The 53,566-nt window shown below is 45.7% G+C and carries 50 protein-coding genes; 38 read left to right on the top strand and 12 right to left on the bottom strand.

Translation table 11 applies throughout. The features are described 5' to 3' along the window. Positions 1-369: 369 nt before the first annotated feature. The 6 genes from ACGTNI_RS16080 to ACGTNI_RS16105 all read left to right on the top strand — a co-directional run bounded on the left by ACGTNI_RS16080 (position 370) and on the right by ACGTNI_RS16105 (position 5,022). Complete coding sequence (locus ACGTNI_RS16080; RefSeq protein ID WP_394463770.1) at positions 370-1,746, top strand: aspartate aminotransferase family protein; 1,377 nt, start codon at positions 370-372, stop codon at positions 1,744-1,746. A gap of 354 nt (positions 1,747-2,100) precedes the next feature. Further along, positions 2,101-2,961: a MurR/RpiR family transcriptional regulator gene (locus tag ACGTNI_RS16085; protein WP_394463771.1), complete on the top strand. Its 861-nt coding sequence runs from the start codon at positions 2,101-2,103 to the stop codon at positions 2,959-2,961. A 16-nt stretch (positions 2,962-2,977) separates the two neighbouring features. Further along, positions 2,978-3,499, top strand: coding sequence for a GrpB family protein (locus tag ACGTNI_RS16090; protein ID WP_394463731.1), 522 nt, complete (start codon positions 2,978-2,980; stop codon positions 3,497-3,499). Between the two features lie 182 nt (positions 3,500-3,681). Then, positions 3,682-3,972 (top strand): hypothetical protein, encoded by a 291-nt coding sequence (locus tag ACGTNI_RS16095; protein ID WP_394463732.1) that lies wholly within the window; start codon positions 3,682-3,684, stop codon positions 3,970-3,972. Between the two features lie 26 nt (positions 3,973-3,998). Further along, positions 3,999-4,739, top strand: a complete 741-nt coding sequence (gene yidC / locus ACGTNI_RS16100; protein ID WP_394463733.1) for a membrane protein insertase YidC — start codon at positions 3,999-4,001, stop codon at positions 4,737-4,739. A 58-nt stretch (positions 4,740-4,797) separates the two neighbouring features. Next, positions 4,798-5,022, top strand: coding sequence for a hypothetical protein (locus ACGTNI_RS16105; RefSeq protein WP_394463734.1), 225 nt, complete (start codon positions 4,798-4,800; stop codon positions 5,020-5,022). A 21-nt stretch (positions 5,023-5,043) separates the two neighbouring features. On the opposite strand, the gene ACGTNI_RS16110 is transcribed toward ACGTNI_RS16105, so the two are convergent. After that, positions 5,044-6,090, bottom strand: a complete 1,047-nt coding sequence (locus ACGTNI_RS16110) for a DmpA family aminopeptidase (protein ID WP_394463772.1) — start codon at positions 6,088-6,090, stop codon at positions 5,044-5,046. Positions 6,091-6,168: 78 nt separating this feature from the next. Between ACGTNI_RS16110 and ACGTNI_RS16115 the strand changes: the two genes are divergently transcribed. Together ACGTNI_RS16115 and ACGTNI_RS16120 are read left to right on the top strand one after the other, a co-directional pair. Further along, entirely contained in the window at positions 6,169-6,456 is a 288-nt protein-coding gene (locus tag ACGTNI_RS16115; protein ID WP_394463735.1) for a hypothetical protein, read from the top strand. Between the two features lie 197 nt (positions 6,457-6,653). Beyond that, positions 6,654-7,724: a branched-chain amino acid aminotransferase gene (locus tag ACGTNI_RS16120; protein WP_394463736.1), complete on the top strand. Its 1,071-nt coding sequence runs from the start codon at positions 6,654-6,656 to the stop codon at positions 7,722-7,724. A gap of 42 nt (positions 7,725-7,766) precedes the next feature. Here the strand turns inward: ACGTNI_RS16120 and ACGTNI_RS16125 are convergent, their stop codons facing one another. Continuing rightward, on the bottom strand, positions 7,767-7,946 hold the full coding sequence (locus ACGTNI_RS16125; RefSeq protein WP_394463737.1) for a hypothetical protein: 180 nt from the start codon (positions 7,944-7,946) through the stop codon (positions 7,767-7,769). A gap of 330 nt (positions 7,947-8,276) precedes the next feature. On the opposite strand from ACGTNI_RS16125, the gene ACGTNI_RS16130 reads away from it, so the two are divergent. Further along, positions 8,277-10,229, top strand: coding sequence for a phospholipase D-like domain-containing protein (locus ACGTNI_RS16130; protein WP_394463773.1), 1,953 nt, complete (start codon positions 8,277-8,279; stop codon positions 10,227-10,229). A gap of 279 nt (positions 10,230-10,508) precedes the next feature. On the opposite strand, the gene scpC is transcribed toward ACGTNI_RS16130, so the two are convergent. Together scpC and ACGTNI_RS16140 are read right to left on the bottom strand one after the other, a co-directional pair. After that, complete coding sequence (scpC, locus tag ACGTNI_RS16135) at positions 10,509-12,026, bottom strand: succinyl-CoA:acetate CoA-transferase ScpC (protein ID WP_394463738.1); 1,518 nt, start codon at positions 12,024-12,026, stop codon at positions 10,509-10,511. Positions 12,027-12,152: 126 nt separating this feature from the next. Next, on the bottom strand, positions 12,153-12,803 hold the full coding sequence (locus ACGTNI_RS16140; protein WP_394463739.1) for a LytTR family DNA-binding domain-containing protein: 651 nt from the start codon (positions 12,801-12,803) through the stop codon (positions 12,153-12,155). 232 nt (positions 12,804-13,035) lie between these two features. Here ACGTNI_RS16140 and ACGTNI_RS16145 point away from each other — a divergent pair, with 232 nt between their 5' ends. Together ACGTNI_RS16145 and ACGTNI_RS16150 are read left to right on the top strand one after the other, a co-directional pair. Next, positions 13,036-14,526, top strand: a complete 1,491-nt coding sequence (locus ACGTNI_RS16145) for a potassium/proton antiporter (RefSeq protein ID WP_394463740.1) — start codon at positions 13,036-13,038, stop codon at positions 14,524-14,526. A gap of 67 nt (positions 14,527-14,593) precedes the next feature. Further along, positions 14,594-15,433, top strand: coding sequence for a deoxyribonuclease IV (locus ACGTNI_RS16150; protein ID WP_394463741.1), 840 nt, complete (start codon positions 14,594-14,596; stop codon positions 15,431-15,433). Positions 15,434-15,711: 278 nt separating this feature from the next. Here the strand turns inward: ACGTNI_RS16150 and ACGTNI_RS16155 are convergent, their stop codons facing one another. Both ACGTNI_RS16155 and ACGTNI_RS16160 read right to left on the bottom strand, forming a co-directional pair. Next, on the bottom strand, positions 15,712-16,662 hold the full coding sequence (locus ACGTNI_RS16155; protein ID WP_394463774.1) for an IS3 family transposase: 951 nt from the start codon (positions 16,660-16,662) through the stop codon (positions 15,712-15,714). Then, positions 16,620-16,928, bottom strand: coding sequence for a transposase (locus ACGTNI_RS16160; RefSeq protein ID WP_394463742.1), 309 nt, complete (start codon positions 16,926-16,928; stop codon positions 16,620-16,622). The genes ACGTNI_RS16155 and ACGTNI_RS16160 overlap by 43 nt, the downstream gene beginning before the upstream one ends. 312 nt (positions 16,929-17,240) lie before the next feature. Here ACGTNI_RS16160 and ACGTNI_RS16165 point away from each other — a divergent pair, with 312 nt between their 5' ends. Then, a complete protein-coding gene (locus ACGTNI_RS16165; protein WP_394463743.1) occupies positions 17,241-17,774 on the top strand; it encodes a hemerythrin domain-containing protein in 534 nt (177 codons plus the stop codon). Between the two features lie 22 nt (positions 17,775-17,796). Here ACGTNI_RS16165 and ACGTNI_RS16170 read toward each other — a convergent pair whose 3' ends face one another. Continuing rightward, positions 17,797-18,741, bottom strand: a complete 945-nt coding sequence (locus tag ACGTNI_RS16170; RefSeq protein WP_394463744.1) for an alpha/beta hydrolase — start codon at positions 18,739-18,741, stop codon at positions 17,797-17,799. Positions 18,742-18,975: 234 nt separating this feature from the next. On the opposite strand from ACGTNI_RS16170, the gene ACGTNI_RS16175 reads away from it, so the two are divergent. After that, on the top strand, positions 18,976-19,812 hold the full coding sequence (locus ACGTNI_RS16175) for an STAS domain-containing protein (protein WP_394463745.1): 837 nt from the start codon (positions 18,976-18,978) through the stop codon (positions 19,810-19,812). Between the two features lie 198 nt (positions 19,813-20,010). Here ACGTNI_RS16175 and mnmH read toward each other — a convergent pair whose 3' ends face one another. Then, on the bottom strand, positions 20,011-21,075 hold the full coding sequence (gene mnmH / locus ACGTNI_RS16180; protein ID WP_394463746.1) for a tRNA 2-selenouridine(34) synthase MnmH: 1,065 nt from the start codon (positions 21,073-21,075) through the stop codon (positions 20,011-20,013). Between the two features lie 128 nt (positions 21,076-21,203). Between mnmH and ACGTNI_RS16185 the strand changes: the two genes are divergently transcribed. Together ACGTNI_RS16185 and dsdA are read left to right on the top strand one after the other, a co-directional pair. Next, positions 21,204-22,364, top strand: a complete 1,161-nt coding sequence (locus ACGTNI_RS16185) for a DEAD/DEAH box helicase (RefSeq protein ID WP_085507748.1) — start codon at positions 21,204-21,206, stop codon at positions 22,362-22,364. A gap of 15 nt (positions 22,365-22,379) precedes the next feature. Continuing rightward, complete coding sequence (gene dsdA, locus ACGTNI_RS16190) at positions 22,380-23,696, top strand: D-serine ammonia-lyase (RefSeq protein ID WP_394463747.1); 1,317 nt, start codon at positions 22,380-22,382, stop codon at positions 23,694-23,696. A gap of 123 nt (positions 23,697-23,819) precedes the next feature. On the opposite strand, the gene desB is transcribed toward dsdA, so the two are convergent. Then, on the bottom strand, positions 23,820-24,878 hold the full coding sequence (desB, locus tag ACGTNI_RS16195) for a Delta(10) desaturase DesB (RefSeq protein WP_394463748.1): 1,059 nt from the start codon (positions 24,876-24,878) through the stop codon (positions 23,820-23,822). A 292-nt stretch (positions 24,879-25,170) separates the two neighbouring features. Between desB and ACGTNI_RS16200 the strand changes: the two genes are divergently transcribed. The 4 genes from ACGTNI_RS16200 to ACGTNI_RS16215 all read left to right on the top strand — a co-directional run bounded on the left by ACGTNI_RS16200 (position 25,171) and on the right by ACGTNI_RS16215 (position 28,930). Continuing rightward, positions 25,171-25,353 (top strand): hypothetical protein, encoded by a 183-nt coding sequence (locus ACGTNI_RS16200; RefSeq protein ID WP_085507753.1) that lies wholly within the window; start codon positions 25,171-25,173, stop codon positions 25,351-25,353. Positions 25,354-25,408: 55 nt separating this feature from the next. Then, complete coding sequence (locus tag ACGTNI_RS16205) at positions 25,409-25,810, top strand: secondary thiamine-phosphate synthase enzyme YjbQ (protein WP_085509205.1); 402 nt, start codon at positions 25,409-25,411, stop codon at positions 25,808-25,810. Positions 25,811-25,988: 178 nt separating this feature from the next. Next, positions 25,989-27,158 carry an MFS transporter gene (locus tag ACGTNI_RS16210; RefSeq protein ID WP_394463749.1) on the top strand — a complete coding sequence of 390 codons (1,170 nt, stop codon included), beginning with the start codon at positions 25,989-25,991 and terminating at the stop codon, positions 27,156-27,158. 317 nt (positions 27,159-27,475) lie between these two features. Continuing rightward, the gene (locus ACGTNI_RS16215; RefSeq protein WP_394463750.1) at positions 27,476-28,930 is read left to right on the top strand and encodes an IS1182 family transposase; all 1,455 of its coding nucleotides are present in this window, start codon (positions 27,476-27,478) and stop codon (positions 28,928-28,930) included. A 783-nt stretch (positions 28,931-29,713) separates the two neighbouring features. Here the strand turns inward: ACGTNI_RS16215 and ACGTNI_RS16220 are convergent. Then, positions 29,714-30,985, bottom strand: coding sequence for a YeeE/YedE family protein (locus ACGTNI_RS16220; RefSeq protein ID WP_394463751.1), 1,272 nt, complete (start codon positions 30,983-30,985; stop codon positions 29,714-29,716). Between the two features lie 191 nt (positions 30,986-31,176). On the opposite strand from ACGTNI_RS16220, the gene ACGTNI_RS16225 reads away from it, so the two are divergent. Then, complete coding sequence (locus ACGTNI_RS16225; protein ID WP_394463752.1) at positions 31,177-32,571, top strand: YjiH family protein; 1,395 nt, start codon at positions 31,177-31,179, stop codon at positions 32,569-32,571. A 147-nt stretch (positions 32,572-32,718) separates the two neighbouring features. Beyond that, complete coding sequence (locus tag ACGTNI_RS16230; protein ID WP_062445401.1) at positions 32,719-32,973, top strand: hypothetical protein; 255 nt, start codon at positions 32,719-32,721, stop codon at positions 32,971-32,973. A 67-nt stretch (positions 32,974-33,040) separates the two neighbouring features. Here the strand turns inward: ACGTNI_RS16230 and ACGTNI_RS16235 are convergent, their stop codons facing one another. Continuing rightward, on the bottom strand, positions 33,041-33,532 hold the full coding sequence (locus ACGTNI_RS16235) for a 3D domain-containing protein (protein ID WP_394463753.1): 492 nt from the start codon (positions 33,530-33,532) through the stop codon (positions 33,041-33,043). 253 nt (positions 33,533-33,785) lie between these two features. Here ACGTNI_RS16235 and ACGTNI_RS16240 point away from each other — a divergent pair, with 253 nt between their 5' ends. The 17 genes from ACGTNI_RS16240 (at position 33,786) to ACGTNI_RS16320 (ending at position 52,564) form a co-directional block, all read left to right on the top strand. Next, positions 33,786-34,937, top strand: coding sequence for a dicarboxylate/amino acid:cation symporter (locus ACGTNI_RS16240; protein ID WP_394463754.1), 1,152 nt, complete (start codon positions 33,786-33,788; stop codon positions 34,935-34,937). 168 nt (positions 34,938-35,105) lie between these two features. Next, positions 35,106-35,972, top strand: a complete 867-nt coding sequence (locus tag ACGTNI_RS16245; protein WP_394463755.1) for a 5'-3' exonuclease — start codon at positions 35,106-35,108, stop codon at positions 35,970-35,972. Positions 35,973-36,593: 621 nt separating this feature from the next. Further along, positions 36,594-37,805, top strand: coding sequence for a zinc-ribbon domain-containing protein (locus ACGTNI_RS16250; protein ID WP_394463756.1), 1,212 nt, complete (start codon positions 36,594-36,596; stop codon positions 37,803-37,805). Positions 37,806-37,817: 12 nt separating this feature from the next. Beyond that, entirely contained in the window at positions 37,818-38,957 is a 1,140-nt protein-coding gene (locus tag ACGTNI_RS16255; protein ID WP_394463757.1) for a S1C family serine protease, read from the top strand. Positions 38,958-39,166: 209 nt separating this feature from the next. Further along, positions 39,167-41,899, top strand: coding sequence for a UPF0182 family membrane protein (locus ACGTNI_RS16260; RefSeq protein WP_394463758.1), 2,733 nt, complete (start codon positions 39,167-39,169; stop codon positions 41,897-41,899). Positions 41,900-41,982: 83 nt separating this feature from the next. Next, positions 41,983-42,171 (top strand): DUF4083 family protein, encoded by a 189-nt coding sequence (locus tag ACGTNI_RS16265; RefSeq protein ID WP_394463759.1) that lies wholly within the window; start codon positions 41,983-41,985, stop codon positions 42,169-42,171. A 574-nt stretch (positions 42,172-42,745) separates the two neighbouring features. Then, positions 42,746-43,960 carry an EAL domain-containing protein gene (locus tag ACGTNI_RS16270; RefSeq protein ID WP_394463760.1) on the top strand — a complete coding sequence of 405 codons (1,215 nt, stop codon included), beginning with the start codon at positions 42,746-42,748 and terminating at the stop codon, positions 43,958-43,960. A gap of 166 nt (positions 43,961-44,126) precedes the next feature. Continuing rightward, positions 44,127-44,687 carry a GNAT family N-acetyltransferase gene (locus ACGTNI_RS16275; protein ID WP_394463761.1) on the top strand — a complete coding sequence of 187 codons (561 nt, stop codon included), beginning with the start codon at positions 44,127-44,129 and terminating at the stop codon, positions 44,685-44,687. Positions 44,688-44,878: 191 nt separating this feature from the next. Beyond that, positions 44,879-45,688 (top strand): zinc transporter ZupT, encoded by an 810-nt coding sequence (zupT, locus tag ACGTNI_RS16280; RefSeq protein WP_394463762.1) that lies wholly within the window; start codon positions 44,879-44,881, stop codon positions 45,686-45,688. A gap of 178 nt (positions 45,689-45,866) precedes the next feature. After that, the gene (locus tag ACGTNI_RS16285) at positions 45,867-46,796 is read left to right on the top strand and encodes an LCP family glycopolymer transferase (protein ID WP_394463763.1); all 930 of its coding nucleotides are present in this window, start codon (positions 45,867-45,869) and stop codon (positions 46,794-46,796) included. Between the two features lie 106 nt (positions 46,797-46,902). Then, positions 46,903-47,778 (top strand): SDR family oxidoreductase, encoded by an 876-nt coding sequence (locus ACGTNI_RS16290; protein WP_085507778.1) that lies wholly within the window; start codon positions 46,903-46,905, stop codon positions 47,776-47,778. After that, entirely contained in the window at positions 47,762-48,517 is a 756-nt protein-coding gene (locus ACGTNI_RS16295) for an alpha/beta hydrolase (protein ID WP_085507779.1), read from the top strand. The genes ACGTNI_RS16290 and ACGTNI_RS16295 overlap by 17 nt, the downstream gene beginning before the upstream one ends. Positions 48,518-48,637: 120 nt before the next feature. Beyond that, complete coding sequence (gene nagA, locus ACGTNI_RS16300) at positions 48,638-49,822, top strand: N-acetylglucosamine-6-phosphate deacetylase (RefSeq protein WP_394463764.1); 1,185 nt, start codon at positions 48,638-48,640, stop codon at positions 49,820-49,822. Beyond that, positions 49,819-50,556, top strand: coding sequence for a glucosamine-6-phosphate deaminase (gene nagB, locus ACGTNI_RS16305; RefSeq protein ID WP_394463765.1), 738 nt, complete (start codon positions 49,819-49,821; stop codon positions 50,554-50,556). The genes nagA and nagB overlap by 4 nt, the downstream gene beginning before the upstream one ends. 13 nt (positions 50,557-50,569) lie before the next feature. Further along, complete coding sequence (locus ACGTNI_RS16310) at positions 50,570-51,292, top strand: GntR family transcriptional regulator (protein WP_394463766.1); 723 nt, start codon at positions 50,570-50,572, stop codon at positions 51,290-51,292. Positions 51,293-51,350: 58 nt separating this feature from the next. Then, positions 51,351-52,073, top strand: a complete 723-nt coding sequence (locus tag ACGTNI_RS16315) for a peptidoglycan recognition protein family protein (protein WP_394463767.1) — start codon at positions 51,351-51,353, stop codon at positions 52,071-52,073. 35 nt (positions 52,074-52,108) lie between these two features. Further along, entirely contained in the window at positions 52,109-52,564 is a 456-nt protein-coding gene (locus tag ACGTNI_RS16320; RefSeq protein ID WP_394463768.1) for a universal stress protein, read from the top strand. Positions 52,565-52,829: 265 nt separating this feature from the next. On the opposite strand, the gene ACGTNI_RS16325 is transcribed toward ACGTNI_RS16320, so the two are convergent. After that, positions 52,830-53,566: IS3 family transposase (locus ACGTNI_RS16325; RefSeq protein WP_394463769.1), on the bottom strand; the 737-nt coding region annotated here is incomplete at its 5' end.

Raw genomic sequence — 53,566 nt, forward strand, 5'->3', positions numbered from 1 at the left:
TAGGACAATCATTTTAGCTACATACTCTTTAAATTCCGAACTGTAACTCTTCATTTTTTTAGTCAAGTGAACACGTCCTTAATTTAAGCTTTAGGTCGATTAAAACATGGCTCACTACCTGTGTCCAATTTCTATACTAGTTCCAAAATTCGAAATTATGAGAGACAACTTTTCCGATAAGAGAGACAAATTTTGAAAAAAGAGAGACACAACAAGCGTATAAGAGACAACATCACCGCCTCTGGCTGACCCGCAGCCAGAGGTTTTTTCTGTAATAAAAATGTAATCGCATTTCCGTTGACTTTGAATGATTCATTTCATAATATGTGTATTAATGAAATATATATTCCATAAAAGGAGATGTTGAAAATTACTACGGACAGTAAAGGGCTAATTTCTGATCACACGAAGAAGTCGGCGGAGCTTTTCGAAAAAGCGGGGAAAGTGATTCCCGGCGGCGTCACTGCCCATATCAAGCATATTGCGCCCCATCCATTAGTGATGGAAAAAGCGAAAGGGAGCAAAATCTACGACGTGGATGGCAATGAATATATTGATTACCTGCTGTCTTATGGCGCTTTGATTCACGGTCATGGCCACGAGCATGTCCAGCAGGCAGTCATGAATCAGATGGAGACAGATGGCACGACAATTTTTGGAACGCCCCATAAGTTGGAAATCACCATGGCAGAAAAACTGATCGACTTGTACCCGAGCATCGATATGGTGCGCTACACGAACTCCGGGCTGGAGGCGACACTGCTCGCGATCCGCACGGCAATGGCTTATACTGGAAAAACGAAGCTGGCCAAATTCGAAGGTCATTATCATGGCGGCTATGATCAGGTGCTTCTTAGCGTGAACCCTGACCTCAAGCAGGCGGGTGGAGAAGAAGCTCCGCAAGCTGTACCGGAATCCAGTGGAATTCCTGAGTATTATGTGGAGAATACCATCATGCTTCCGTTCAATGATTTAGAAAACGCGGAACGGATTTTACGGAAACATGCCAGTGACATTGCCGGGCTGATCATGGAGCCGGTTCAGGGAGGATTCATTCCGGCGGAGCAGGAGTTTATGGCAGGCATTCGTAAAATCACCGAAGAACTTGGAATCGTCCTGATTTTTGATGAAGTGAAGACAGGTTTCCGGGTCGGACTTGGAGGCGCCCAGGAAATGTATGGTATTGAACCGGATTTGACGGCGCTTGGAAAAGTATTAGGCGGTGGTTTTCCTGTGGGTGCCATCGGCGGGAAGCGGGAGTTTATGATGACGACCGCTGTTGATGACAGCCGTGACATCCTCACAGCCGGGGCTGATAATACGAATAAGAAGCAGTCCGTGTTTCATAGTGGCACGTACAACGGACATCCGACCGTGCTTGCTGCCGGACTTGCGACGATAGACGTACTGGAGCAACCAGGAATTATGGATGATTTGTTTGCGAAAACAAGCCTGCTGCGCGAGAAGCTGGAGGCCGTATACCATCAACACGGGCTGACGATGCAGACGGTCGGTGCGGGTAGTATTTTCAATATCATTTTGACGGATAGAAAAATCCTTAACTACCGTGATATGGAGCATCATGATGCCAAACTCCGAAAAGAAATCGATTATGAACTATTGAAGCTCGGCATTTATACGAAGCCGATGAACCGATATTCGATGTCGACGGTGCACAGCGGTGAAGATATTGAACAAACCGTCTCCGCTCACGACGAAGCGATCCGTCGCGTATTAAATAAATAAGGGAACCAGGGCGGACCATTCATGCTATTGGTCCGCCTTTTTGATAAGCTAGGAATTTTTGTGGATAACTTTACATGGTGGGTTACATCCAGCTCCAGCGCCTACCCCCTCGAGGTCTTAAGTCAATCCTCTCTGTGATTAGAAAAACTTGGCTTATCGCCATGGGTTTATGGCGAAAGCCTAGTTTTACTTATACTTTAAACCTTTATAAACTTAATTGGTCTAAAAGTACAAAGAACGTCACGCCGAGGCTTGTCTTAAGCTTGTCGGGGGTGAGCAAGACGCTTGCGCTTTTGATAACTTGCGGAAGCCGGATGAAGCGTTTAATCTTAAGGAGGAAAGGTGGGTGTGACGATGGAGAATGTTTACCAGCGCATTGCAGCTAACATTGGGGAGATGAGCAAATCCCACGTCAGGATAGCGACCTACATAGTAGAGAACCAGACGACTGCTCCATTTTTAACCGTCGGCAAATTGGCGAAAATGGCAGGCGTCGGTGATGCCACTGTTGTCCGGTTTGCAACAGCACTCGGGTACAGCGGGTATGCGGAGATGCAGCAATATATGCAAAGCTCCGTCCAGCAGCAGTTAACGACGACCGAGCGGTTGAAAATTACAGAAGAAGTGTATGACCGGGAATCATCTGGTGTCTATGAGGTGTTTCAGGATGATATCTCGAACATCCAGGCGACGATGGAAAAACTGGATGAACAGGCGTTCCATCAGGCGGTCGAATCTTTGTTAAAGGCAAGAAAAATTTTTATCATCGCCAACCGCAGTGCTGCCTCGCTCGGAGTATTTCTGAATTATTATCTTGGCATCATTTTGCAAAACACAGAATTGATTCGATCGGTCGAGGATTCGTCGGAAAAATTGTATGACCTGGGAGAGGAGGATGTCGTTCTCGGTATCAGTTTTTCTCGTTATACTAAGAGTACGATTCAGATGTTTACCTACGCCAAAGAAGAGAACGCGCAGACGATTGCGATTACTGATAATCTGTTGTCGCCACTCGTGCCCCATGCGGATATTCCATTGGCAGCATCGAGCCAGATGCCGAGTTTCATCGATTCATTCGTTGCTCCGCTCAGCCTGATCAATGCCCTGATTACGTTTGTCGGAAAAGAGAAGCAGACCGATATCCATGAGCGGCTCGATGTATTGGAAGGAATCTGGGATCATTTTGATGTGTTTGAAAAAAGGAAGAACCAGTGAGGGAGGTGGCTGATCGTTGAGAAAAGTAGAGGTAGTGGCATATGATGCCCATTGGATGGACCGGTTTAGGGAAGAAGCAGAGCAGATAGAAGCGGTATTAGGCGATAACCTTGTGGCTATCCATCACATCGGCAGCACATCGGTACCCGGTCTTGTAGCAAAACCGATCATTGACATCATGCCGGTAGTGAAAGATATAGCAGCAGTCGATCCATATAAGGAAGCAATGGAAACGCTTGGATATGAAGCGAAAGGGGAGTTTGGCATTCCAGGCCGCCGTTTTTTCAAAAAAGGTGGGGACGCTCGCACCCATCACGTCCATGTTTTCGAGGAAGGGAGTCCGGACTCCATCCGTCACTTGGCGTTTCGTGACTATTTACGGGAGCATCCCGATGCGGCAAAAGCATATGGTAAGCTGAAACAGAACCTGGCCCGTCAATTTCCGCACGATATGGAAGCTTATATCGAAGGAAAGCATCATTTCGTCACGGAGCTGGAACAGAAAGCGGTCACCTGGTATACCAATTTGCGTCCATAGTCGTTGGGAATCGCTTTAGGTCAGAAGGTGGCGGCGTTAAGTCAGAAGTTTACAGAGTTAGGGCAGAACGTTAAGTCAGAAGTCTTCCGAGTTAGGGAAGAACCCCCAGACAAAAAAGTTGAAACTTTTTTTTAACTGTCTCGTACATAGTAGTATCGACCAAATGGGAAGGAGGGAGCGGCATGTTCGAGTTATTATTTGATTTGCCATTAAACTTGCATATCTATCTGTTATTTTTAGCGGTGCTGGTCCCGTCTTCCATGTTGTTAGCTGTTCAGTATTTAGAAAGCCCGGCCTTTACGAGCGAGCTTTTCCATTCAGAAGCTGCAGTAGAACGGACCTTTAGCAAAGGGCAGTTAGCCCTAGCTGTACTGCCCAAGCAGACGCAAGTCTTTTTCATTACAAGGTTTATGAAGCGAAAAGACGCTCCAGATGACGATAACGAAGACCATTGCCCTCCTCACATTCAATAGATTTTAAATTTGTGAGGAGGAAGAGAGTGAAACGTTTATTTTTATTAGGAAGTCTCGTACTATTGTTGCTGAGTGGTTGTGCCGGGAACGGAGAGGCTGGGGACGGGTTCTTGAGCCATGTTTTTGTCGACCCATTCACTTTTTTGATTGAAACTACCGCCTCGATTTTTGCCGGAAGTTATGGGGTGGCGATCATCTTAATCACGCTGTTAATCAGGCTGGTACTTTTACCGTTTATGATGAAGCAGTATAAAAATCAGCGGGAGATGAAGGAGAAAATGACTGGCATGCAGCCGGAATTGGAAAAAATTCAGGCAAAGATGAAGAAAACGGATGAACGGGAAAAGCAGATGGAATTACAGCAGGAAATGATGGCTCTATACAGGAAGCACGGTGTAAACCCTCTGTCAGCCGGGTGCTTGCCACTGTTGGTACAAATGCCAATTCTGATGGGCTTTTATTTTGCGATCCAAAGCTCCCAGGAGATTGCGGTTCATTCGTTCCTATGGTTCAGTTTGGGAAGCGTCGATATTCCCCTTGCGATGATTGCCGGTGCCATTTACTTTTTACAGTTCCGAGTGCAGCAAAAGTTAATGCCGGTTGATCCGGCAAATAATAATCCGATGGTTCGCTGGATGGGGCTAATATCCCCGCTTATGATTCTGGTCATTTCCTTCACCATGCCAGCAGCAATCCCATTGTATTGGACGGCAGGCGGGTTATTTCTTACCGGACAGTCCTGGCTGATGCATAAACTAGCCAAATAAAAAGAAAGCACGTTACACCCGTAACGTGCTTTCCATATATAATAGGAGGCAGGATCACATGTGGATTCTATTGGGTTTACTGATAGTATTGTTAGCGCCGCTCGCTCTGATTTTCGTGAAAGATAAATTTGGACTCAACAGCAATAAATTTTATGGCGATGAGTTGAATAAACATAAGCGAACCCCTAAGGATAAAGCCTATGAAAAAAGCGCCCATTACACCAACACGATCAACCATCATAATCAGGGCAGCAGTCACCACCAGGATGGTGGCTTTCATTAGGGAGAAGTTTCCGTAAAATAATTATGTCAACCCAATCCCGAATTCGGCAAGCAAATCCTTGAATGCTGGCCGCTCATTCCCATTTCGTCCGATGACATGTTCAGCGGTCACCAGCGAGTTCAAAACGGCTTCTTCTGTCGCTTCCCCAATCGCGCGGAAGGCTGTATCGATGTCCTCTTCGTGAATCGTCGGGATGGTTAGCGGCTGAGCGGGCTTGTCGTGCGGAATTTTTACAGCAGTTGAAAATCCGAGGACGATATCACCACTGCCATGACCAATCGTCGCCCCTGTCCGGGAGAGTCCGGTGACCGAACGTTTGAGAATCCGGTTTAGCTGCCGCTCGGATACCGGCAAGTCGGTTGCGACGATTACCATCACCGAACCTTTGTCCTTTTCCTCCCAGGAATCAAGAAGCGCTTGCTTCAACTCCTGGCCGACAGGCTTTCCATTCACCCTCAGATCACTCAACATGCCAAAGTTCGATAACACGAGTACCCCCACCGTATATACTCCATGACTTAACTCCATTTGTCGCGACGCTGAACCGATTCCGCCTTTGAGCGAATAACAAAGCATGCCCCGGCCGGCACCGGCGGCTCCTTCTTGAAATTCCGAAGCGGTATTTGTTAGAGCCTCTAACACATGTTCTTTCTGAACGGCCTGGGCTCGGACGTCATTCAACAACATATCATTGCATTCACCGATAACGGGATTTACCGTACCGGTCGTCCGTCCGATTTCCGGGTTCTGTTCCATCGTAGCGGCAATTAATGCATCGGCCGCCGTCCCGACACTTGCGGTATTGGTCAGTACAATCGGTGTCTCGAGCGTTCCGAGCTCATTCACCTGGATGGTTCCAATCGTTTTTCCGAACCCGTTAATTACGTGGCTGGATGCAATCAATTTTTCTTTAAAAATATTTCCCTGATGGGGAAGGATGGCGGTTACGCCGGTTTGGATGTCTCCATCACTTAACGTGACGTGCCCGACTGTCACCCCTTCGATATCAGTAATACTATTACGTTTCCCTGGTTTCATTTTTCCGATTTTCACACCATAATCTGTCATCCGTTTCAAATCTATCACCAAGCTTTCGAAGTTGAAATGTGAGTTTCATTGTACCATGAAAGGAGAGGACTGACGGTTATGAAAAAAACAGCCACTATTATCAATGCCGTGATCAGCGGGATATTCGTGTTTATGATTTCTACCTTTTTTGCTGGGGGAGCGATCGGGGAAAATTATACCGACAAGACCTTCGTGGCTCCGGAGTTTTTCCTAATTGCGGTGATATGGGGAGTCGGTGTTCTGTTAGGAGCCATGCATTTGTGGAAAAAATCGATTTATCTTTTTGTAGTGTCGATTATCCTTATGTGGTTATCCATTCCACTGGGAATAAGGTTTGCTCGGTATGTTGCATCTGTTTTCGCTTGATTCTGAATTTTTTCATCTTTTATCCCAGTAAAGCTTTAAATTGTCAGCAATTAGGCGTACAATGGATAATAATCTAAAACCTCCACTTCAGCTGGAGGTACTTTTTTATCCAGGGCTTTCGTCATAAGTAATGGGCGAAAAGCCAAACTTATTTATCCAACTAATTGAAGAATCTTATCTAATAAGGAGTCATGAAGATGAAAACAGAAGAACTTGTAATCGTAGAAAGCAAGCATAAGCAGCCGAAACCGAACACCGATCAGATCCCATTCGGCCGAACCTTCACTGACCACATGTTTGTGATGGATTACCATGAAGAGAAAGGATGGTACGAACCGCGTATCGTACCGTATGAGCCGTTGACACTGGACCCGGCGGCAATGATTTTCCATTATGGCCAGACGGTTTTCGAAGGATTGAAAGCCTACCGTTCCGGTGACCGCGTTCTTTTATTCCGTCCGGAAAAGAACCTGGAGCGTCTGAACCGATCCAGTGATCGTTTGAGCATTCCCGCAATCGATGAAGAAAAAGTGATGAAGTATTTGGAAGAGCTGATCAGCCTGGAAAAAGACTGGGTCCCGGACACACCGGGTACTTCTTTATATATCCGTCCCTTCATCATTGGAACCGAGCCGAATCTATCGGTTGCACCTTCGAAAACGTATAAGCTGATGATTATCCTGTCTCCTGTCGGATCTTACTTTTCCGGCGGCCTGACCCCGGTCAAAATCCGCGTTGAAGACAAGTTCACCCGCGCGGTCAAAGGCGGTACGGGAATGGCGAAAACAGCCGGGAACTATTCCGCTGCCTACCAGGCCCAGAAGCAGGCGTATAAAGAAGGAAAAGCGGACGTGTTATGGCTTGATGGCGTCGAGAAGCGTTATATTGAGGAAGTCGGCAGTATGAATATCTTTTTCAAGATTGATGGCGAGGTTGTAACCCCGGCATTGAGCGGCAGTATTTTGCAGGGGATTACCCGAATGTCCGTCATCGAACTGCTGGAAAAATGGGGCGTAACGGTTACCGAACGCCGCATCTCGATTGAAGAACTTTACCAGTATCACGAAGAAGGAAAACTGGAAGAAGCGTTTGGGACAGGGACAGCTGCCGTCATTTCACCGGTCGGCGAGTTGAACTGGCTCGGAAAAGAAATGGTGATTAACAACCATGAAATCGGGGAACTATCCCAGAAATTGTATGATACGATCACCGGCATCCAGACAGGGAAGCTCGAAGATACCCAAGGATGGACCGTCAAAGTCAAGTAACTGAAAAGATCCTCCTTGCCCAAGTCGGGCAGGAGGATTTTTTTATCTAAGTGAACCGAGCATGCGGAACATATTTTCCAGTTCACTCAAAGGAAGGGAAGCCGGATCCGCATCCTGCTCATAAAATATCCCCGCCTCCTGGAGGCTTTCGATATAATATTTCTTCACTTTCTCCACACCATCACGAAGCTCATTCTTTCCCATGATATCAGATCTCTTCATGTCTGTTTATTCCTCCTTGTTTGTTGACAGCAGGTCTTTGCTTAATTCTAAGATTAAAGCAGTTACAACAAGGCTTCATCATTTCTGTAAGATAATCTCCCCCACTATTTAGGAAAGTCTCTTGAAATATGACAGTACAATCCTTTCTTCGACCAACTATCCTTGTAGGCAGAAAGGATTTGTTTTTTGTAAAAAAGCACTAGTATTGCTATACCATCGTTGGATTTTTACATTTTCCTAACATTCAAACAGGAACGTATTTTACACTGAATAGGTAGAATTGTAACTTGCAAGAAATAAATTTGAAAAGGAGTGCTGCAAGTGAACAGAATGTTGCCTTTTACAGTAGTAATTGCCATGGTTTTATCCTTTTTCAGCCCGATGATGGAAGAAGAGAAATCTGCGTATGCTGCAGGGACAGGCGAGGTTGTTATCAATGAAATTGCCTGGATGGGAACGACGTCAAGCTATAATGATGAGTGGATAGAGTTACACAACCAAACGGGCGAAGCTATCGACGTTACGGGCTGGACACTGGAAGCCCAGGATGGTACACCCGCAATCGAATTATCAGGAACAATCGCTGCAAACAGCTTTTACATAATGGAGCGAACGGATGATTCGACTGTTCCTGATACGGAAGCTGATCTGATTTATGCCGGAAGCATGTCCAATTCCGGGGAAGCAATGGAACTTCGTGATGCTGCCGGTAATTTAGTCGATGAAGTTGATGCGTGGCACGCAGGAGATAACGATGCCAAGGCATCGATGGAACGACTTCATGCGGAAGGAGAGGGTACCGATCCAGCGAATTGGGCAGATGCCACCACTGAGTATTCCGTTGGTTTTGGAACCCCAAATGGTGCCAATGGCAGCGAAAACGTCGGCGGCTGTGAGGATAGTCAGGAGAATCTATCCAATGTTTCTGAATCAGAAGGTGCTATAAATGTTTATTTCAACAAATGTGCCGATCATACAAATGCCCTTGCTGGAAACGAAGCCAATGACAATGTCAATTTAGAAGACCGTTTGATTGAACGGTTGAACAGTGCTACGGAGAGTATCGATTTTGCTACTTATGAAATCAACCTTCCGGGAATCGTCGATACATTAGTTGCTAAGGCTGCTGAAGGAGTCGATGTGCGTGTAATCGCCGATGCTAAGGATGCCTCTGACCCGCATTATACGGAGCGTTATAAGACGATGAGGTTATACGTAGAAAAAATGGTCCGGGGTGCTGATGGCGAAATTGGCACGGCTGATGATATCCACGTTTTCTCGGACTCACCGATGATGGCAGTGGAAGACAGTACCGCCCGCTCGAAATATGGATTACAGGCTGAGGCCAATGATATTGCAGAAGTGACGGTTGAAATCGGAAACAGTACAGAAACCGGGCGTTTGTTTGTTGAAGCGGAAGAAAAAAGCGCAAATGCCTATTATTCACCAGGGAATCAGATGCATAATAAATTTGCCGTAGTCGATGACCGATGGGTATTTACCGGCAGTTGGAACTTCACAGTGACCGGTTTATATGGCTCAGAAGAAAATATGGAGGCCGGAATTTTGGATGGCAACCAGCAGCACGTGGTTGAAATCAACTGGCCGGACCTTGCCGGAATCTATGAAACTGAGTTCAATGAAATGTGGGGAAGTAATGGAATGGAGCCGGATAAAGCCACCTCGAATTTCAGTACAAGAAAAGTAGATAATACCAAACATCAGGTAAATATCAACGGGGTGCCTGTGGAAATCTATTTTTCCGCCGGAGATGATGCTGTTGGCCGGATGACGGAATTTGTAAAAAATGACGCGGACCTGAATACGTACTTTTCCATTTTTGCCTGGAGCGATCAGGAGCTTGTGGATGAATTAAAGCATAAATGGGAAGGCTCCTATAATGATATGGAAGGTTCTTTGACCGGTTTTGATATAAAAGGGGTGTTTGACACCAGTTTCTGGAATCAGTGGTGGTCTGCTAGTGTAGACATGACAGGAAGAACTGCTTCCCAGGAAAGCGACAACAACCCGAACACCCGCTGGGCCAACCCGGCACCGGTGTATGAGGATGCTGAGTCCCGCAAGCTTCATAGCAAAACGATGCTGATTGATGCAGATACGGAGAGTGATCCGACGGTTATTGTCGGGTCGACCAACTGGAGCAACAATGGTAATAATATCAATGACGAAAACATGCTGTTCATTCATGATGAAGCAATAACCAATCAATTCCTACAAGAATTCCACGCCCGCTACGAACAGGCAGGCGGAACCATGCAGTAAAACCAAAAGCAGCACCCCGGGACATCCAGAAACTGGAGGACCTGGGGTGCTGCTTTGCTGGACAAACTTTTCTTATACTAGACAACGCTGGGGGGATACTAGACAATTCACGAAGTTTATTAGACATCCTGGAAAGGATACTAGCTACTTTTGGAAATTTACTAGACAGAATGAAAAATTTACTAGACAAACAATGCGTATACTAGACACCATACAAGCATCAAACAAAGTCACCCCGGGAAATCCAATATTTGGAGGACCCGGGGTGTTGCTTGTGGTTTAAGAGTGCTGGAGGGCGGCTGCTTTCATGGAGCCGGTTTCTTTGAAGCGGGTATGCCATGCGAAGGCTTTTTCCAGCACGTGCGGAGTCTGGCCGCCTTTTTCCCATGCCTCTTCATAATAAGCATAGAGCTGTTCGCGATACGTCGGATGCGCGCAATTTTCGATAATCACTGGCACGCGTTCTTTCGGTGCCAGGCCGCGCAGGTCCGCGTACCCCTGTTCCGTCACAAGGACGTCGACGTCGTGTTCGGTATGATCGACGTGAGAAACGAATGGTACGACACTGGAGATGTCGCCATTTTTGGCAATCGACTTGGTGACAAAAATAGCAAGACGGGAATTTCGCGTAAAGTCACCGGAGCCGCCGATGCCATTCATCATCTTCGTGCCAAGCACATGCGTGGAGTTGACATTGCCATAAATATCGACTTCAAGCGGCGTGTTGATCGAAATCAGTCCTAACCGGCGGATAATCTCCGGATGGTTGGAAATTTCCTGCGGACGTAACAGAAGCCGGTCACGGTAGCGGTCGATATTCCCATAGACTTCTTCCAGCTTATCTTCTGAAAGTGTAATCGAGCAGCCGGACGCGAACTTGATTTTCCCGGCATCCAAGAGGTCGAATACCGCATCCTGCAATACCTCGGAATAGACTTCCAGCTCTGTGAACTCAGAATCGAGCAAGCCATGGAAAACGGCATTGGCAACCGAGCCGATGCCGGATTGCAACGGTGCCAGATTTTCAGGGAGCCGTCCGACTTCTACTTCTTTTCGTAAGAAACCAATCAAATGATTCGCCATCGTTGCTGTGTCTTCATCTGGCGGTACGATGGTCGACGGGGAGTCCGGCTGATTGGTGATGACGATCCCTTTAATTTTTTCGATGTCAACCTGGATCCCGATCGTGCCGATGCGGTCATCGACTTCCGTCAACGGGATGGGCTGACGCTTGCCCTGAGCCCCTAATTCATAGATATCATGCAGGCCTTCAAAGGCATCGGACTGTGCCAGATTCAATTCAACAATCACATTTTTCGCTTTCTCCGCAAAAATAGAAGAGTTGCCGACAGAAGTGGACGGCACGATCATCCCATCCTTTGTAATTGATACCGCTTCCACAATGGCGTAATCAATCGGGTTCAATATATCCTGACGAATCGCCTCTGCGGTATGGGACAGGTGCTGGTCGACAAACAGCATGTCGCCCTGGTTGATTTCGCTGCGCATCGTTTTATCAGCCTGGAACGGCAGGCGTTTGTGTACAATTCCAGCTTCAGCCATCAGGCGGTCGATATCGGATCCGAGGGAAGCCCCGGTATAGACGTTTACTTTCAGGTGTTCTTCTTTTGCTTTTTCAACTAAAGCAGACGGAACCGCCTTAGCATCACCGGCACGGGTGAACCCGCTCAAGCCAAGTGTCATCCCGTCCTCAATCCAGGAAGCGGCTGTTTCCTCAGAAACGATGCGATCTTCCAGTTGTTTATCTCGTAATCGTTGGTTATAAGTTTGTTTCATACCAAAACCTCCATGATGTAATTTTCTTATAATTCTAACGTCTTACAGCGTTCATCTCTTGGGTTTTGGTATGAAAAGGCTTAAATTCGTACTGAAATAGAAAATTCACGACATAACTAAGAAAAATCAGAACGACAGAATCCTGCGGAACTGGCTCGCGTATGTCTGGCTAACCGGGATCTTAGTGCCATCTTTCATGATCAATAGAAAAGTAGAATGGGAGTCCGGCTGGATCTCAGCAATAAAATTGACGTTGATGATATAGGAACGATGACATCGTAAAAACATTTCCTCGGGTAAATGGAATTCCACTTCACTCAATGTGAATTTATGCGTCCCTGTACCGCGTTCTGATTGGACCCATGTTTTTCGATTGTGAGCTTCTAAAAACATGACTTCCTCGTAAGGGACCGGTATCCAGCGGTCTTCGATATGCAGGGTCAGGAACCTGGACAAAAACTTCAATTGTTTTGAAGGTAAAATTGCAGTGACACAGCCCTTTGGATTTCCGGAATCGATAATGGGCACCGAGGTACCGAAATAAGGAATCCCAAATACCTTGCCATTAATGTGATCGGACGTCTTTTTCCGGACGCTGAGGGCTTTGAATGTTACGGTGTTTTCATTGATTTTATCTCCAGGCTTGATCTTCAAATCGATGTGTTTGCTTGGTTTATAATAAATAAATTGCTTAGAGTCGGATACAGCAATAGAAGCTTCTTTTGGAAATAATTCTTTGAATGATTCTACCATGGAAGAAATGGAGAAATAATCCATCTTCTAACACTCCTTCATTTGTTTCTTCTATATTAATTATAAAGAGGTGTATGAAAAATAGAAAACGTTAACAATCTGAAAATGAGAAAAAAGGGGAGATGAGGAGTCACTGAATTCAGGCAAATATTTTGATTTGAAGCTTATTTTCAGGTATTCTTTTATTGTGAAACACTTTACATAACCCTCTTTCCACCTCTCATCCTATACTCTTTAAAGGAGAATTTTACCTTATATGTTTTTTGACGCTTTCGGCACTGATACCTTTTTACTTCTAACTGCATTACTTTTATTTAGTGGTGTACTCGTAGCTAAATTTTCAAGCCGCTGGGGAATTCCATCCTTGATTTTATTTATCCTGGTCGGAATGCTTTTTGGTAGTGATGGCTTAGGAATTATTTATTTTGATGATGCCAGCACCGCGCAGATTATTGGGGTATTCGCTCTGGTCATCATTTTGTTTGAAGGTGGTCTGCACACAAAGTGGAGGACTGTTCGCTCTGTGGCGCTTCCATCTCTTTCGCTTGCAACCTTTGGTGTGCTGTTTACTTCACTCATCATCGGATTTTCAGCGTACCTGATTTTTGAGCTGACGATTCTGGAAGGCATGCTGCTCGGTGCGATTGTCGGTTCTACAGACGCGGCTGCTGTTTTTGCTGCCCTGAAAGAACGAAATATCAAAGCAAAAATGGGAGCGACTCTGGAAGCAGAATCGGGAACCAACGATCCGATGGCCGTTTTCCTTACGTTGTCCTTGATCGAATTGCTCACGGTACAGGATCAGTCGATTTGGATGATGATTCCGATGTTTTTTGTCCAAATGGGTATGGGGCTATTGTTCGGTATTGCTCTCGGGAAACTGGCCTCGTACTCCATCAACCGGATTAAACTCGATTCAAGTGCCCTTTATCCGATTTTTTCTGTTGCCTTCGCCCTGGTTACCTATAGTGTGACAGCCTTCCTGGGAGGAAGCGGCTTTTTGGCGGTCTATGTCGCTGCACTTGTCGTTGGCAATAGCGAGCTCACTTACCGTTATTCCATTTTTCAATTTAATGAGGGATTTGCTTGGATGGCGCAGATCCTAATGTTTATCATCCTTGGCCTGCTTGTTTTCCCTGGTCAGGTATTCACTTCAGCAATCATGCTTAATGGCTTATTGTTATCTGCCTTATTGATTCTGGTGGCCCGTCCTATAGCAGTGTTTTTATCTCTTATAAAAATGGGTTATTCCGTAAAAGAAAAATTATTTATTTCCTGGGCAGGTCTTCGTGGGGCAGTCCCAATTGTGCTCGCAACATTTCCGATTGTCAATGGTGTTGAAAACAGCCAGGTCATGTTTAATGTTGTGTTTTTCATTGTACTGACTTCTGCTCTAGTCCAGGGATCGACCATTTCTCTCGTAGCAAAGAAGCTGAATCTTGTTGGACCAAAAAAAGATGTGCCGCACCATTCGATCGAGCTGATTTCCATGGGGAAAGCCTCAGCCGAAATGATTCAGTACCAGGTAAGTCCCCAATCAGCGGTTGTAGGGCAAAAGCTTCGTGACGTTGAGTTCCCAAACCGGGCGAATATTAGTGCTATCATCCGGGATAATCAGGTGATCACCCCATATGGTGAGACAGAAATCAAAGCCGGCGATTTTCTTTATATCCTTGTAGAAGCTAAATATAAAGAACAACTAAAAAAAGTACTGGAACAACGAGTAGAACGAAGTGCCTTCGAATAAAATGTAAACATTCCGCTCGCCTGGGAACACTAAAAGAAAATTGTGTTTCTGCGAAAGGGGATTTCTCATGAAATTCGGCAGCCATGTTTCCATCCGGGAAGGTTATTTAGGAGCAGCCAAACAGGCAGCCGCCATGAATGCGGCTGCTTTTCAATATTTCCCCAAGAACCCGCGCAGCCTGTCAGTCAAAGAATTTAACCGAGACGACGCCAGCCTTTGCAAGGAGTTTAGTGAGCAGCATGGTCTTGTGTCTATCGCTCACACGCCTTACCCTACCAGCCTGACTCCTGCAGATGACCGTAAGCGGGAAGCGGTGGTGGCGTCCTTGCTGAATGATCTTGAAATTACCAACGCCTGCGGTTCGATCGGCGTGGTCGTCCATTTTGGGAAGCAGGTTGAGGATGGTGATCCCCTTGTCAGCTACCAGCTGATGATCGGTGTTCTCAATGAAGTGCTTTCCGAATGGGAGGGAAGCTGTAAAATTCTCCTGGAAAACAACGCGGGAAAGCCAGGATCAATGGGGACGACGTTAGAAGAGTTGAGCCGGGTGCGCGAGTTATGCGAGGCGCCTGAGAAAATCGGTTTTTGCCTGGATACTTGTCATGCCTTCGCGAGCGGATTATGGGATGGGAACAACTGGGAAGCTGTTTTGGCAAAAGGGAACGAGCTCGGTTATTTTAATCATCTGGAAGCCATCCACTTCAATAACTCCAAATATGAGACCGGATCCGGGAAAGACCGCCATGCCAATATATTCGGGAGCGGCTACATAACGGAAGAGCAGTTCGGACAATTGATCGCCACCCCACAGCTTGCTGACATCCCGTTTATTTTGGAGACCCCTAAAGATACCCCGACACATGAAAAAGAAATCCGTCAGCTGCAGGAAAAATGGGGATCAAGTTAATAGAAGAAAAAAAGCGTGAGGCTGAAGCCTGACGCTTCTTTTTTTACACTTTAAGAAAGTTATAAGAAACACTAAGGCTTTCGCCGTAAAGACTTGGCAATAAGCCAAGTTTTTTAAAATGAGAAAAAGCAGCCATATTAGAGCTAATATGGAATTCTGTCAATAAAGTGGACAAAAATAGATCACTCATCGGGCCATTTTTTTCTTCCGCGTGTCTTCTTCCGAAACACTTGGATGCCTCCGCATAAAGGGAAGGATACCAAAACCGATCCTACCCTTTATGCAGAGGGAATGTGTGCTGAAGCGAGCTTCTGACTTTGGCTCGAATAATAGGCCTTTTCTTTTTCGATAGGGCTCTTATCATCCAAGAAGGAATGCATACGCTTCTGGTTATAAAATTTAATATAAAATTGAACAGCTAAAATAGCTTCAGCTTTTGTAGGGAATACGTATTTATACAGGTACTCCTTTTTAAAAGAGGCAAAGAAGCTCTCGACACAGGCGTTATCATAGGGTGTGCCTTTCCGGCTCATGCTGATAGTGGCTTGGGCTTCTTCAAGGGTTTTAACATATGCCCTGGAACAGTATTGGGATCCTTGATCCGAATGGTGGATCCATCCTGCTTCTGGCTCCCGAAGGGAGATAGCTTCTTCTAAGGCATGTAGAGATAGCGATTGTTCCATATGGTCATCAATCCGAAAACTGATGATACGGCGAGAATATAGGTCCATGACAGGATTTAGATACAAGAATCCTTCACCAGTATGAATATAGGTAATATCTGTAGCCCAGACCTTGTTTGGAGCTTCTGGTTGAAACTCTCGTTTCAAATGGTTAGGAAAAGTTTGATTGGCATGTTTCGAATCGGTAGTCGCTACAAATTTCTTTGGTGGCACTGCATACAGTTCTAACTCTCTCATACGGTTAGTCACTTTCTTCACGGAAACCGATAGTCCATCCTCATCCCGGATTTTTTTATGAATACGAGGGCTGCCGTAACACCCATGATTATCGTGATAGTGAAATAGAATTCGCTCATCTAAATAACGATTGAATGCTTCCCGCTCTGTTTCTGGCTGCTCTAACCTGTGGAGGTAAGCATAATAGCCTGATGTAGACACACCAAGAACTTCGCACATCTTCGATACGGTGTGTTCTGTACGATGTTCATAAATGAACTCGAACTTTACTCTTTTTCTTGCGTGAAGATGTGCATTGCCTTTTTTAATATTTCGGCTTCCTCCTGAGCTTCAAGCTTCTCTTGCCGTTCTTTTTCATACATCTCTTTGTACTCAGAAGCCGTTAATAGCTGGTTTTGTTCCTCTTTTTCTGCGTTCTTCTGCTTGTCACGATAGCTCCCTACCCACCGCTTAACGGTACCGTAAGGTAAATTGAGCTTGTGGCAAATATCAGTCATTTTATGCCCGTCTAGGACAATCATTTTAGCTACATACTCTTTAAATTCCGAACTGTAACTCTTCATTTTTTTAGTCAAGTGAACACGTCCTTAATTTAAGCTTTGGGTCGATTAAAACATGGCTCACTACCTGTGTCCACTTTCTATACTAGTTCCAAATACCCATCTGATGAGAGACAGGAACAGGCTTAAGAGAGCAAATTTCGGGAATAACAGAGACAATTTCGCGAATAAGAGAGATACATTTGAAAATAGAGAGACACACCCACCAGGAAGAGATATAACATACTTGAGTAATAGGTGGAATGGGAGTGTGATGTGCCTCACATACATTTGAGGCACATTCCGCTAGGATAGAGGTACATTTGATAGAAAAAGGAGTGGCCGATGATGAGTCATGAATGTGCCGGAATGAAAGTAGACAGCGGAGCAACACAACTTTGTGCAGCCTTACAGCACTTGAAGGATGAACACCCAAAGCTTGAGGAATTGATGAAACAATTGCAGCTCGCAGCAGCACAAACAAAAGAAACCACAGAAGAGCAGATCACCCAATTGCTTGCGCTCCGGGAAGAGGTCGTATCCTTTATGGAACAGCTCATTCCCCATTCGGAAAAAGAGGAAGGCGTCTTATTTCCGATGATGGGCAAGTATATTGGTACCAGTACCGGTCCGCTTGTCGTCATGGAATATGAGCATGATCTGGCAAAAGAGAGCTTTGAGTCTTTTCTGAATGGGACAGAAAATGTATCCGAAATCGAGGATCCTGCGCGTTTGAACCTCCACGTCCTCGAAGGGTGCACAACACTATTTTCTCATTTCAATAAAGAAGAAAATGTACTATTCCCGATGGCGGAAAATGTGCTAACAGACGAAGATAAGGAAAAATTGGCGGAGGCCTACCAGATTTCCATAATAAAATGACACGGCTAAATCACCAGCCGTGTCATTTTTCCTGCTGCAAAAACTTACGAATAAAGGAGAAAACCAGCGACCTGACTTGTTCTGATTCATTGAAAAGCGCATGCTGGGCGTGATCGATCTGGACCATGGTCAGCCGACGAAACTTCTTTTGCAAAAACTTCATATTATAACGCCAGGCTACGGTCCTGTCCTGATTGCCCTGAAGAACGAACGTCGGCGTGTTCGTCACAGGGTAACTTTTCAGCTTCCTGTTCCAATCGAGCATGGCACCGACCCAGTCCAGCGGAATCGCCCGGCTTTGCAGGGGATCGATTTTCCGTAATTTCAAATAATGCTCGTCAGAAGAATTGACACGGAAATTACGTTTTACTTCCTGTAGGAATGGGATGATTTTTGCTAAATAATAGCCAATTACCGTCCCGTACCAATGCTCAGAATGAACGAGCGGAGCGGCCAGTATAACTTTGTCAAAGATGTGGTCATGATTGTTCAGCACATAATCGATTGCGATTGCACCCCCGGTGCTATGACCGATCACATAGAAGGGACCGCTCCTTTCTTTTTTTGCCAGGGAAAGCAGCTGTTCGAGGGATTGGACATAATCCGAAAATCGTTCCACGGAGGGTGATTCCCCCTCAGAAAGCCCGTGTCCTTCCAGGTCATAGCTGATTACAGTATAGCCCAATTCATTCAAAAATCGGATGATATGCTTGAGATGGCCGACGTGATCCAAATAGCCATGCAGCAAGAATACCGTTCCTTTTGATTGTTTTGGCGCGAACATCTGGACGAGCTTCTTCGTCCCGTTCGTTTCCACCTTACCAAAATGAAAATCTACACCGGAAGTATTCAAACCATAATAATTTAAGTAAGCAGCTACATCCTGGTTTATTTCTACTGGTTTGCTGAAATCGAACGTGTCATTCCAACCTGATAACCGTTCCAGTACAGCTTTGATATTTTTCATTACTATTTTCCCCTTGTTCCTTTGTTTTTTCATTAGTATCACCACGTATGTTTTTCTAGAAACATGAATTACCATCAGTCCGGACACCCCTGGATAATTAACAATATCTGGTCTTAATTACCATCTGACTTCCATGGTTGTTCCTGACAAATCATATACCGCTAGTTAATCGAACTTTGCTATGTTATAGTAACACTAATTGTGCCATTTACCACATAAGAAAGGGACGAGATAGTGATAGATAGACAAAATGAAGTGAGAGAATTAATCAGTGAAAAAGTTAAAAGCCAGAAGAGCCAATTGCGGGAGAATCTCCGCTTACACAAAGAAGATTACCAGGGCAACATAGCGAACAACGCAGATAACCTGGTGCGATGGCGGGGAGACCTGATTGAATTATATGCCGAAACCATTGTACGGGATCTGGAAGAGAGCGATAAGAAGGTGAAGGAATGGGGAGATAAAGTATCTGATTTTCTCGTCAACATTCAAATGCCGCTGGATTTAGCGATAGAAGAAATACGCTATTACCGGAATATGATCGGGGAAATCATTCGGGACACTGGGGAACAAGAATCGTTATCTCTCCGTGACTTCTATGATTTGGTGTCTTCCTTCGATTTGGTTGTCGATCAAGTCGTAGAAATCATCTGTGTTTCCTATATGAAAAAATACAACCAGAAAATGTACGCTACACAGACGGAAATCAACGAACTCTCGGTACCAATCATCGAGATTACGGAGAGCGTCGCTGTTCTGCCCTTAGTTGGTGCGGTAGACACCCAACGGGCCCAGTTATTGATGGACCATGCATTATCAGAAAGCTCAATAAACGATTACGATTATTTCATCATTGACGTATCCGGTGTACCCGTCATCGATACGATGGTGGCTCACCAGATTTTCAAGGTAATCCGTGGGTTAAAACTGATCGGCGTTGAAGTGAAAATGAGCGGTGTTCGTCCTGAAATTGCCCAAACGATGGTGCAGCTTGGAGTAGACTTTGAAGACACCTTATCATTTTCCAGCCTTCATCGTGCATTGGACTATATCGGATTCGGACTCAAATAAAAATAGACACGCCCAATGCTGGCATGTCTATTTTTCTCTTATATGGAGGATTTGTCTCATAACCCATGAAAAATTCTCTTTTATTTTCGTTTTTATCTATTATAATTCCGACATTGGCTCTCTTATTTGCAAAATTGTCTCTTATACCAATTCAATGTCTCGTATCGATGACACTTGTCTCCCATACACACCGAAAACTCACTTATTATGCATAGCCGACTTCTTTTCCGCGATGGTTTGCGTCAGCTCGTCGACATGCGCCGTCACAAGTTGTTCGGCCTCTTCCAGGGTTTCAAAAAATACGTGGCGGATGGAGCCGTCATTATTTTTCTCTGCATGTTTATATTTCGGATCATAATAATGAAGGAGCAGCTGCTCGACGACAGTCCGGTAATCACGCTCCTCCAGTGCCTCAGTTATGATACGTTGAGTCTCTGGCGGGGTTCTTTTTTCAATCACTTCCCAGGCAGCCTCAATCGCTTCATGGTGCTTGTCCGGCTGGTACGTGGATAGAATCGTATCGACACGGATAGGGACGGACGTATGAACCTGGATACGCGGGCCGGTTTGTTTACCTTCTATAATAAAAGCGGGAACCTCAATGTTACCGAGGCGTTTGCTTTCTGATTCAATGATATAGTAGTCGGTTTCGCCAATTTCCTGGATTCGCTGCCACAACCGGACATCAAAATCCTTTTGACTGCGGTCTGGCAAATCGACACGACCAAACACAGAACCGCGATGGGCAGCAAGCCCTTCCAGGTCAATGACCGGGTACCGCTTATCAGACAGGCGTTCCAGAATTTCTGTTTTCTTCGTACCCGTCAATCCTTCCAATACAATGAAAGTCCGATTCAGACGCGCTGTCGCTTCCAGGTCTGCCACGACCTTTTTGCGGAACGAACGGATGCCGCCTTCCAGCTGATAGCATTTCAACCCCATCAATTCGAATATTGTCGCCAGTGTCCGGCTCCGCATGCCGCCACGCCAGCAATAAATGATCAGTGGCTTTCTGCCAGAAATCTTTTTTGCCTGCTGGTAAAAATCCGGGAGCTTCGGTGACACGAGTGAAATACCGAGGTCTTTGGCTGCTTCTTTCCCAACCTGCTTGTATGTAGTTCCAACCGTGACACGCTCTTCATTAGAGAAAATCGGCATGTTGATGGCACCGGGGATATGGAATTCTGCATACTCTTTCGGTGTCCGGACATCAAGGACGGGACAGTCCATCTCTAAAGCTTCCGCTATCGTCACTTTCTTCATCGATTTCACCTGCTTTATACCTGAGTGTGTATTGTCAGTATAACATGCCCGGCTTACATTTTTCCTTTCGCGGTAACTTAGGTTAGAATATAGGAAGAAAGTATCTGTTCAAGAAAGGATATCAACCTATGGCAAATCATGAGAATTCGGCCAGCACCTGGCCTCTACTAGACACACTAGCCCCATTCCTGCAGCAGGCATGGGAGAACTCCAAATTCCAGAAACCGACCGAAATTCAAAAACAGGCGATTCCGCCGATTTTAGAGGGGAAAGACGTGCTCGCTGAGGCACCGACAGGAAGCGGGAAGACGCTTGCGTATCTTTTCCCCGTCCTGCAGAAAATCGATCCCGAGAAGAAAGATACCCAGGCTGTCATTCTGGCCTCTTCACGAGAGCTCGTCATGCAAATCCATGAAGAAATGCAAGTATGGAGTGCCGGAAGCGGTATTTCGAGTGCCACGCTTATTGGGGGCGCCAACATTAAGCGACAGTTGGACAAGCTGAAAAAGCATCCGCGTATCATTATCGGAACACCAGGCCGCGTCCACGAGCTGATTAAAAAGAAGAAACTGAAAATGCATGAAGTAAAGACGCTCGTGCTTGATGAAGGCGATCAGCTGCTGGCTCCCGAGCATAAAGGGACGCTCGAAGATATTATTAAAAGTACGCTGGCAGACCGTCAGCTGCTGCTATTTTCGGCAACATTGCCAAAGGTGAGTGAGCTGGAAGCGCAGCGCCTGATGAAGGATCCGGAGATTGTCCGGGTCGGGACAGAATCCGAAAAGCCGGACGTCGACCATGGGTACCTTATTACCGATGCCCGGAAAAAGGTAGACACGCTGAAGCGTCTGACCGTAATTGAAGCGTTTAGGGGGCTCGTTTTTGTGAGAGATATCGGTAACCTGAATGTGCTGGCTGAAAAATTACGTTTTAAAGGGCTGTCGATTGGTGTCATCCACGGCGATTCGAAAAAAGAAGACCGGGTAAAGACACTGAAAGCTTTCCGGGAAGAGAAGTTAGCGCTACTATTGGCGACCGATGTGGCGGCTCGCGGCCTTGACATTCCGTCGCTGAAGTACGTCATCAATTACGATCTTCCTGATGAAACGAGCCAGTATGTCCATCGTGCCGGCCGAACAGGACGAGTTGGATCCCCAGTAGATGGCAACGTTATTTCACTCGTAACCGGAGACGATATCAAAAAGATCGTCAAAATCAGTAAAGAACTCAACATCGATATTACAGAAAAGCAGATGTATCACGGTGAATTAATAGATGCCCGAAAGTAATAAGGAGAGTCGTATATGACAGAGGAAATCGCTGGAAAAACGATGGCTGAATGGCAGGCGGAGTATCCGCTGCTGAAAGAGATCGTGGCAACAGAAGAAGTTTTCTGGGAAAATCCGGATTATCGGCCACACGCTCTTGGGGATGTGGTGTCGAGGGAAGAGCTGGATGAAGCGGCTGCCTTGTTCGAGCGCTTTTTACCTTTTTTGAAAAAAGCATTTCCGGAGGTAGACCTGCCTTCGGAAGGAATTGTTTCCCCCCTCCGGGAGATAGCGGGAATGAAAAAGAAACTCGAGGCTGCTGAGGGTGTTACTATTACAGGTGATTTGTGGCTGAAATGCGACCATGAACTGCCGATAGCAGGTTCGATCAAAGCCCGCGGAGGATTTTACGAAATCCTCCAGTATGCCGAACAGCTGGCGATCGACCATGGTATGCTCGCAAAGTCCGATGACTATAGCAAGCTGTATGGAGAGCCGTTCAAAAGCTTTTACTCCAACTATTCCATCGCGGTAGGATCGACCGGGAATCTTGGTCTCAGCATCGGGATCATCAGCGCAAAAATCGGGTTCCAGGTCACGGTTCATATGTCACAGGACGCGAAACAATGGAAAAAAGATTTACTTCGAAGTTATGGTGTGATGGTCGTCGAGCACCCTGCCGATTTTAGTGTGGCGGTGGAAAAGGGCAGGGAGATGTGCCGTAACGATGAGAACTGTTATTTCGTTGATGATGAAGATTCCAAGAACCTTTTCCTCGGCTATACAGTCGCTGCCAAAGAAGTCGCGCGTCAACTGAAAGAGGAAGGCGTGACGATCGATGCCGCCCATCCGCTGATCGTCTATCTTCCATGCGGGGTCGGCGGAGGACCGGGCGGTGTCGCGTACGGCTTGAAGGAGGTTTACGGGGAGCATGTTCACTGTCTGTTCGCCGAGCCTACCCATGCGCCATCAATGTTACTGGGTCTGCTGACCGGTCTTCACCACAAGATTTCCGTTCAGGATTTTGGCATTGATAATATTACAGAAGCAGATGGTCTTGCTGTCGGTCGTCCATCCGGGTTCGTCGCTCCCATTTTACAACAGCTGATTGCCGGTATTTATACGGTGGAGGACCGGGAGCTGTTTAAAATGCTGTACCACCTTTACTCCAGCGAAAAACTGTTCCTGGAACCATCCGCCCTCGCCGGTATGTATGGACCAGCCCAGGTGACCGGCAAACGGCTGTTCGAAAATCTTGATCAGGCGACCCATCTTGTCTGGTCGACAGGCGGAAATCTGGTACCCGAAAAAGATCGAGAAGCGATGATCAACAAAGGAAAAGCCATCCTATAGCAAGAATGGCTTTTACCAGTTTTTGGAGGGCAACACCCCGGGTCCTCCAAATACTGGAAGTGCCCGCCGATTAAAAAGGCTGGCCCATAAGTCTATTAACGACTTAATTGGGTCAGCCTTTTGTTATTTTCTTAATTTCAGACGCCGGAATTTAATATTTTTCGGGTCAAGTCCGCTGCCAAGTGACCGGTACAGCTTGCCGTATTTGGGATCGGCGAGCTTATTGTCTTTATAGTAGACGCGCGGTGTCTTCCATAATGCGAGCAATGCTTCTCCAAGTGGCATCTCATGGTAACGTTCCGGCCAGAATTTTTTAATCTGCTCTTTAACGAGCGGATAATACTTCGGGTTCATCCCCGGGAACAAGTGGTGCTCTGTATGATAAGAAAAGTTAAAGTGAAGTACATCCACCCACTTGGGAACCGTTACCGTCAAACTGTTTGCCAGTGGATCATTGATCGGGGTAATCGGGTTAAGCCTGTGATTCGTGGAAATATACCCCATTACAATCAGGTTGGCAATCAATAATGGGATGAAAAAGGCAAACAGCCAGTTGGTAAAGCCCATGACAAATAACAGACTGATCCAGAAACCCCACGGCAAGACGACCTGAAGCCATACCACCGGCTGCTTCTTCGGTTTGAATTCTTTGACATAGGTAAAGAACATTTTCAATGAATGGGCCGAAAATTGTACGGCCAGGGATGCGAACGCGAATGTCGCACGGACAAATAGCGGCAGCCGATAGACCCAGTGGAAGATTTTCATTTTTGAAATCTTTTCTAATGTCGGCCAGGCGTCGGGATCTTTTTCCTCATGCTGGGTATGGACATGGTGAATCATGTTGTGCCATTTTCTCCATAGCTTCGGTCCGGTGCTTAACGGGAAGAAAGCGATCGCGCCCAGTAAATCACGGAGCCACGGTTTCCGGACAACCGTGCCATGGAGAATTTCATGTCCGAGAAATCCTAGTCCGGCAAAGCTGAACCCGATAATCACGGAAAGGGTAAGGTTGAGAAGCGGATGCAATTCGAATAGACCAATGGTCAGGAATGCCGCTATCGTCACAATCACATATGCCAATCCTCCAAATAAACGGGTGGGAACTGGCTTGAACACTCCTTTAGGCAAGTGCGGTTTGATTTGTTTGGCATACCAGCTGAACGAATGAAGGTCGTGCATATTCAGACTCCTTTCATAGAAGGAAAGATAATATTTTATTGCTTCTCATCGTATCAAGGCATATTCCTCTAGTCAATGAGTAATTATTACCTGGTATTAATATGTAGTATAAATTGAAAAATTATTCCATAAAAAGGGTATCCACCTTGTCATAGCGAATAGATAATGGTAGATGAGTGACGTTTGAAAAATTTACTCTTAGATTCCTGTCAGGATATTGAACATATCCAGTTCGTCCTTTCATAAAATCATTAATAACAACCATTTTACGTGGAGCAGAGGAGTGATAAGTGTGGGAGAACTCGTTCACTTCCCCCATAAAAGCATCCGGCTGACCAATGAGGAACTGGCGATTTATTGGAGCATCAGAGCCCGGCTGGAAAAAGCAGCGACCCTGGAGGAGATCCGCAAGCTTCGACATGATGTCAAAGCGTTTCGCCACCGTCTTGCCGCAAAATACGGTATCCCTTTATAGGGGAGGTTTGAAGCCACCACTCTCCTTGGTATAGGATGAGGGAGAGGTGATGAAAATGTTGAAACAGTTCGATGTGAAAACCGATCGACGTGACCAAATGCTGGATATTACCAGTGAAATCGAATCGTTCCTGAAAGAAAAAAGGGTGGAGGAAGGCATCGTCGTCGTTTCTTCCCTGCACACGACGGCCGGGATTACTGTCAATGAAAATGCCGACCCCGATGTAAAGACGGATATGCTGATGCGACTGGATGAGGTGTATCCATGGGATCACCCTAAAGACCGCCATGCGGAAGGAAACACGGCATCCCATTTAAAAACCAGTACAGTTGGTCATGCCCAGACATTAATTATCAAAGACGGGAAGCTGCAGTTAGGAACGTGGCAAGGGGTTTATTTCTGTGAGTTCGACGGCCCTCGTAACCGGAAGTTTCTCGTGAAAATTATTCCAGATTAAAACCAGGACCAGTAAATGGTGCTGGTTCTTTTTTGCTCCAAATCAGGAATGGAAAGGCATACATAAAAATGGAGAAATGAAACGGCTGAAAGGCGGAATTATCTGAAACGTTTTAAAGAAAATAAGGCGTGGTAAGCATGGACTAACAGAAAAAGACATACATCCTGGAGGTTAAAACATGAGTAAAGGAAAAAGCATACACGCCTTAATGATATTGTTATTCACGCAATTTATTTCTGGTGGTGTCACCAACACGAAAGGTATCGTTCTAGATCAGGTCGAACAGGACATCGGCCTCGATATGGGCGAATTCGGTTTCGTCGTATTCATATTTCAGCTGGGCTTCACCCTGGCCAGTTTGATTTTTGGTTACCTGACCGATAAAAACGGCTTGCGGATCATGATGACGATTGCAGCCGTATTGATGGGGTCTGGTTTTCTCGGTACCGGACTGGCACCAAATATTACATTCTTCTTAGGTTTCTATATGCTGGTCGGTTTCGGCCTGGGTGCGCTTGGGGTTGCAGGTAATGCCATCGTCCCAGCCGCTTATCCGAAAAAACAGAACCAGATGTTCAACCTGGCGATGGGGATTTACGGACTTGGAATGGTATTATTCCCGCAAATTTTAAATTTCCTGTTCCAGTTCGCTGACTGGAGAGTATTCTACATTGCTATCGCAGCTCTTCATATCGGGGTCATTATCTATATCACATCTGTGAATTTCCCGGAAGGAAAAGTGGAGAAAATCAATTTGAAAGCATTTATCCCTATGTTAAAAGATGCTCAAATGGTGTTTTTAATGGTATTCCTTATGCTCGAAGTATCAGCAGAAGTATCATTCATGAACTTCTTCCCATCTTATTTGAAGAGTCTCGATCTTGGCGGCATGTCCGAGGCTGAAAAAGAAGGAATGACAGCAACCATACTTTCGGTATTCTCGATCTTTTTCATGGCAGGCCGTCTGGCAGTTGCCTATCTATCCAACCATATCAATGAGCGAAAAATATTGATTATGTTCTCCCTTGGTTCTGTCGTAATGGTCGGCATCAGTTTCCTATTTGCCGAGCAATTGCCATACTTGTTTGCCGGTGCCGGTTTATTCTTCTCGACGTTGTTCCCGACGGCGACCGCGTTCGGTACTTCCATTTCGAAAAACCCTGGTACCGCACTTGGTCTGATCTATGTAGCATCAGGAATCGGCGGCGGACTTGCCGGCTTGTTGGTCGGTGCTGTCTCAGAAGCATTCGGTAATGCCGGCGGCTTCAGCCTGATCATTGGATTCTTGCTCGTCATGTTTGTTACTTCCTTGTTTATGAATAAGGAAAAATCAAAGCAAACGATTTAACAAAAAAGATCTAGTAAACTCGAGGCCACTGAAAAAGTCCTTTATAACCTAAAGGGAATGTCAACGTTTGTTGTTGATTCTCACGAATCGCTTGTCGGTGGATGCTTGCCGCGGGCACGGCCTCAGCTAACTTGGTCAAGAAGATCACTTGACCAAGTTGATCTTCGACTCGCGCTGTTCCCGCAGGCGTCACCACCGAACGCTCATCGTGGAATCAACAGAGGAATAACGAAAAAGAGTGATTTTCTTTGATTTATAAAAGAAAGTCACTCTTTTTTCTTGTACAATGAAAGTAATACATAAAAGTGAGGGATTCGATGCTAGACCGTCAATTATCCATGAATTTAAGCCAGTACGAAGGACTCTACGATATGGTGGTCCCTAAGGACCACCTTCTTCGGGAAATCAATGAGCTTATAGATTTTTCCTTCGTTTATGACGAACTGAAGGATAAATACTGTCATGACAATGGACGGAACGCTGTTCATCCCATTCGTATGTTTAAATACCTCCTCCTGAAAACCATCTATACGTTGTCTGATGTGGATCTCGTGGAACGAGCTCAGGTCGACATGTCCTTCAAATATTTCCTTGAAATGGCACCAGAAGATGAGGTCATTGATCCCAGCTTATTAGCTTACTTTCGTCGTAAACGTCTTAAAGACACAAACCTTTTAGATCTCCTGATTGGAAAAACCGTGGAGGTCGCTCTTGAGAAAGGCGTGATTCAATCGAAGTCTCTCATCCTTGATGCCACGCACACCAGAGCTCGATACAATCAAACATCCCCTCAAGAAGTATTGCGTACCCGTTCCAAGAACGTCCGTAAAATGATTTATTCCGTCGATGAATCGATGAAGAAAAAGTTTCCTGAGAAACCAACCGAAGATACGCTTGAAGCTGAGCTGGACTATTCGGAACGTCTTGTCGAAGTCATTGAAAAAGAACCAAAACTCGTCTTTATCCCCAAAATCAAAGAACCTCTGAACTTACTGAAAGAGACGATTACAGATGACCAACTGGAATTGCAGGAATCTCAAGATCCTGATGCCCGTTTGGGACATAAATCAGCTGACTCTGCTTTCTTTGGATATAAAACGCATCTCGGCATGTCTCAGGAACGCATCATTACGGCGGCCACAGTGACTACCGGAGAAAAAACGGACGGAAAGCAGTTACCTGCGTTAGTGAAGAAAAGCCGAGGAGCTGGGTTAGAAGTGGAGGAAGTCATTGGAGATACAGCTTATTCGGCAAAGGAAAATATCAACTATGCCAAAGAAAATGAGATCGAACTCATTTCCAAGTTGAACCCTTCGGTTTCTCATGGATATCGTAAGAAAGAAGAAGAATTTGAATTTAATAAAGACGCTGGCTTGTATGTCTGTCCGGCTGGTCATATGGCTTTTCGAAAAGCCCGTCAGGGCAAGAAGGGTCAAGCAAAAAATCAGGTAGAAACCCACTATTTTGATGTCGAAAAGTGTAAACGGTGTCCCCTTCAGGAAGGATGTTATAAACCTGGGGCCAAAACCAAAAGTTATTCGGTCAGCCTAAAATCAGAAGAACATATGGATCAACTCACCTTTCAAAACAGCGATAGCTTCAAAGAAAGGGCGAAGGAAAGATATAAGATTGAAGCGAAGAATAGCGAATTGAAGCATAGACACGGATATGAGATCGCCTCATCTTCGGGTCGCGAAGGCATGCGCATGCAAGGTGCGATGGCGATTTTCACGGCTAATGTGAAACGAATCGTTAAGCTAATAAAGGAATAGAGGGCACAAACCTCTTGAAATTAGACGAAAAGCGGTCTGTATGGAAATCAATTCCACACAGACCGCTTTTTTAAAATTCTACTTTTCATAGCCCTTCAGTTCTTCAGTGGCCTCAGTAAACTCCGTGGGGATGTTACAGTAAAGCTCCCTTTTGCTGAAGACTCAGTCTTAAGATAGTTGGGTCCGTTACCGAAAGGTAAGGGATGGGCTGTGAAACGACTCGCTTTCCTGCGGGGGACCTGGCGAGCTTCCTCGGGCAAAAACCCTGCGGGATCTCGCCTAGCCCCTTCTCCCGCGGGAGTCTCGACGTTTCCCTGCCCATCCAGCCAGTTTACTAATAAACGGACCCTACAAAAGGTGTATAACTAAAACCTTCATCTCGAAGCATTTATAAATAATGTAAAGGGGACCAAGTCTTTTCTCTATTATCATGGACGGTTTCTAAAAGTGCGATTTCGAGACCTTCCTATAGCAAGGTCCGGTGGGGAACGGCGAGACTCCTGCGGGATGAGCATGACAGATGAGACCCCGCAGAGCGTCAGCTCGAGGAGGCTTCAGCGCATGTCCGCGGAAAGGGAGTCGTTCCCCACCGGACCGTTATGCAGTCAAACATCTCGAAATCAAGTCTTCGACTTTTCGGGCTATTGCTGAATAAGCCTGTTAGGAAAAACAGCAGCAAGGTGATTAACAGAGTCTATAGAAAAAGCGTTGCAATCCCAGGTGGAATTGCAACGCTTTTTTTTGTTCGCGCTACATTTTTAAATTTCGCGCGATCACCGAGAGCTAGCACATGGAATCTTTCGGGTTTGGGTTTTTCAAGCCAAATATCGGACGGATGAAGAGGGCAAGGTAGCTTCCTGCCAAAGCCATGATCATCCACACCCATCCGTGGAGGCTGAAGGATGCGATACCGCTGAAGTATGCGCCGATGTTACAGCCGAAAGCAAGGCGTGCTCCGTAGCCCATCATCAATCCACCGATGATGGAGGAAGCTGCGATGCCCGGTTTGATTTTACCCGGCTTAAAGTTGCCCTGGGCAGCTGCAGCGATGAAAGCGCCAAACAGGATGCCGAAGTTCATGACACTGGTTGCGTCAGCAAGTACTGTCGTCTGAAGTGCTTCGGTATTCCCTTGCCAGTAGCCCCAGCTTGCGACATCGACACCGAACAGAGAAACGAATTTAGACCCCCAAAGTGCAAATGCAGAAGTTATGCCCCACGGGCTTCCTTTGACCATAAGTGTCAGTCCATTCAACAGTGCCAGTACTATTCCGGCAGTCATGAGCGGCCATGCACCGCGCCATAGTTTTTTCCAACCGTTTGTAGTTGGCAGTGGCTTCATGCTAGGTGGATTCTTTTTCTGCGCGTATTTTACGGTCAGTCCATAGATTCCTAGGAAAATAAGCATTTGGACGACCCAGCCGCCGCCATATCCTAGTCCAGTCGTATCAGCAAGGGATACAGCCGGAAGGGAAGGTGTCTGTTCGGTCCAGAAAATAAAGTGATAAGCACCGATTACCGAGCCGGCAATGAAGCCAAGCAGCGTCAGAACCATAGAGGATTTACCCCCGCCGACACTGTAGAGCGTACCGGATGCGCAACCGGAGCCCATCTGCATGCCGACTCCGAATAGGAACGACCCAACGACAAGGCTTATTCCGATCGGGGCGACGTTTCCGGAGAGAGCAACACCATTAAAGCTAAAGTTAGTAGCAAAAATAATACCGAATAAAGTGGTGGCGACCGCCAGCATGACCATGTGGGCCTGCAGCCCTTGAACGTTCCCGACAGCGAGAAGTCTACGAAAAGCTGATGTGAAGCCGAACTTCGCATGAAGTAGTGCCAACCCGAACCCGATACCAATGATATAAAGGAAGGCCTGCGTCAAACCTGCAACGGCAGTGATTGCCATCAGAAGCAGGATGGCGCCAATCAACCCTGCGAACAGGTATCCTTTTTGGACTGGATTCAATGGGGAAACCACCGTCGTCAATTGTTTTAATTTCTTAGAGATGCCCGGTTGTTCCCATTGCGTGTCCACACTAGTTTGAGCCATCTATAAAACCTCCTAATTCCGATAAATATAATGTGTTTTAGCTTTTATATATCTTAAGATGATTTTAATTGTTTGTAAACCCATTAATTTAGTCGGAATAAATTAAATCTAGTTATCTTACAAAAGTAATTGCATAAATATATTATTTTATGTATATTTATAACTAACTTATTTTTCAGGGGGCCACATCAATGGAAGCGAACAAGCAGAGAACCTATCAAACAACTAATTCAGCAATAAAAGCGGAAGCATTTTCATGGAAAAGCTTTAATAAATTTTTTATTCCTTCTTTCATTGGTATTCTATTATTTCTCGTTCCGATTCCTTTTCAAGGAAAAGTAACAATTGGTGTAGGTATACTGGCAGAATCCGTCCAGGGATTCTTTGCTGATCAGATTCCACTCTTTATGACAATTCTGGTGACGTTATCGGCACTTGGGGCACTGGCGGTTAAAATGGTGCAGCCAGCCTGGGTGGAGAGAAGTCCATTACTTAAAAATCTGTTCGACGTTTCGATTTTCTGGACTGGGGTAAGAATGATAGGGGCAGCTTTTGCGATCATGACGATGATGCAGCTGGGTCCGGAATTCGTCTGGTCCGAGATTACAGGAGGAACTGTTCTTTATTCGTTAGTTCCAGTACTTACGACGTGGTTTTTGTTTGCGGCGTTGTTGATGCCGTTTCTAATGTCATTCGGCTTGATGGATTTCATCGGCACGTTGCTGAGAAAAGTAATGCAGCCGGTATTTAAGCTGCCCGGCCGCTCTGCGATTGATGCGACGGCATCCTGGATGGGAGCAGGACCGGTTGGTGTATTGATCACTACTCAGCAGTATGAGCAGGGGTATTATACGAAGCGGGAAGCATCCGTGATTGCGACGAATTTCTCAATCGCATCGATAGCATTCAGCCTTGTTGTCATCACCTTCATCGGCTTGGAACAATATTTTGTTCCGTTTTACTTAGTGGTGACAGTGGCCGTATTCATGGCAGCCATTATCGTACCAAGAATTCCACCGTTGTCACGAAAAAAAGATGAGTATGACGAAATAGCTGGTAAGCAGATCGAGGAATATGTACCGACTGGAAAATCCAGCTTCCGTTCCGGTCTGGATAAAGCGATGGAGCAGGCGGAAAAAGTTCCTTCCTATAAAAATGTGCTTTACAAAGGTTTTGCGAATGTCCTTGATATTTGGCTTGGCCTGATTCCGGTGGTTATGGGACTTGGAACGCTCGCCTTAGTTTTAGCGGAATTTACACCCGTTTTCGTCTGGCTGTCCTATCCGCTCGTACCCGTATTAGAGTGGATGCAGCTGCCAGAAGCTAGTGAAGCCGCTCCGGCTTTAATTGTAGGCTTTGCGGATATGTTCCTCCCTGCTGTGGTCGGCAGTGGGATTGAAAGTGAACTGACACGTTTCGTGATCGCCGGCATTTCGATAACTCAGTTGATTTATATGTCGGAAATCGGGGTATTGATATTGAAGTCGAAAATTCCGCTTAGCGTCGGGGAAATGTTTGTTATCTTTTTACAGCGGACCATCGTCACACTTCCGATCATCGTCCTATTCGCTCATTTGTTATTTTAAATAGGACGGGGCATCTTAACAGGGAGGAAGACCCAGGGGACTTGAGTGAATCGTGCTAATTTTTACACAAACTGTCCCTTATCGTTTGCGACTCAGAATCGACTGTACTAAAATAAGCGACACATGAAAAAAGAAAGGATGAATATTTTGGCTGAACAAGAAAGTAAACGAGATTGGCAATTTAATTTTCTAATGAATAGTGGAAGAACGGTGACACAAGAAGTGGAACTGAGTGAAGAGCATACGGCAAAGGAAGCCTGTGAGTTTATTATGAAACAATTGGAAAGAGGCATGTGGTGGTCACTGGATGATGACCTTGTTATCCGCACCGATCGTGTCGAAACATTCTTTGTCGGTGATTTGGAACGAGAAGAAGAATTCTTAAATAAAGATGATGATTAAATAAAAGAAACAGCGCCCGGCTTGTCTGATCAAGCCGGGCGCTGTTTTTATGGTCAATAGCTGCTAACTAATTTAAGATGGTAACTTCAATTGTTTCGCGGCCGAACGCTTTGGCGTCTTGCAAATCAGCCATGAACAAGTCGATTCGGTTACCTTTGATATCTCCGCCGATATCTCCGGCTATAGCTGTGCCATAGCCAGGCACATGGACAGTAGAGCCGATCGGAATGATATCAGGGTCGACAGCGATCACTTTCTTATTCGGGTTTGCTTTCAAATCGATACCGGTATACGTGATGCCTGTACACCCTTCACAGGAAGCGGTATAGGCTGTGGCCTCAACGGTGACTTTTGCCCCTGTTGTTTCGTTTGAATTGTTAGAAGCCTGTACAGGTTTTTCCTGCTCAAAACGTTTCAGCTGATCAGATTTATTCGTTAAAGCGATTTTCTTTTCGCTTGTGGTATCAACATTTATTTCTGCTTGGGAATGTATTTCGTTGACTGTAATTATGCTGGCAATAAGAGCAAGGACGACACCAATTTTTCTCAGAAGATTCAATCAAATTGCCCCCTTCAAATGAACTACTCCGCTCATTGTAGCAGGCGTGACGGTACTTTAACACTACAGGGGCACTACAGTTTGATTGCAATTAGATGACAACTATATATGTAAGCGATTACTTCAAAAATGCAGAAATTAACACGCTGAAATGCTTTTCTAATTGTCTGGTTTGTTATAGAGTATAGGATATGATTCTTTCTAGGGAATACATTTTTACATCGGAGACGTACAATTAGAGGAGAGAAGAAATATGAAAAAAGTACCTTTACTCGCACGAATCATTATTGCAATCATTCTTGGGATTTTGATCGGTTCCTTCTCGCCGGAAGGTCTGATCGAGTTGTTTGCTACCTTTACCGGATTATTCGGTAACTTTTTAAGCTTTATCATTCCATTGATTATTCTCGGATTCATTGCTCCTGGTATCGGATCCATTGGAAGAGGTGCAGGGAAGATGCTCGGTCTCACTACCGGTCTCGCCTACACTTCCACGGTAGCCGCAGGCTTGCTGGCTTTCGTCGTAGCTGGAACACTTTACCCTGTAATGCTGCAGGGACAGACAGCCTCCCAACTGGAAAACCCGGAGGAGTCACTCGTAGAGGCTGCTTTTTCGGTGGATATGCCACCTGTTATTGATGTGATGGGCGCATTGATTCTAGCTTTTGTCCTTGGGCTCGGAATTTCAAGGTTGAAGGGTAATGCCCTATTGAATGTGATGGATGAATTTCGAAGCATCATCCAATTGGTTATCGAAAAAGTGATTATCCCGCTTTTGCCATTCCATATCTTTGGTATTTTTGCCAATATGACTTATGCCGGGCAAGTGCAGACGATTCTGAATGTCTTTTGGAAAGTATTCATTATGATCATCCTGCTTCATTTCGTCTATCTCGCCGCTGTTTATACACTGGCTGGATCCTTGCACAAAATGAACCCCGTCCGGATGCTCCGTACGATGCTGCCGGCCTATTTCACTGCGCTTGGTACACAGTCATCAGCCGCGACAATCCCGGTTACACTGGACCGCGTCAAAAGAGTAGGTGTCCGGGAGCGGGTGGCAGACTTTGGCATCCCGCTCCTTGCGAATGTTCACCTCGCAGGTAGTACCATTACCATCACCAGCTGTGCGATGGCCGTCATGTACTTGCAGGGGCAGATGGCAGGATTCGGTTCGGTCGCACCATTCATTCTGATGCTCGGGGTGACGATGATTGCTGCCCCAGGGGTCCCAGGAGGGGCTGTGATGGCAGCGCTCGGCCTGCTGGAGTCGATGCTCGGGTTTGGTCCTGCCATGACGTCGTTAATGATTGCCCTATATCTTGCCCAGGACAGTTTTGGAACAGCGACGAATGTTACCGGGGACGGTGCCTTGACAACCATCGCCAACCGCTTTTCAAAATAATTCCTGACATTCACGTCGGCCTCTCATGGTCGGCGTGTTTTTATGTAGCCATCTTTCTTTCTATAAAAACACCTAGTATACTAGTAAAGTAATAGTTGCTTTTTTATAAAAAGGATTAAAGTATAAGAAAAGACTAAGGCTTTCTAATAATAGTAAGGGGGAGTACCAGTGAAAGCGAATAAAATTTTGCTTGTCGATGGCATGGCGCTATTATTCCGCGCTTTCTATGCAACTGCGATGAGCAACTACTATATGATAAACAGCAAAGGAATTCCTACCAATGCCGTCTATGGCTTTGTCAAACACCTGTTCACCGCTACAAAAAATTATGAACCGAGCCATGTCGTATGCTGCTGGGATATGGGCAGCACCACATTCCGAACGGAAATGTTTCCGGAGTACAAGGCGAACCGCGGAGAGCCGCCAGTGGAACTGGTGCCGCAGTTTGACCTGGTCAAAGAGGTCGTGGAGTCACTGGACATTCCGAATGTGGGGCTTGCCGGCTACGAAGCAGATGATTGTATCGGCACTCTCGCATCCAAATACAGCGAACATTCCGAAGTGATTATCCTTACCGGAGACCAGGATATCCTTCAGCTCCTGCAGGATAACGTCACGGTCTCTTTATTGAAAAAAGGCTATGGCAATTATGCCGAATACCAGCATGAAACTTTTGTGGAGGAAAAAGGGATCACTCCAGCTCAAATGATTGATTTGAAAGCATTGATGGGGGATTCCAGTGACAACTATCCAGGTGTAAAAGGAATCGGGGAAAAAACAGCATTAAAGCTGATTACCGAGTATGAGACGATCGAAGGCATTCTCGATAACCTGCCGAAGCTGACCAAAGGCCAGCGGGCGAAAATCGAGAATGAATTGGAAATGCTCCACCTTTCCCGCAAGCTCGCGGCCATTCATTGTGGAGTTGATGTCGACTGTTCCCTGGATGATGCGATTCTCGAAATCAACCAGGAACGAATGATGGAAAAATTCAACGAGCTGGAATTCAAACGCCTCGAATCATTACTGTCTTAATAGATAACTTATTTAAAAGAAGAGACTGGGACAAAACTATTTCTGTTAACAGAAAAGATATCAATAAAATATTAGTGCAAGTAGGAAAAAAGAGCGTAGTCAAAATACGCAGACTCCTGTGGGAACAGCACGAGTCTGAAGACCCCGGAAGAAAGTGGTCTTTGCTTTCTGAGGAGGCTGAAGCCGTGCCCGCGGAAAGCGAAGTATTTTGACGAAGCGGTACTTTCTCTATTGCTGAATAAATAAATCCCGTACAAATTCTATGGAATTGTTCGGGATTTATTTAGATTCTAGTCTTTTGTGCCAGCCTCATTTTTTGTGCCTAACTAGGAAATTATAGAATTTTCTTTTAGTTAGTAACTATACGTGGTGGGTCGAATCCAGCTCCAGCGCCTACCCCCTCGAGGTCTTAAGTCAATCCTCTCTGTAACAAAGACCGTCACGGCGAGGCTTGTCTTAAGCTTGTCGGGGGTGAGCAAGGCGCTTGCGCTTTTGTTTTTTAAAATCTACCATCTATTCCCGAAATTCTGTCGAAACATGCTATAATTGATAAAGTATGTTTGAGTTCCATATATTTACCAGTTTCATACGGAGTATCTTTTAAAAAAAGGGAGTGAGCCCATGATAGAATGCCCGAATTGCCAAAACGAAGTAAGTGAGGGCTCTCATTTTTGTCCCAATTGTGGTACAAAGCTAAATGACGATGCACGGCTACATAATGACGAAATTTCCGCCACGGTAGCAGAAGAGACATCTTCTCGCTCGGAGCAGAGAGAGCCAAAAAAGAAGAAATGGATCATGATTCTGCTTCCCGTGGTCGTTCTCCTGTTAGCTGGAGGTGGTGTCGGTTATACGTATGCACATGAGAAGAATATCAACGAAGAGGTACTTAAGCTGAAGCGGGATGCAGAAGCATCTGCTCTGGAAGGCGAATACGATAAAGCCGAATCACTCCTTATGCAGGCAGTCGAAAAAAGGGAAAACTTTACCGTGCTGAATAAAGATTTGGCGTTCATCAAGGAAGCAAAAAACTTTGATGCCGAACTGGCAGACATCGAAGAGCAAATCAAAAAAGATGAATTGGAGAATGCGAGTGACCGCATCGATAATTTGCATAGTGATATCGACGCAAGTAACAGCAAGCTTGTTCCAGGTTTCCTGCCAAAACTGGATACTATGGAGTCGCAGATCAAGATCAAACGGATCAATAGCGAGCTTGCTGAACTTTCGACCGTTGATCAGCTGGCAGCAAAATTATCTACGCTATCCCGTTATAACTTAGAAGAAGCGACAAAGGTAAAAGCGAAGATTTTAGAAAAAATCGTTACCATTGCATCAAATAATGCGGAAAATCATATAGCGTCCAAAGAGTTCAGTAAAGCGATTGCCGCAGTAGACCATGCGCTCCAGTTTGCCGTCAATAATGAAAAACTGCTCCAGCTGAAAAAACGTATCCAGCAGGAGCAGGAAGCATTCGTTCAGGCCCAGCGCGAACGGATTGAACGTGCCGCAGAAAAGGCAGCACAGGAAGACTTGAAAAACCAGACAGCTGCTGTCGAAGTGAAAAATATCAAGGCAGAGCTCGATGACCTTGGTGACTTGACTGTTACCGGCGAAGTTGAAAGTGTCGCAACAAAAATCGTCAGTTCGGTCACACTGGAATTAGAAGTGCTGGATAGTGATGGCAACCCAATGGATGTAGAAGAAAACACAGTTACGGTTTACCCGATGTATTTGAACCCGGGTGATACCGGTAAATTTGAAAAGCAATTTTTTGAAATCAATGAAGAAGTCGAAGTCAATGTCGACAATATTGAATGGTATGTGGAGTAGGAGGGACGCAGCATGAATCGCAAATGGCTGATCAGTATCATTTTATCAGTGATTATTGCAGGTGCAGGCGTCTCGGGAGTGATTTATCTCCAAGATGTGATGCCTGCCAAATTGGAAGAAGCATCCGCACTGGTTCAGACCAGCAATAATGACCAGGCAGAGGAAGAACCTGTTACGAAAGAGGAAGAGGAAATTATCCAAGAATCCCAGGATCGGGTTTTTCAAATCACCGCTTCGAACGGTGAGCAGGGTTCCGGGTTCCTTTATAACGAAAAAGGGGATCTATTAACGAATGCTCATGTGGTGGCCAATACCCGGGAGGTTACAGTTACAACATCTGATTCAAAAGAATTACCCGGTGAAGTCATTGGCATCAGCACCAATACCGATGTTGCAGTTGTCCGGGTCCCCGCTCTAAACGAAAGTGACCCTTTACCGATTGAACGTGAAAACAAGGCGGAAATGCTGGATAACGTGCTGGCACTTGGAAGTCCGCTCGGGTTGCAGAATACCGTTACAACTGGGGAAATCACGGGGTTAGACCGGGAATTTGATATTGCTCCTTTTGAATATCGCGGGCTGTATCAGATTTCTGCCCCGATCCAGCCGGGTAACAGCGGCGGACCACTGATTGATGCAGAAACAGGTCACGTAATTGGCATCAATTCCGCGAAACTGGACAAAGAAGGGATCGGCTTCAGCATTCCGCTTCCCGATATTCTTGATCTTGTGGAAAGATGGTCAGAATCGCCGATGGAAAGCCTGCCTGAAATCCAGGACACTGTCGGCGGGCCAGGGGAAGGCTATAATACAACCCCTGTCGATCAGGCGACTTATATTGTGGAATATTTTTATGAGAGCATCAACCAGGGGGATTTCGTCACGGCCTACTCCCTGATCGGGAGCAGCTGGCAGGGAGATAATTCGTATGAAAACTTTCGCCAGGGTTACTCGAATACATTATCGGTAAAAGTCGACGACTTGATTCCAAAGCAATCTGGAAAAAACGTACAGGTAACCGCCTTTATTACAGTGGAAGAAAACATAGGTGGCGACGTGAAAATAAAGAAATTTAAACTCAACTACATCGTTGGTGTAGAAAATGACCAGATCAAGATTCTATCAGGAAAAGGTGAAGAGGTCTCTTCCTGATCAAAACCCGGCAGGATTGATCCCTGCCGGGTTTTGACGCTTTTGTGAATAATGGTTTGCGAAAAGAGGAAGCTGGAAGTCGTTGTCGAATACTTAGAAGAATAATATTTTCTAAGAAAAAGTGAAACGAATGACACGATTCGTTCGTATTACAGAAAGTAAAAGGTAGATGCATACAATTATGTATAAGGTAATTAAGGGGGAGAAAATTGGATAATCGAACAATCAACATGCCGACAAGACAGAAACAGAAACTGAAGAAATTCGGGTCCCTATTAGGTGCGGTATTCGGCCTTTTTATCGTCGTGGCTATCATATTGATGCTAACGCTCAACTGGATCACCGATTACATATGGATGGATTCTCTAGGTTTTAAATCCGTATTTACGACAATTTTCACAAGTAAACTATTACTTGGTATCGGTGGGTTCCTGATCTTTTTCCTATTGACGTATGTAACGCTTTCCTGGGTCAGGAAAACGTATATCGTGTATTTCGATCGGGAACGGCTTCCGTCTATCCTGTTTTCGAAAAAATGGTCGCAACTGATCATGATTGCACTGGCAGCATTTGTGGGGCTTTTGGGCAGCAGTATCGTTCAGGGAATCGGCTGGGAGTTATGGCTGAAATTCCTGAATCACACATCATTTGGAATTAAAGACCCTCATTTTGATATGGACATTTCTTTTTATATGTTTGTCCTGCCATTTATCGATTTTGCGATTAACACACTGCTTGGTTTAGGAGTTTTGCTTCTGCTGGTCCAGGTTGGTTTTTACTCCGTATTTGGCATGTACCGGGAAAGCCGGATGGCTCAGCTCCATATGGGGATTACGCTTGGTGTCATCGGCATTTTGCTGGCAGGTGTCCATGTACTTGAGCCATATGGCACATTGCTCACTAACCAGGTGAATATTTTTCAAAGCAGCGTGGTACACGGGTTAAGTTACACCGATAAAGTGATTAACAACCCGGCTTCTTATGTTTTGGCAGCAGCGGCTGTCATCGGGGCAATCTGGATGATTGTGATGCTCGTACGCGGGAGACTTCAGGCGATGCTTACCCCGGTGGCGATTTATGTAGCCTTGGTTATTATCGCTCAGGGGGCGTCCGTCATCGTTCAGAATTACGTCGTATCTCCCAATGAATTTAGCAGGGAAAGTCCATATTTAGAACAGAACCTTGAATTTACCCGGGCTGCCTATGACTTACACGGAATCGAAGAGCGGGAGCACCCAGGCAACCAGTCCCTGGATCAGGAAATGGTTGATAATAATGAATTAACCATCAATAATGTGCGAATCAATGACGCCCGGCCGATTCTCGATATTTATAACCAGCTCCAGACGTTCCGGACATATTATGAGTTCAATGACATCGATGTCGACCGTTATGAAATTGATGGAGAATATACCCAGGTGTTCCTGGGGGCGAGAGAGCTGAATACGGTTGATTTACCTTCTCAGGCAAAAACGTGGGTGAACGAAAACTTACGCTATACGCATGGTTATGGTATTGTAATGAGCGATGTCAATGAAATCACCTCCCAGGGACAGCCGGAGTATCTGTTGCGGAACCTACCGCCAGAAGGGGCACTTGATATTAGCCGTCCACAAATTTACTTTGGTGAAGAAAAGTATAAAAATGTCATCGTAAACAGTGATGTGGATGAGTTTGACTACCCGGCCGGAGACGAGAATATGTCGACACGCTTTGAGGCAGACAGCGGCATTTCCTTATCAGGTCTGAACCGTCTCATTTTCAGTCTGGATGCCGGTTCATTCCGAATGTTTGTCTCTGATCAAATCAATGGAGACAGCCAGATACTGATGACGCGTAATATTATGGACCGCGTTGAACGAATTGCTCCTTTCTTCGAATACGATGAGGATCCCTACATTTTCGTACGCGAAGACGGCAGTCTGGCTTGGATGATCGACGCTTATCTGACGGCAGAACGTTATCCGTATTCTGAACCGCACAGTGGCGATGAGAATTACATCAGGAACTCGGTCAAAGTAATGGTGGATGCCTATAGCGGGGAAGTGGACTATTACGCAGTCGACACTGAGGATCCATTGCTGCAGACTTATCAAAAGATGTTCCCTGACCTGTTTACAGATGACATACCGGCTGATGTAGAATCACATTTCCGCTATCCGGTTGACTTATTTAAAGTTCAGGCCTCCATGTATGGGACTTACCATATGACTAATTTGGAAGTTTTCTATAACAGGGAAGACAGATGGGAGTTCCCGACTGAGAAATACTTCAATGAAGACATCGAAATGGAACCCTATTACATTACGATGAAGCTTCCAGAATATGAGGAAGAAGAGTTTGTGCTGATGCTGCCATTCACGCCAAGAAACAGGCAGAACATGGTTGCATGGATGGGGGTCCGAAACGATGGGGAAAATTACGGGGAAACTTTCGTATACCAATTCCCGAAACAGCGTAATATTTACGGACCGCAGCAAATTGAAAACAGAATCAATCAGGACAGCAATATCTCTCAACAGTTGAACCTGTGGTCACAGGGTGGGTCGGAAGTCATCCGTGGAAATCTGCTTGCCATCCCGTTAGAGGACACGGTGTTGTACGCAGAACCGATTTATATCGAGTCTTCTAATGAGACATCATTGCCGGAAGTGAAGCAGATTATCCTGGCTTACGGGGATCACATTGTGATGGAGCCGACTTTCCAGCAGGCACTGGATCGCATGCTCGGACTCATCGACCCTGACGTCGAACCAGATGAAAGCGATGGAGAGGAACAGCAGCAAGAAGGGGACGCGGGGGATGTCATGGAATCTCAGCAGATACTTGGTGAATTATCCACGTTGTTTGAAGACTACCAATCCGCACTATCCAATGGAAACTGGGAAGAAGCAGGAGCCATCATGGAAGAAATTGAACAGCGCCTGCGGGATGCTGAGTAGAATAAGAAGAGATAACAGCCCGAATTAATTATGTTCGGGCTGTTGATTTATGGACTATTATTAAGTTTATCGGAGGGAGATCCATGTATTTATTAGCAGAAGGCGGGCTGATGATAGGTGATATGCTCGCCCAGGCTCTGTTTTTTATTATTCTGCTGCTGATTATTATCGGCTTGGTTCGATTTATTAAAAAATCTACCACCAAGGATACACGGTTGGAGCGAATCGAGGAAAAACTGGACCGCCTGCTGAAAGAGAAAGACGGAAGTTAAATAGGGTAAAAAAACACCTGACACGCCATGTGTCAGGTGTTTCTATAAACAACTTAGGTGACCCAACCATATCAGAACCATCCAGGATTCTGCAGTTTGAGAGTTTTACAGAAGGATAATTCTTTGGTGAATTCGTTTCCTTCTACCTCTGGGTTAAGTCCGATTTTTAAAAACTTATTACGTGAAGATCAGTAAAGCCTCTTGCTCTGTCTGCCGCCAATATTCCAGCAGACCTGACTGCCCGGAACAAATTTCAGGGCTTGTATCATACCATGCACAGGAAGTGCGATCCCTATTTTGAACCGGCGTCTCTGTTCGTTTGGAAACGAACTCGCAATGGTTGAGCCGCCTAAGTTGTTTATCTATCTTCTTTACACTTTTATTATACCACCATTTTCACATAAGGAAACCACAAGTTGTGAACTTTTTGTTAACGCTTACATATGTTGTTTCCGTTACGGTAGTAACGGCTTGGAGGGCCGGGAAATTACTCGCTTTCCATGGGCGTACGGTGAGCTTCCTAAAGTAATCTATTATAATGAATATGATAGGATAATAGAAAGGAGGAATCGCTATGGATCCGTTAGATATTCTCGGTGATTTAAGTAAAACAAAACCTGCCTACCAGCCGGTGATCAGTGCAATCAGGCACAGCGTCATCGGGTATGAGCTGTTAGGCCGATGCTACGATGGGGAGAAATGGATCAGTCTTGGCAATTTCTTTCGCGATCCAGATGTCCCGGATGAGTTTAAAATAGAAGTAGACCAACATTTGCTGGAACAGGCAATCACGGACTTTTTGGAATCCAATCGAAAAGGGCTGTTGTTCATCAATCGTAACGCCCGGCAATTAATGCTGCATGACGGCGAAGATCTGCTGACGACGCTGCAGTTGTTTGAGGAAAAAGGGTTTTCGATGAGCCGGGTTGTCATTGAAGTGACTGAACATGATTTTGAAGAGGATTTCGAAGCGCTGAGTCATTTGCTCCGCTATTATAAAACCTATGGTATTCAGATAGCCGTCGATCATATCGGCGCGAAAAGTTCCAACATCGACCGAATCCGCCAGCTTGAACCCCACTTATTAAAAATTGATACCAATATCATACGAAGACCGAACGCTGACAGTTTTCAGGATATCGTTTACTCATTATCCATGTTGGCACGTCGTATAGGTGCTGCATTACTGTTTGAAAATATTGAGGATGATTTTCAGCTTCATTTTGCCTGGAAGCATGGGGGAAGGTTTTATCAGGGGAATTACCTGGCAGAACCAGGGTTTGATTTTTTAGCCCCGAATGCGGTGAGTGTCGGCATCGGCGAGAAAGTGGCCAAGTATATTTCGAGGGAAAAAGCTTTGATTGAGCAACGGCTTTCCTTGCTGCTGGCATGGGAACAAAAAGTGAAACGGCTGCTTCCAAAATGGGAAGGTACAAAAAAAGTGGATGCTTTTATCGAAAAGGTAACAGAGCAATTTGATCATGAAAGCTTTCGTATGTTCGTATGTAACAACGATGGCCAGCAAGTGTCTGCAAACTTTAGGAAAAGAAATGCTGATTGGACGGTGGAACCCGAGAAAAAAGGTTCCAACTGGGCGTTTCGTCCGTATTTTTTGGAAAATGTCATGTTGATGAAAACTTGGAACAAAGGGATTTTGTCCGAGCTTTATTCGGATATTGAAACAAAGGAAACCATCCGTACTTTCAGTTTTCCGCTGACCGACCAGCATTTTCTATTTATTGACATGAAGTATTCCTATATATATGAACATGAATGTCTGCTAATCTAATACCACTGCGCAATAAGATCAGGGTAGCACGGCTAATTCTGACCAGCCCAAGCTGAATTTATCATTTTTTTCAAAAAACAGTGAAAATATTCCATTCTTATGATATGATGTTTCTCAACTTTCATATCAGACAGAGAAATAATTATATCAGGGATGGTGGTCAGAGATGCAGCCGATTTTAATTGATTTTCCGTCAGCGTTCGAAACAGAGCGCCTTCAAATCCGCATGCCGCTTCCAGGCGATGGTGATGCTGTGCATGAAGCGCTGGAAGCTTCCCATGAAGAGTTGAAACGATGGATGCCATTCGCTCAACGGCGACAATCGTTGGAAGAAACTGAGTCAAACGTAAGAGAAGCACATGCCAGGTTTTTGACGAGAGAAGATTTGCGGTTACATATTTTTGAAAAAGAATCCGGGAAATTCATCGGTTCTTCCGGCCTTCATCGAATGAATTGGGAGATTCCTAAATTTGAAATCGGCTACTGGCTGGACAGCCGCTACTCCGGAAAAGGCTATATGTCCGAGGCAGTGGAAGGGATTACTACGTTTGCATTTGAAGAATTGAAGGCAAGACGGGTGGAAATCCGTTGTGATGCCGCTAACAAGGCAAGCAGGAAGATCCCTGAACGCCTTGGATTTGAGCTGGAAGGTATTTTACGCCACGATGACCTCTCCGTGGCTGGTGATGAACTGCGTGATACATGTATCTATGCGAAAGTCCGGTAATAGAGTATATAAGTTCTCTGTTCCGCTAAAGTTTTTCAGTTTTATAGGCACATGCCGCCCCTTTGCTACATAAAATTGTGGCAAGGGGGTTTTTTCGTTTAGGAATATTTTATTACTTTAGTTAAAAATGTTTCCCTAGGTGAAAATTACAGTTAGAATGACCTTAGGATGTTTGAAAGGAGAGAGAAGATTTGGGTTCAGATTTATTGTTAGCATTCGGTTTAACTTTAATGGCCGGTCTGGCCACAGGCATTGGTAGTATGCTGGCATTCTTCACGAGATCCACCAATACCCAGTTCCTGTCTTTTGCACTTGGTTTTTCGGCTGGTGTGATGATTTATGTATCCATGGTGGAAATATTCTTCAAAGCCAAAGATTCTTTGGTAGGAGCCATGGGGATAGAGGCCGGAAACTGGGTGACGGTCGCTTCTTTCTTCGGCGGAATGCTGTTCATTGCCTTGATTGATCGGTTCATACCTAAAAAGGCAAACCCCCATGAAGTGAAAAAAGTAGAGGATATGAAGAAGCCACAGCAAGGTAACGGGGATCCGGCGCTTTTGAAAATGGGAACGTTCGCCGCTTTGGCGATTGCCATTCACAATTTTCCGGAAGGGATCGCTACCTTTACCTCAGCCTTGCAGGACCCGAGCCTTGGTATAGCGATTGCTGTTGCGATTGCGATCCATAATATTCCCGAGGGCATCGCTGTTTCCGTTCCGATTTATTTTGCAACCGGCGATAAGAAAAAAGCATTCAAACTGTCATTCTTATCTGGCTTATCGGAGCCAGTCGGCGCGATAGCCGCTTACCTGATTTTGATGCCATTCTTAAATGAAGTGATGTTCGGTGTCATCTTCGCTGGTGTAGCGGGGATAATGGTATTCATCTCCCTCGATGAACTACTGCCGGCAGCGAAAAGATATGATGAAGCTCATCTTTCCATTTATGGTGTAATCAGCGGAATGATGATTATGGCACTAAGTCTGCTGTTATTCATCTGAATAAAAGAGGAGGCACATCCAATAAAAGGGTGTGTCTTTTTTGTTGCTATAAAAATGGTGAAGTCAAAACACACATATTTCGTGAGAGTTGAACGGAAATCGTCCTGCGAGCTTTTTTCTGAAGGAGTGGACATACCTTCCTGATCCGCTTCATATAATGCGGTAGGGGTGGGATGCGATGATGAATCACCAATGGAAAGAATGGAGCCGGAAACGAAAGTGGCTGATGGCGATAGGTCTGTCGATGCTGCTCGTGGTGGGTGGATCAAGTTCCTATTTGCTGTTTCTTTATCAAAAAGTCCACCAGACAGTGGTCGATGACTTATTCGAACCTGTAACGGCGATCGACAGTGAGACGAGTAAAAGGAAAACTGAAGCGAATGAGGCTTTGAATTTTTTATTACTGGGAATTGATGAGCGGGAGGAAGATATTGGGCGTCCGGATACCCTTATCGTCATGCATGTCGATCCTGACGGGGAAAAGGTCCGACTAATCAGCATCCCGCGTGACACGATGGCTTGGATTCCCGGGCACGGGAAATATGATAAAATCAACCATTCTTATACGTTCGGCGGATTGGATATGACGATAAAGACTGTAGAAGACTTGCTGGATATAAAACTGGATTATTACGCAACAGTCAATATGAAAGGGTTGAGTGGAATCGTCGATGCTGTGGGCGGCGTTCCGGTGACGAATGAATTTCCTTTTGTACAAGGAGGGTTTGATTATCCGGAAGGACCGCAAATGCTTTCCGGCGACCAGGCCCTTGCTTACGTCCGGATGAGGGATCAGGACCCAAAAGGCGATATCGGCCGTAACTACCGGCAGCGGGAAGTTGTGGAAGGAATCATGCAACAGGGAATGAGCCTTCAGGCTGTCGCAAATCTCGATGGTATCTTTGAAGTGTTATCAGCCCATATGCATACAAATATGACGTTAGATGAAATCAGAACAGTGGCAATCAATTACCGCAGCGCGTTAAAAAATATTGATATGTACCAGATAAAAGGGACAGACAGTTATATCAATGACATTTATTATTTACAGGTATCTCCAGATGAGATAGCGAAAGTCAATCAAATGATTTCCAGTGAAGCACTTTAAAAAAAGCAGGCATCCAGCCTGCTTTTTTGATTACCCCTAAAGCCGCTGGTTTATGTGATGAAAAAGAGTGGTAAGATGGTACAAAACAGGCAGAAAGGAGCCGTCCATGACGAAAACAGTAATGATTACAGGAGCGTCGAATGGGTTCGGGTATTTGACTGCTATCAAGTGTGCAGAAAAAGGCTTCCGGGTGATTGCGACGATGCGTAACATGAGCTATGCCGACCGGTTTGAGCAGGAGGTCAAGGATCCAAAAGTACTGGCACGAATTATTCCGAGACAGCTGGATGTAACGGATCATGACTCGATCCGGTCGTTTGAAATCAGCCTTGCTACCATCGACAGGATCGATGTATTGATCAATAATGCCGGCATGGCTGTCGGTGGGTTTGCGGAGGAGGTACCAGTCGAGGATTACCGAAAGCAATTTGAAACGAATTTTTTTGGAATGGTTGCTGTAACCCAGCTGGTACTGCCGATTATGCGAAGGCAGGGGTTTGGAAAAATACTGAATGTCAGCAGTATCAGTGGTCTCGTCGGTTTTCCGGGACTGTCCCCTTATGTAGCTTCCAAGCATGCGGTAGAAGGGTTCACGGAGAGCCTCCGGCTGGAACTGAAGCCATTCGGTATCGAGGCGGCCATGATCGAGCCAGGTTCCTTTCGGACGAACATCTGGACTAGAGGCACGTACATACCGGAAACAGCGTCACAGCCTGATTCGCCTTATGCCGATTATATGAAGCGAATCAAGCAGTATATGGAAGCGAGCAGGGAAACGATGGCTGAACCATCGCAAGTAGCAGCATTCACAAGCAAGCTCGCTGGGCGATCACCGTGGCCGAAAGTGAGACACCCGGTCGGTAAAGGGGTCCGGACGATGATATGGACGAAACGGTTATTACCTTGGCGCGTATGGGAAAAGCTTGTCATTCGTAAGATATGGAACAAAAGGGAGGAGATGCAAGATGAAAAAGACGTATGAAGTGCTTCCTGGTGCGGAAGCATTTTTTCAAGAAGGCAATGAGGTAGGTATCCTTGTTTTACACGGCTTTACCGGCACCCCGCAAAGCATGCGCCCCTTGGGTGAGGCGTTAGCAACAGCCGGTTTTTCCATTGCCATGCCAAGACTGGCCGGACATGGGACCCACTATGAAGATATGGAAAAGACAACCTATAAAGATTGGATCGCCTCTGCAGAAGAAGCTTTAGCATGGCTAAGGGAACGTACAAGTATATTGTTTGTAGCTGGTCTATCCATGGGTGGTACACTGGCACTCTCTCTGGCAGAAAAGTATGAAGATATTAAAGGGATCATGCTAATCAATCCGGCAATTGAGATGCAGCAGATGGAGGCGCTTAGAGAATCTGAAAACCAGCCGAGGTACCTGGAGTCGATTCATTCTGATATTCAAAAAGAAGGTGTCCAGGAACTGGCCTATGATAAAGTACCATATGCTTCCGTAATAGAACTGCTGAATTTACTCCATGAAGTTCGTGCGGATTTGGCAGATGTCCATTGTCCAGCGCTTCAGTTCGTATCCGATGAAGATCATGTCGTACCGCCGGATAATGCATCCTATATATTTGATGCTATTTTTTCTGAGCACACCGAACTTGTCCATTTGGAAAATAGTTATCATGTAGCGACACTTGATCATGATCTTGATTTGATCATCGAAAGGAGCCTGGAGTTTATCCAGCAATATAGCATGACCAAATAACTTATCCATTGTCTGGTGATACTACAACCAGGTAGTTTTTCTGAATGTGTATGCTGGTATAGACAACTATATACCTAAACTTTATAATAGAGCTAGCAGCTACATCAGGGAGGAAAAGTTATGACCCAGACATTGTTATTAAAAAATGTAACCATTATCGTCGAGAATGAAAAAGAAATGACAGGCTCTCTTTGGGTAGAGGGCGAAAAAATTACCGATATTTCGAAAGAAGGATTTTCGGAACGGACAGCCGATCGAGTCATAGACGGTAAAGGGAAGGACTGGACGGTAATTCCCGGGTTCATCGATGTTCATATCCACGGGGCAGCCGGCCATGACACCATGGATGCAACCCAGGAGGCGCTGGAAGGGATTGCAACCGTGCTTCCCGAAGAAGGCACAACCAGTTTTCTTGCGACCACGATGACACAATCAGAGGCAGCGATCTCCAAAGCCTTAGCCAATGCGGCGGATTACATTGACCATCAGGCCAATGGCAAGGGGGCGGAAATCATCGGCATCCATCTGGAGGGGCCGTTTATTTCCAAGGATAAAGCAGGAGCGCAGCCTTTAGAGCATATCATCGCCCCTGATCTCGAGCAATTCGATGCCTGGAACGAAACGGCCAGACAGCTGATCCGGCTTGTTACCATTGCTCCCGAAGAGCCGGGGGCGTTACAGCTGATTGAACATTTAAGTAAATCGGGCATCGTCGCTTCGATTGGTCATACGAACGCGACATTTGCAGAAGTGGCACGGGCAGTCGAAAAGGGTGCGACCCATGTCACCCATTTATATAACCAGATGCGCGGTCTCCACCACCGGGAACCTGGCGCTTTGGGAGCGGCTTTGCTGCACAAGGAATTGTCAGTGGAAATCATTATTGATTTTGTCCATGCCCACCAGGAGGCAGTCCGGCTTGCCTATGAAGCGAAAGGTCCGGAGAAAATGATGCTGATTACGGATGCGATGCGAGCGAAATGCCTCACACCAGGAGAATATGATTTAGCCGGACAGCAGGTTACCGTCAAAGATAATGAAGCTCGTCTTTCCGATGGAACAATAGCAGGCAGCGTCCTGACATTGAAGCAGGCTGTAGCTAATTTGAAGGAAACGGTCCATCCATCCGTTTACGACTTGATCCAGCTTACCTCAGCAAATGCAGCCAGGGAGCTGAATGTTTTTGACCGAAAAGGAAGTATCAGCACCGGGAAAGACGCCGACCTTGTCATACTGGATGAAAACTGGGATGTGGCCGTGACGATTTGTAAAGGAACGATTGCGTATGAACAGGAGGGTCGATGACAGTGAAAGTGATTGTGAAACAAGACTACCAGGAAATGAGCTGTGCCGCTGCTCATGTCGTTGAAAAGAAGATCACCGAAAATCCTCAGGCAGTACTGGGTCTTGCAACGGGAAGCACGCCGCTTGCGACGTATAAAGAAATGGTGAAGGGATACAAAGAAGGCGAATTCAGTTATCGCAATATCAAGACACTGAATTTGGATGAATACGTCGGACTCGATAAAAAACACGCGCAAAGCTACCATCGGTTTATGTGTGAGCACCTTTTCGATCACATTGACATTGATCTCGATAACACGCATATCCCTCAAGGGGATGCGCCTGATATTGAGCAGGAATGCCAGCGTTATGAGGGACTGATCGACCAAATCGGCCCTCCTGATCTTCAAATTCTCGGCATCGGAAGGAATGGACATATTGGATTCAATGAGCCGGGGACGCCGTTTGATTCGACTACCCATGTCGTGACATTAACGGAATCAACCAGGAAAGCCAATGCCCGTTTCTTTTCGTCATTAGAAGCAGTACCGACCCATTCGATTACGATGGGGATACGTTCCATTTTAAAAAGTAAACAGATTCTTCTGCTGGCATCCGGAGAAGAAAAGGCCCCTGCGATCGACAGGCTGTTGAATGGGGAGGTAGAAGAAGATTTCCCTGCTTCCGCGCTGAAGAACCACCCGGACGTAACGTTGATAGTCGATGAAAAAGCATATCAGAAGACAGTGAAGTAAAGGAGGAGAAACCATGTTGAACAAACAGTCCCCGCTCCCGATGTACTATCAGATTGAGGAAGATATAAAAAAACGGATAGCTAAACAGGAATTCCTTCCCGGCGAATCCATACCGTCGGAGCGGGCATTAACTGAGATGTATGATGTCAGCCGCATGACCGTTCGCCAGGCTGTCAATAATCTGGTCCAGGAAGGTCTTCTATATCGTGAAAAAGGAAAAGGTACGTTCATCGCCGAAGCAAAAATGGAGCAGTCATTAAGTGGACTGACAAGTTTCACCGAAGACATGAAACGGCGTGGTCTGAAACCTGGTAACAAGCTGTTGAGCTTCGAGGTGAAGGAAGCCGGCTCTCCATTGGCGAAAAAGCTAGGCATGGAAGCAGATGAACGCGTCTATGAAGTGAGACGTGTCCGGCTTGCCGACGACGTGCCGATGGCATTGGAAACAACTTATATCCCGTACGGTCTGATGCCGGAATTGACCGAGGAGCATATTCAGCAGTCGTTTTATGCTTATGTCGAATCACTCGGTTTAACGATCGGCAGGGCGGAACAGGCAATTGAAGCGGCATTGGCTGAAGAATACCAGGCAGAAGCTCTGGAGATCCCCCTTCATGCCGCATTATTAGGAATCGAGCGGCTGACCTTTACAACGGATGGCCGTCCATTTGAACTCGTGCAATCCGCCTACCGTGCTGATCGCTATAAATTTTTAGCAGAAATTCACCGGAATTAGTAAGGACCACACTTTTCCCGCTTTCCTTTCGATAATAAAGCGAAAGGGGGAAGGAAACATGCAACTGGAAATCCAATCGATGCTTTTACCAAAAAACCATCCATGCCGACCTGGCCATCACATGAAACCTGCATACATAACGGTTCATACGACAGGAAACCGTTCACGGGGTGCCAATGCCATGATGCATGGCAAGTATTTACACAATTTAGACGGAAGCAGAATGGTCAGCTGGCATTATACAGTAGATGAAAGAGAGGTCATTCAGCACCTTCCTGATAATGAAAGCGGCTGGCATGCCGGAGACGGAAACGGTCCAGGCAACAGAAGCTCAATCGGTATTGAAATCTGTGAACATGAGGATGGGGATTTTGAGCAGGCCGTCCGTAAGTCAGTCCAGTTAATTCGACAACTGCAAGACAAGTACGACATTCCGCTGTCCCGCATCGTTCCCCACCAGAAATGGAGTGGAAAAAACTGTCCCCGTCCGCTTTTGCCTGAATGGAATGCCTTTTTGATGAAGCTGCAAGACACCCCAGCTGGCCCTTTTTATATTGGTAAGAAGCTGGTCTCTGTCTATGATGGCAGGCTGCGGTTTTATGTCCGGCCTTCCTGGAAGGATGAAGATGTATACGGTCACGTGACATCAGGGTATGGGTTTCCGGTTATCACAAACAAATTGAAAGTAGGAAATGGCTTACAATATGAGGTGAAAAATAGTAAGGGGAAGGTGTTTTATATTACCGCGAGCGAACAATATGTCCGGCTGTTAAACGTATAACAAGCGCTTTCATGGTATAATAGTAGTAGATAGAAATGAATCCCATTGGAAAGGAGCTGGGTGCAGTGAGTAAAACCTATCTTGTCCCTGTTGATGGCTCAGACCACTCCTTGCGCGCACTGGAATATGCGTTGGAAGTGGCAAATGACGAAGGAGATAAGCTGCTGCTGGTCCATGTCCAGCCTTCGTATAACACCCATAATGTCCGACGCTTCCTATCGAAAGAGCAGATCAAATCTTATCAGGAAGAGATGGCGGAAGAAGCGTTCCAAACCACTGAACCTCTCCTTGCCAGGCATGATGTGAGCGTTGAAAAAATGATGCTTATTGGTGTTGCAAGTGAAGAAATCTGCAAGCTGGCGCGAAAAGAGAAAGTGAACGGCATTATCATGGGCTCCCGCGGCCTTGGCCGAGTGAAAGGATCGATTCTGGGCAGCATCAGCTACAGCGTCATCCACACCGCAGACGTCCCCGTCACCATCGTCCCGTAGCTCTACAAACCTTGCTGATTCATATTTTATAAAACTATAACTACCATGTGAAAACCTTAGAGTTCTTATAAGACTCTGAGGTTTTCTTTGTAAAAGAAATGGAAAAAATCATGGGCTATAAGGGTGGGTACTAACTACATTTCAGGTTCCGTCTACTTTTAATTGGAAAGGGGGAGGGAAATGACGAGACTCCTGCGGGAAAGGAATGTCAGGCAAGACCCCGCAGAGCTTTTGAAATGACCCCCTAAAATTGGACACTATGTAATTAAACAGCTTCTTCAAATTTTTCACGGTATTGGACAGGACTCATTCTAAGCTTTGATTTGATTCGTTGGTGATTATAGTCATCCACAAATGCTGTCAGTTCCTCCTTGAAGTGTTCGACACTTTCAAATTCTTTATAATAAAGAAGCTCTGACTTCATGATTCCAAAAAAGTTTTCTATAACCGCATTGTCGTGACAGTTGCCTTTTCTCGACATGCTTTGTGTAATCCCTGCTTCTTGCAGGGTTTGGCGATATTGTGGCATTTGGTAATGCCAGCCCTGGTCGGAATGCATTAATAATTCATCATCATCACTCAAGCGTTCTAAGCCCTTTTCTAACATCTCTTCGACAAGGGAATAAGTCGGGCGCGTACCAAGCGTATAAGAGATGATTTCGCCATTAAAAAGATCAAGAATAGGAGAGAAGTAGAGCTTCTCACCGAATAGCTTGAATTCCGTGATGTCTGTGACCCATTTTTGATTGGGTTTCTCCGCCTGAAATTCCCGGTTCAACAGGTTATCAGCCACTTTTCCGACCCGGCCCTTATAAGATTTATATTTCTTCATTCGTACCCGGCATTGAAGCCCTAACTCTTTCATAAGGCGATATACTTTTTTATGATTCACGTGAATCCCCTGGTTTTGAAGGGCATTTTGAATCCGGCGATAGCCATACTTCCCATCCTGTTCATGATAAATCGCCGTGATTTTCTTCTTCAACTCTTCGTCAGGATCAC

The organism is Thalassobacillus sp. B23F22_16 (assembly GCF_043496955.1).
Classification (GTDB): Bacteria; Bacillota; Bacilli; order Bacillales; family Halobacillaceae; genus Thalassobacillus; species Thalassobacillus devorans_A.

Coding starts and splice junctions, on each gene's coding strand:
- ACGTNI_RS16085 (WP_394463771.1), top strand. CDS start 2,101: ATGGAGAATGTTTACCAGCGCATTGCAGCTAACATTGGGGAGATGAGC.
- ACGTNI_RS16095 (WP_394463732.1), top strand. CDS start 3,682: ATGTTCGAGTTATTATTTGATTTGCCATTAAACTTGCATATCTATCTG.
- ACGTNI_RS16105 (WP_394463734.1), top strand. CDS start 4,798: ATGTGGATTCTATTGGGTTTACTGATAGTATTGTTAGCGCCGCTCGCT.
- ACGTNI_RS16110 (WP_394463772.1), bottom strand. CDS start 6,090: ATGACAGATTATGGTGTGAAAATCGGAAAAATGAAACCAGGGAAACGT.
- ACGTNI_RS16115 (WP_394463735.1), top strand. CDS start 6,169: ATGAAAAAAACAGCCACTATTATCAATGCCGTGATCAGCGGGATATTC.
- ACGTNI_RS16120 (WP_394463736.1), top strand. CDS start 6,654: ATGAAAACAGAAGAACTTGTAATCGTAGAAAGCAAGCATAAGCAGCCG.
- ACGTNI_RS16125 (WP_394463737.1), bottom strand. CDS start 7,946: ATGAAGAGATCTGATATCATGGGAAAGAATGAGCTTCGTGATGGTGTG.
- ACGTNI_RS16130 (WP_394463773.1), top strand. CDS start 8,277: ATGTTGCCTTTTACAGTAGTAATTGCCATGGTTTTATCCTTTTTCAGC.
- scpC (WP_394463738.1), bottom strand. CDS start 12,026: ATGAAACAAACTTATAACCAACGATTACGAGATAAACAACTGGAAGAT.
- ACGTNI_RS16140 (WP_394463739.1), bottom strand. CDS start 12,803: ATGGATTATTTCTCCATTTCTTCCATGGTAGAATCATTCAAAGAATTA.
- ACGTNI_RS16145 (WP_394463740.1), top strand. CDS start 13,036: ATGTTTTTTGACGCTTTCGGCACTGATACCTTTTTACTTCTAACTGCA.
- ACGTNI_RS16150 (WP_394463741.1), top strand. CDS start 14,594: ATGAAATTCGGCAGCCATGTTTCCATCCGGGAAGGTTATTTAGGAGCA.
- ACGTNI_RS16165 (WP_394463743.1), top strand. CDS start 17,241: ATGAGTCATGAATGTGCCGGAATGAAAGTAGACAGCGGAGCAACACAA.
- ACGTNI_RS16170 (WP_394463744.1), bottom strand. CDS start 18,741: ATGAAAAATATCAAAGCTGTACTGGAACGGTTATCAGGTTGGAATGAC.
- mnmH (WP_394463746.1), bottom strand. CDS start 21,075: ATGAAGAAAGTGACGATAGCGGAAGCTTTAGAGATGGACTGTCCCGTC.
- ACGTNI_RS16185 (WP_085507748.1), top strand. CDS start 21,204: ATGGCAAATCATGAGAATTCGGCCAGCACCTGGCCTCTACTAGACACA.
- dsdA (WP_394463747.1), top strand. CDS start 22,380: ATGACAGAGGAAATCGCTGGAAAAACGATGGCTGAATGGCAGGCGGAG.
- desB (WP_394463748.1), bottom strand. CDS start 24,878: ATGCACGACCTTCATTCGTTCAGCTGGTATGCCAAACAAATCAAACCG.
- ACGTNI_RS16205 (WP_085509205.1), top strand. CDS start 25,409: ATGTTGAAACAGTTCGATGTGAAAACCGATCGACGTGACCAAATGCTG.
- ACGTNI_RS16210 (WP_394463749.1), top strand. CDS start 25,989: ATGAGTAAAGGAAAAAGCATACACGCCTTAATGATATTGTTATTCACG.
- ACGTNI_RS16215 (WP_394463750.1), top strand. CDS start 27,476: ATGCTAGACCGTCAATTATCCATGAATTTAAGCCAGTACGAAGGACTC.
- ACGTNI_RS16220 (WP_394463751.1), bottom strand. CDS start 30,985: ATGGCTCAAACTAGTGTGGACACGCAATGGGAACAACCGGGCATCTCT.
- ACGTNI_RS16225 (WP_394463752.1), top strand. CDS start 31,177: ATGGAAGCGAACAAGCAGAGAACCTATCAAACAACTAATTCAGCAATA.
- ACGTNI_RS16240 (WP_394463754.1), top strand. CDS start 33,786: ATGAAAAAAGTACCTTTACTCGCACGAATCATTATTGCAATCATTCTT.
- ACGTNI_RS16250 (WP_394463756.1), top strand. CDS start 36,594: ATGATAGAATGCCCGAATTGCCAAAACGAAGTAAGTGAGGGCTCTCAT.
- ACGTNI_RS16255 (WP_394463757.1), top strand. CDS start 37,818: ATGAATCGCAAATGGCTGATCAGTATCATTTTATCAGTGATTATTGCA.
- ACGTNI_RS16265 (WP_394463759.1), top strand. CDS start 41,983: ATGTATTTATTAGCAGAAGGCGGGCTGATGATAGGTGATATGCTCGCC.
- ACGTNI_RS16270 (WP_394463760.1), top strand. CDS start 42,746: ATGGATCCGTTAGATATTCTCGGTGATTTAAGTAAAACAAAACCTGCC.
- ACGTNI_RS16275 (WP_394463761.1), top strand. CDS start 44,127: ATGCAGCCGATTTTAATTGATTTTCCGTCAGCGTTCGAAACAGAGCGC.
- ACGTNI_RS16285 (WP_394463763.1), top strand. CDS start 45,867: ATGATGAATCACCAATGGAAAGAATGGAGCCGGAAACGAAAGTGGCTG.
- ACGTNI_RS16290 (WP_085507778.1), top strand. CDS start 46,903: ATGACGAAAACAGTAATGATTACAGGAGCGTCGAATGGGTTCGGGTAT.
- ACGTNI_RS16295 (WP_085507779.1), top strand. CDS start 47,762: ATGAAAAAGACGTATGAAGTGCTTCCTGGTGCGGAAGCATTTTTTCAA.
- nagA (WP_394463764.1), top strand. CDS start 48,638: ATGACCCAGACATTGTTATTAAAAAATGTAACCATTATCGTCGAGAAT.
- nagB (WP_394463765.1), top strand. CDS start 49,819: ATGACAGTGAAAGTGATTGTGAAACAAGACTACCAGGAAATGAGCTGT.
- ACGTNI_RS16310 (WP_394463766.1), top strand. CDS start 50,570: ATGTTGAACAAACAGTCCCCGCTCCCGATGTACTATCAGATTGAGGAA.
- ACGTNI_RS16315 (WP_394463767.1), top strand. CDS start 51,351: ATGCAACTGGAAATCCAATCGATGCTTTTACCAAAAAACCATCCATGC.
- ACGTNI_RS16320 (WP_394463768.1), top strand. CDS start 52,109: ATGAATCCCATTGGAAAGGAGCTGGGTGCAGTGAGTAAAACCTATCTT.